Origin of the sequence: Enterococcus gilvus ATCC BAA-350 (genome assembly GCF_000407545.1) — a bacterium.
Lineage (GTDB): Bacteria > Bacillota > Bacilli > Lactobacillales > Enterococcaceae > Enterococcus_A > Enterococcus_A gilvus.
The window spans coordinates 173,015-230,685 of the sequence record NZ_ASWH01000002.1 but is presented as its reverse complement, the minus strand read 5'-3'; the positions used below and the strand labels follow the sequence as shown (position 1 = coordinate 230,685).

General features: G+C 44.1%; 54 protein-coding genes, 1 pseudogene and 2 riboswitches (2 of these 57 running past the window's edge). Of the genes and pseudogenes, 18 read left to right on the top strand and 37 right to left on the bottom strand.

The features are described from left to right. Positions 1-996, bottom strand: the 5' portion of a protein-coding gene (locus I592_RS16095; RefSeq protein ID WP_010778624.1) for an Nramp family divalent metal transporter. 615 nt of this gene lie to the left of the window's left edge; only the first 996 of its 1,611 coding nucleotides appear in the window; the start codon lies at positions 994-996; the stop codon falls past the left edge of the window. Positions 997-1,423: 427 nt separating this feature from the next. Next, a riboswitch (M-box (ykoK) riboswitch) is annotated at positions 1,424-1,592 on the top strand. 81 nt (positions 1,593-1,673) lie between these two features. On the opposite strand from I592_RS16095, the gene I592_RS16090 reads away from it, so the two are divergent. Continuing rightward, entirely contained in the window at positions 1,674-2,798 is a 1,125-nt protein-coding gene (locus I592_RS16090) for an LCP family protein (protein WP_010778625.1), read from the top strand. Between the two features lie 47 nt (positions 2,799-2,845). On the opposite strand, the gene I592_RS16085 is transcribed toward I592_RS16090, so the two are convergent. The 5 genes from I592_RS16085 to I592_RS16065 all read right to left on the bottom strand — a co-directional run bounded on the left by I592_RS16085 (position 2,846) and on the right by I592_RS16065 (position 8,938). Continuing rightward, complete coding sequence (locus I592_RS16085; RefSeq protein WP_010778626.1) at positions 2,846-3,757, bottom strand: LysR family transcriptional regulator; 912 nt, start codon at positions 3,755-3,757, stop codon at positions 2,846-2,848. A 182-nt stretch (positions 3,758-3,939) separates the two neighbouring features. After that, on the bottom strand, positions 3,940-6,510 hold the full coding sequence (locus tag I592_RS16080; RefSeq protein WP_044926681.1) for an ABC transporter permease: 2,571 nt from the start codon (positions 6,508-6,510) through the stop codon (positions 3,940-3,942). Positions 6,511-6,512: 2 nt separating this feature from the next. Beyond that, positions 6,513-7,193, bottom strand: coding sequence for an ABC transporter ATP-binding protein (locus I592_RS16075; RefSeq protein WP_010778628.1), 681 nt, complete (start codon positions 7,191-7,193; stop codon positions 6,513-6,515). Positions 7,194-7,275: 82 nt separating this feature from the next. Continuing rightward, positions 7,276-8,265, bottom strand: a complete 990-nt coding sequence (locus tag I592_RS16070) for a sensor histidine kinase (RefSeq protein ID WP_010778629.1) — start codon at positions 8,263-8,265, stop codon at positions 7,276-7,278. Further along, positions 8,258-8,938, bottom strand: coding sequence for a response regulator transcription factor (locus tag I592_RS16065; protein WP_010778630.1), 681 nt, complete (start codon positions 8,936-8,938; stop codon positions 8,258-8,260). The genes I592_RS16070 and I592_RS16065 overlap by 8 nt, the downstream gene beginning before the upstream one ends. 349 nt (positions 8,939-9,287) lie before the next feature. Then, positions 9,288-9,456, top strand: a riboswitch (M-box (ykoK) riboswitch). A gap of 56 nt (positions 9,457-9,512) precedes the next feature. Between I592_RS16065 and I592_RS16060 the strand changes: the two genes are divergently transcribed. The 6 genes from I592_RS16060 to I592_RS16040 all read left to right on the top strand — a co-directional run bounded on the left by I592_RS16060 (position 9,513) and on the right by I592_RS16040 (position 14,104). Beyond that, positions 9,513-11,270, top strand: coding sequence for an ABC transporter permease subunit (locus I592_RS16060; protein ID WP_010778631.1), 1,758 nt, complete (start codon positions 9,513-9,515; stop codon positions 11,268-11,270). Positions 11,271-11,333: 63 nt separating this feature from the next. Continuing rightward, on the top strand, positions 11,334-12,113 hold the full coding sequence (locus I592_RS16055) for an ABC transporter ATP-binding protein (protein ID WP_010778632.1): 780 nt from the start codon (positions 11,334-11,336) through the stop codon (positions 12,111-12,113). A 133-nt stretch (positions 12,114-12,246) separates the two neighbouring features. Then, positions 12,247-12,561, top strand: coding sequence for a PadR family transcriptional regulator (locus I592_RS16050; protein WP_010778633.1), 315 nt, complete (start codon positions 12,247-12,249; stop codon positions 12,559-12,561). Further along, positions 12,558-13,142, top strand: coding sequence for a DUF1700 domain-containing protein (locus tag I592_RS16045; RefSeq protein WP_010778634.1), 585 nt, complete (start codon positions 12,558-12,560; stop codon positions 13,140-13,142). The genes I592_RS16050 and I592_RS16045 overlap by 4 nt, the downstream gene beginning before the upstream one ends. Further along, positions 13,139-13,303, top strand: a complete 165-nt coding sequence (locus I592_RS21710) for a hypothetical protein (protein ID WP_010778635.1) — start codon at positions 13,139-13,141, stop codon at positions 13,301-13,303. Before I592_RS16045 ends, I592_RS21710 begins: the two co-directional genes overlap by 4 nt. A 261-nt stretch (positions 13,304-13,564) precedes the next feature. Further along, a complete protein-coding gene (locus I592_RS16040) occupies positions 13,565-14,104 on the top strand; it encodes a GNAT family N-acetyltransferase (RefSeq protein ID WP_010778637.1) in 540 nt (179 codons plus the stop codon). Positions 14,105-14,138: 34 nt separating this feature from the next. On the opposite strand, the gene I592_RS16035 is transcribed toward I592_RS16040, so the two are convergent. The 7 genes from I592_RS16035 to I592_RS16005 all read right to left on the bottom strand — a co-directional run bounded on the left by I592_RS16035 (position 14,139) and on the right by I592_RS16005 (position 18,136). Beyond that, a complete protein-coding gene (locus I592_RS16035) occupies positions 14,139-14,771 on the bottom strand; it encodes an alpha/beta hydrolase (protein WP_010778638.1) in 633 nt (210 codons plus the stop codon). Positions 14,772-15,012: 241 nt separating this feature from the next. Continuing rightward, positions 15,013-15,531, bottom strand: coding sequence for a GNAT family N-acetyltransferase (locus I592_RS16030; RefSeq protein ID WP_010778639.1), 519 nt, complete (start codon positions 15,529-15,531; stop codon positions 15,013-15,015). Between the two features lie 136 nt (positions 15,532-15,667). Beyond that, a complete protein-coding gene (locus I592_RS16025; RefSeq protein ID WP_010778640.1) occupies positions 15,668-15,877 on the bottom strand; it encodes a helix-turn-helix transcriptional regulator in 210 nt (69 codons plus the stop codon). Positions 15,878-15,887: 10 nt separating this feature from the next. Beyond that, positions 15,888-16,223, bottom strand: coding sequence for a DUF6442 family protein (locus tag I592_RS16020; protein ID WP_010778641.1), 336 nt, complete (start codon positions 16,221-16,223; stop codon positions 15,888-15,890). 67 nt (positions 16,224-16,290) lie between these two features. Beyond that, complete coding sequence (locus I592_RS16015; RefSeq protein ID WP_010778642.1) at positions 16,291-17,034, bottom strand: ABC transporter permease; 744 nt, start codon at positions 17,032-17,034, stop codon at positions 16,291-16,293. Further along, positions 17,031-17,888, bottom strand: coding sequence for an ABC transporter ATP-binding protein (locus tag I592_RS16010; RefSeq protein WP_010778643.1), 858 nt, complete (start codon positions 17,886-17,888; stop codon positions 17,031-17,033). Before I592_RS16010 ends, I592_RS16015 begins: the two co-directional genes overlap by 4 nt. Positions 17,889-17,950: 62 nt before the next feature. Then, positions 17,951-18,136 carry a DUF6440 family protein gene (locus tag I592_RS16005; RefSeq protein ID WP_010778644.1) on the bottom strand — a complete coding sequence of 62 codons (186 nt, stop codon included), beginning with the start codon at positions 18,134-18,136 and terminating at the stop codon, positions 17,951-17,953. 344 nt (positions 18,137-18,480) lie between these two features. Between I592_RS16005 and fitA the strand changes: the two genes are divergently transcribed. The 6 genes from fitA to I592_RS15975 all read left to right on the top strand — a co-directional run bounded on the left by fitA (position 18,481) and on the right by I592_RS15975 (position 27,200). After that, positions 18,481-19,425 carry an iron chelate ABC transporter permease FitA gene (fitA, locus tag I592_RS16000; protein WP_010778645.1) on the top strand — a complete coding sequence of 315 codons (945 nt, stop codon included), beginning with the start codon at positions 18,481-18,483 and terminating at the stop codon, positions 19,423-19,425. After that, positions 19,422-20,390: an iron chelate uptake ABC transporter family permease subunit gene (locus I592_RS15995; RefSeq protein WP_010778646.1), complete on the top strand. Its 969-nt coding sequence runs from the start codon at positions 19,422-19,424 to the stop codon at positions 20,388-20,390. Before fitA ends, I592_RS15995 begins: the two co-directional genes overlap by 4 nt. Beyond that, positions 20,387-21,145, top strand: coding sequence for an iron ABC transporter ATP-binding protein (locus I592_RS15990; protein ID WP_010778647.1), 759 nt, complete (start codon positions 20,387-20,389; stop codon positions 21,143-21,145). Before I592_RS15995 ends, I592_RS15990 begins: the two co-directional genes overlap by 4 nt. Positions 21,146-21,216: 71 nt before the next feature. Beyond that, positions 21,217-22,182 carry a siderophore ABC transporter substrate-binding protein gene (locus I592_RS15985; RefSeq protein ID WP_010778648.1) on the top strand — a complete coding sequence of 322 codons (966 nt, stop codon included), beginning with the start codon at positions 21,217-21,219 and terminating at the stop codon, positions 22,180-22,182. 492 nt (positions 22,183-22,674) lie between these two features. After that, entirely contained in the window at positions 22,675-25,365 is a 2,691-nt protein-coding gene (gene adhE / locus I592_RS15980) for a bifunctional acetaldehyde-CoA/alcohol dehydrogenase (protein ID WP_010778649.1), read from the top strand. Between the two features lie 350 nt (positions 25,366-25,715). Continuing rightward, complete coding sequence (locus tag I592_RS15975) at positions 25,716-27,200, top strand: aldehyde dehydrogenase family protein (RefSeq protein ID WP_010778650.1); 1,485 nt, start codon at positions 25,716-25,718, stop codon at positions 27,198-27,200. Between the two features lie 45 nt (positions 27,201-27,245). On the opposite strand, the gene I592_RS15970 is transcribed toward I592_RS15975, so the two are convergent. From I592_RS15970 to I592_RS15955, 5 genes are read right to left on the bottom strand one after another with little or no spacing between them, the layout of a single operon-like run. Further along, complete coding sequence (locus I592_RS15970) at positions 27,246-27,788, bottom strand: histidine phosphatase family protein (protein ID WP_257007181.1); 543 nt, start codon at positions 27,786-27,788, stop codon at positions 27,246-27,248. Next, positions 27,773-28,027 (bottom strand): phosphoglycerate mutase family protein, encoded by a 255-nt coding sequence (locus I592_RS22185; RefSeq protein ID WP_010778652.1) that lies wholly within the window; start codon positions 28,025-28,027, stop codon positions 27,773-27,775. The genes I592_RS15970 and I592_RS22185 overlap by 16 nt, the downstream gene beginning before the upstream one ends. Before the next feature lie 2 nt (positions 28,028-28,029). Further along, a complete protein-coding gene (locus I592_RS15965; RefSeq protein ID WP_010778653.1) occupies positions 28,030-29,454 on the bottom strand; it encodes a family 1 glycosylhydrolase in 1,425 nt (474 codons plus the stop codon). Positions 29,455-29,467: 13 nt separating this feature from the next. Beyond that, positions 29,468-31,327 (bottom strand): beta-glucoside-specific PTS transporter subunit IIABC, encoded by a 1,860-nt coding sequence (locus I592_RS15960; RefSeq protein ID WP_010778654.1) that lies wholly within the window; start codon positions 31,325-31,327, stop codon positions 29,468-29,470. Between the two features lie 2 nt (positions 31,328-31,329). Then, a complete protein-coding gene (locus I592_RS15955; protein ID WP_010778655.1) occupies positions 31,330-32,172 on the bottom strand; it encodes a PRD domain-containing protein in 843 nt (280 codons plus the stop codon). An 809-nt stretch (positions 32,173-32,981) separates the two neighbouring features. Between I592_RS15955 and I592_RS15950 the strand changes: the two are divergent. Further along, a pseudogene (locus tag I592_RS15950) lies at positions 32,982-33,359 on the top strand (hypothetical protein); the annotation flags it as partial. Between the two features lie 65 nt (positions 33,360-33,424). After that, positions 33,425-33,973: a DUF2922 domain-containing protein gene (locus tag I592_RS15945; protein ID WP_010778657.1), complete on the top strand. Its 549-nt coding sequence runs from the start codon at positions 33,425-33,427 to the stop codon at positions 33,971-33,973. Positions 33,974-34,124: 151 nt separating this feature from the next. Here the strand turns inward: I592_RS15945 and I592_RS21455 are convergent, their stop codons facing one another. From I592_RS21455 to I592_RS15885, 13 genes are all read right to left on the bottom strand, one after another. Then, entirely contained in the window at positions 34,125-34,271 is a 147-nt protein-coding gene (locus I592_RS21455; protein ID WP_155857524.1) for a hypothetical protein, read from the bottom strand. Further along, a complete protein-coding gene (locus I592_RS22305; RefSeq protein WP_353960743.1) occupies positions 34,271-34,492 on the bottom strand; it encodes a histidine phosphatase family protein in 222 nt (73 codons plus the stop codon). The genes I592_RS21455 and I592_RS22305 overlap by 1 nt, the downstream gene beginning before the upstream one ends. 36 nt (positions 34,493-34,528) lie before the next feature. Then, complete coding sequence (locus I592_RS15935) at positions 34,529-35,299, bottom strand: MurR/RpiR family transcriptional regulator (protein WP_010778658.1); 771 nt, start codon at positions 35,297-35,299, stop codon at positions 34,529-34,531. A 129-nt stretch (positions 35,300-35,428) separates the two neighbouring features. Beyond that, the gene (locus I592_RS15930) at positions 35,429-36,766 is read right to left on the bottom strand and encodes a 6-phospho-alpha-glucosidase (RefSeq protein ID WP_010778659.1); all 1,338 of its coding nucleotides are present in this window, start codon (positions 36,764-36,766) and stop codon (positions 35,429-35,431) included. A gap of 35 nt (positions 36,767-36,801) precedes the next feature. Continuing rightward, positions 36,802-38,355 (bottom strand): PTS transporter subunit EIIC, encoded by a 1,554-nt coding sequence (locus I592_RS15925; RefSeq protein ID WP_010778660.1) that lies wholly within the window; start codon positions 38,353-38,355, stop codon positions 36,802-36,804. A 172-nt stretch (positions 38,356-38,527) separates the two neighbouring features. Continuing rightward, complete coding sequence (locus I592_RS15920) at positions 38,528-38,995, bottom strand: PTS sugar transporter subunit IIA (protein WP_010778661.1); 468 nt, start codon at positions 38,993-38,995, stop codon at positions 38,528-38,530. Positions 38,996-39,146: 151 nt separating this feature from the next. Next, the gene (locus tag I592_RS15915) at positions 39,147-40,256 is read right to left on the bottom strand and encodes an ABC transporter ATP-binding protein (RefSeq protein ID WP_010778662.1); all 1,110 of its coding nucleotides are present in this window, start codon (positions 40,254-40,256) and stop codon (positions 39,147-39,149) included. A 24-nt stretch (positions 40,257-40,280) separates the two neighbouring features. Then, positions 40,281-41,150, bottom strand: coding sequence for an ROK family protein (locus I592_RS15910; protein ID WP_010778663.1), 870 nt, complete (start codon positions 41,148-41,150; stop codon positions 40,281-40,283). Between the two features lie 7 nt (positions 41,151-41,157). Next, positions 41,158-42,606, bottom strand: coding sequence for a glycoside hydrolase family 32 protein (locus tag I592_RS15905; protein ID WP_010778664.1), 1,449 nt, complete (start codon positions 42,604-42,606; stop codon positions 41,158-41,160). A gap of 3 nt (positions 42,607-42,609) precedes the next feature. Then, positions 42,610-43,437: a carbohydrate ABC transporter permease gene (locus tag I592_RS15900; protein WP_010778665.1), complete on the bottom strand. Its 828-nt coding sequence runs from the start codon at positions 43,435-43,437 to the stop codon at positions 42,610-42,612. Beyond that, a complete protein-coding gene (locus tag I592_RS15895; RefSeq protein WP_010778666.1) occupies positions 43,437-44,387 on the bottom strand; it encodes a carbohydrate ABC transporter permease in 951 nt (316 codons plus the stop codon). Before I592_RS15895 ends, I592_RS15900 begins: the two co-directional genes overlap by 1 nt. 13 nt (positions 44,388-44,400) lie before the next feature. Continuing rightward, on the bottom strand, positions 44,401-45,681 hold the full coding sequence (locus I592_RS15890; RefSeq protein WP_010778667.1) for an ABC transporter substrate-binding protein: 1,281 nt from the start codon (positions 45,679-45,681) through the stop codon (positions 44,401-44,403). A gap of 14 nt (positions 45,682-45,695) precedes the next feature. Beyond that, on the bottom strand, positions 45,696-47,132 hold the full coding sequence (locus tag I592_RS15885; RefSeq protein WP_010778668.1) for a glycoside hydrolase family 32 protein: 1,437 nt from the start codon (positions 47,130-47,132) through the stop codon (positions 45,696-45,698). A 159-nt stretch (positions 47,133-47,291) separates the two neighbouring features. On the opposite strand from I592_RS15885, the gene I592_RS15880 reads away from it, so the two are divergent. Beyond that, the gene (locus I592_RS15880; RefSeq protein ID WP_010778669.1) at positions 47,292-48,317 is read left to right on the top strand and encodes a LacI family DNA-binding transcriptional regulator; all 1,026 of its coding nucleotides are present in this window, start codon (positions 47,292-47,294) and stop codon (positions 48,315-48,317) included. A 125-nt stretch (positions 48,318-48,442) separates the two neighbouring features. On the opposite strand, the gene I592_RS15875 is transcribed toward I592_RS15880, so the two are convergent. Continuing rightward, the gene (locus I592_RS15875; RefSeq protein WP_010778670.1) at positions 48,443-51,433 is read right to left on the bottom strand and encodes a YhgE/Pip domain-containing protein; all 2,991 of its coding nucleotides are present in this window, start codon (positions 51,431-51,433) and stop codon (positions 48,443-48,445) included. Between the two features lie 150 nt (positions 51,434-51,583). On the opposite strand from I592_RS15875, the gene I592_RS15870 reads away from it, so the two are divergent. Continuing rightward, complete coding sequence (locus I592_RS15870; RefSeq protein WP_010778671.1) at positions 51,584-52,201, top strand: TetR/AcrR family transcriptional regulator; 618 nt, start codon at positions 51,584-51,586, stop codon at positions 52,199-52,201. A 122-nt stretch (positions 52,202-52,323) separates the two neighbouring features. Here I592_RS15870 and I592_RS15865 read toward each other — a convergent pair whose 3' ends face one another. The 5 genes from I592_RS15865 to I592_RS15845 are packed head-to-tail and all read right to left on the bottom strand — an operon-like array spanning position 52,324 to position 57,461. Next, positions 52,324-52,686, bottom strand: coding sequence for a cupin domain-containing protein (locus I592_RS15865; RefSeq protein WP_010778672.1), 363 nt, complete (start codon positions 52,684-52,686; stop codon positions 52,324-52,326). Between the two features lie 15 nt (positions 52,687-52,701). Further along, the gene (locus I592_RS15860; protein WP_010778673.1) at positions 52,702-53,856 is read right to left on the bottom strand and encodes a glycerate kinase family protein; all 1,155 of its coding nucleotides are present in this window, start codon (positions 53,854-53,856) and stop codon (positions 52,702-52,704) included. Between the two features lie 23 nt (positions 53,857-53,879). Further along, entirely contained in the window at positions 53,880-54,833 is a 954-nt protein-coding gene (locus tag I592_RS15855) for a D-2-hydroxyacid dehydrogenase (protein ID WP_010778674.1), read from the bottom strand. Positions 54,834-54,851: 18 nt separating this feature from the next. Further along, entirely contained in the window at positions 54,852-55,754 is a 903-nt protein-coding gene (locus I592_RS15850; RefSeq protein WP_010778675.1) for a sugar phosphate isomerase/epimerase family protein, read from the bottom strand. A 30-nt stretch (positions 55,755-55,784) separates the two neighbouring features. Next, entirely contained in the window at positions 55,785-57,461 is a 1,677-nt protein-coding gene (locus I592_RS15845; protein WP_244265197.1) for a thiamine pyrophosphate-dependent enzyme, read from the bottom strand. 170 nt (positions 57,462-57,631) lie between these two features. On the opposite strand from I592_RS15845, the gene I592_RS15840 reads away from it, so the two are divergent. Next, on the top strand, positions 57,632-57,671 hold the 5' end (the start) of the coding sequence (locus tag I592_RS15840; protein WP_010778677.1) for an IclR family transcriptional regulator. Its footprint extends 719 nt past the window's final position; the window shows 40 of its 759 coding nt (coding positions 1-40); its start codon is at positions 57,632-57,634; its stop codon lies beyond the right edge, outside the window.

Sequence of the window (57,671 nt, the reverse complement as noted above, 5' to 3'; positions counted from 1 at the left end):
CTGCGCCAAGAGGCTATTTGTCATGACTGATGGATCAGACAAGGCTTTGTACAAGCCGAAAAAAGACGGATCGGCTACGCTGCCAGTTTTAAACACAGCCACACCCATGATCAGCAACAAAGAATTGATGAAAAAGGCCATCGTTAGTTGGATGTTGGAATCCCATTTTGAAAAACGCAACGTACGTGCGATGTCCTCTTGATCGTCATGATTAATTTTCCGACTTTGAACGATCGACGAATGCAAATAAAGGTTGTGGGGCATGACCGTTGCGCCGATAATTCCCAAGGCACCAGTCAATGGTGTTTGTCCAGCGACGGAACGAGACGTAGAGAACGCCTCCGAACGAGGAAGCAATCCTTGAAAAACGGCTCGCCATTCGGGCTTCGACAATGCGACCTGGTACGCAAAAATGATGAAAATAACGACGATCAGCGCGACAACGATCGCCTCGATCTTGCGAAAGCCGATCTTTGTCAATAATAGCAGCAGCAAAACGTCAAAGACGGTGATAAACACGGCGATCACTAAAGGGATGTTGAACAATAAGTACAGCGCGATCGCCCCTCCGATGACCTCCGCTATGTCCGTCGCCATGATCGCCAGCTCCGTTAATAGCCACAAAACGATCCCCAGCGTCTTGCTTGTTCGGGCGCGGATCGCTTGCGCCAGATCCATCTGGGAAACGATCCCCAGCTTCGCGGACATATATTGAAGAAGCATCGCGATCAGACTTGAGAGGAGAATAACGGACATCAATAAGTACTGAAAATTTTGCCCTCCCGTGATAGAAGTCGACCAATTTCCTGGGTCCATATATCCTACAGCCACTAGCGCACCCGGCCCAGAATAGGCAAAGAGCGTTCGCCAAAAACCAAGATCCTTTGGAACCGTGATCGTGCCGTTGATTTCTTCAAGCGATGGTCCATTGGCGTATTCTATTAAATGATGCTTACGGGTAGCGGTGTCCGAGTTCTTTTCATGTGTAGCCTTCAACTAAATTCCTTCTTTCAATCCTTGTCTATATTTTTAGGCATACCTAAAATATCGCACTTCATTTTTTTAAGCAAGGGGCTTTTTTCCCCTCACATCAACTAAACGCCCGCGCATAACTAAATGGTTGTTATAAATACAGCTTCCTGTTTCAAAAAATCCGTTGCCTAGCGATTTTTTTCTCTCCCCTTTTCTTCTAGTCAAACAAGCACATACGCTCAAAACGAAAATCGTTATTTTAAAATCGATAAAAACCCCGAGTTCGTTTTTTTATTATTCCATTTATTTTCTTTTCGGTTTTTCCGTAAAGCCTTTCCCCTTATATAACAATGCATTAATCTCAATTTTCTTTTTAAATATATTATTAAGAAAAATAAATCGGCTATTTTTATTTCACACATATCGTTATTATATACTCAGTAAACAGCCCCTATAACCTTGTTAGGTGAGGCGTCTATACAAACACAGGCTATTGCGCAGAAACGTCGAAAGACGCCAATGTGTAAAACAGGAATTGTCGAATTAAGGCTTTTCTAAACATAGCTAAGAATTTTCTTTACGTTGTATAGTGCCAAAACTCAGACGATGAGAGGACAGTAAAGGATCGCCTTCTTGTTGCAGCACAGAAGACGATCCTTTTTGTTGCTATATTTATTTGTTACACGAAAGGATGACTTATTATGAAACGCTCGCAAAAAATTGTTTTACTATGCCTCACGGCTCTATTGATGTGCGCCATTTCAGTCTCTGCCTATTCCTTATTTGTCAATCAGCATTTGAGAAATACCTTAGACAACGGGTATCATCCCATCAAAAACGAGTACCAGACAACCACGAAAAAAGACACCGAATCCTTTCTAGTCATGGGATTGGATAACACGATCGAAAGAAAGCTGGGTACTACTCGAACGGACGCGATGATGGTCATTACCGTCAATCACAAAACCAAGAAAATCACCTTTTGCAGCCTGCCGCGTGACAGCTTCGTGCCCATCAGCTCAAAAAACTATCAGGGCAATCAACGCATAGAAGCCGCCTATACCATCAACGGTCCGACGGCTTCGGTCAACACGGTAGAAAACCTATTGAAAATCCCGATCGATCACTATTGTGTATTTAATTTTCTATCCTTTATTCAGTTCATCGACGCCATCGACGGGATCGATATCAATGTGCAGCACGCATTTGATGGCGTGACAAAAGACGGCCCCGGTGCCATTCATTTTGATGCCGGCAAACAACATGTCGATGGTACAAAGGCGCTCTCCTATGCTAGAGAACGGCATAGCGACAACGACATCATGCGGGGCTTTCGTCAACAGGAGATCATTCAAGCTGTGGGGAAAAAGCTGACCTCTAAAACAGCCGTCAAAAACCTGACCAAGATCATAGACTCTTTCGATAACAATATTCAAACAGATATCACCTCGGATCAGCTAATGGACCTGATGAAAAGCGGGCTGCTCTATAACAGCTATGAAAAACAACGAGTCGACTTTGATTGGCGCACCTTCAGCAATCAAGGACGCAGTATGGTGGAACTTTATCCAGATAGTATCGAGTATGTGAGTCATGAATTACGCGTCAGTCTCGGGATCGATAAAAAGGACGCACGGGATAAAAAAACAAATCCCTTCCATACCAATGGTGAATACCTCTATCAAAGTGACTACTCTGTACAAGACGCGGACGCCGAAGACAAAGAAACTACTTCTTTGAACGGCAATACGTATATAGGCACCGCGGGCAACACCGAGACCGGCCCTCTCCCTACCGTCAAAACTAAAAACGGCTTTGTTCAATAACTAAAAAACAGTGTAAAAGCAGGCATCAGGCGCTTTTACACTGTTTTCTAGTTATAAGACGAAACATTCTCTGGACAGTCATTTTCCTTGCGGGCAATCTCCTTGAATAGCTGCTTCACGTGCGCCTCGACTTCTTCGATGCCAAAAAGCTCGCTATTGCTTTTATTTTTATATAAATAATACTCCAGACTCAAGGCAGGAGGCAATGAAAAAAAGTGGACCCATTCGTTCGCCAGCCATTCCTTTTCGATCGCATGAATAACACACACGCCTTTTTGCAGGTGCAGCCACTTATGAATCCCTAAACTGTCCTGACAATACAGATACTCAGGAGCGATTTGAAAATAATCGGTCATTCGCTGCGTCAGCTGCTGATGACCTAGATGATCGCTTAACACAATAAAGGGCAGTTTCGCCAAGGACTCTGGCGTTGCTTGGCTTAATGCAGGAATCATTGAAGAATTTGCCGCAAGGACTATTTTTGAGCGGATCAAGGGCAAGGGCGTACGCTCCAGTTGAGGGTCATCCACTAAACTATTGGTGATCACTAGATCCACCTCTTTTTGCTTCAACTGATTCAACAATGCTAAAGGCGCTGCATGGGTGTAGGTGATGGTGTACGCTTCGTTTGTACAAGGGTACTCCCCCGCTTCAAATAGGAAGACCGATTCACTGACACCCACTTTGAAGGTCGGACGTTCCACCCGTTGATACAGCGGAAAATGGATTTTTCTCGCTTCTTCAATGATTCGTTTGACAAAAGGCAGAATCTCCTTTCCCTCTTCACTTAGCATCAGCTTCTTGCCATAGCGGGTAAACAACTCATAGCCCAGTTCATTCTCGAGACTTTTGAGCGCCGAGCTCAAAGATGAGATCCCAACAAATAATTCCTGCGAGGCTTTAGAAAGGCTGTTGTATTTTGCAATAACATAGAAGTACTCCAATTTTTCAATCGACATTTTTTTCACATCCCATTGCGTTAAATTTTAGGTTAACCTAATTTTGCTCCTGCACCTAACATTACGCAAGGGTTAATTTTAAATAACACACATTCTTTAACAGAGATTAAAGATTGCTTTTGAAATTCCCAAAAAAAAGTGCTGATACACTTGATTCGTGTTTCAGCACCTTTAATGATTGCCTAAGCGAGATCGTCTCGCAACGCTTCGATTATCGTTTCTTTTTTGATTTTCTTCACTGCATAAAGCATCGTGATCACCACAATCAGGAAGACTCCTAGAATACTGATCATTAAGGCACCCCACGGAAATTGAAAGCTGATCTCAGCGCCCCCCTTCGACATGCCCTTATAGATCACCCAAGAAAGAAGGCTTGCGACAGGAACGCCCAATAACAATGCGCGCCAGCCATAAAAGGCGCACTCATAAAGCATCATTTTAGTGAAATCACGATCTCCCATTCCAATAGAGCGCAGCATCGCCAGCTCCCGCCGACGCAGCTTGATATTCGTAGAGATCGTATTGAACACATTGGCGATCGCAATCAAGGCGATCATCACGACAAAGACTGAACTAAAAAGATTCACCACGAAAATTATGTTTCGATTTTGCTCAAAGATTTCTCTCACGTTGTACAGATCATAGTTTGCAGTGATTCCCTCTTGATCAATGATTGTTTTCATCTCCGTAGCAGAACGTCCCGGGTTATCAGATAAGAAGGTCAATCCCATCGTTGGATCCGCCCCTGTTGGCGAAAATTGAGCTCTCCTCTGATATGGAGCGATCACCATAAACACGTAAGGCTTCTTGTCCACGGACTGCTTCGGCAAAGGGTCGACTTGGTACGTATCCGTAAAAGTCACAGGAACTGTTTGCGACTGATCCCAAGCAGGTTTTCCTTGAATCTGGGGTGCGATCGCCAGCAGCAGCTCTTTCTTAGAAAAGAGGTCGGTAAGGGTATCTTCTCCTTCAGCTCCCTCGATGCGTTGTTTAGCAACAGCGATCAGCTTGCCATTGCTTCCAGTATAATCCGCGATTGGCAAATGCAGACTTTTAACAAAACGCGCATACGCATGATCCTCTAGAAATTGCATGTCCAGTGGCACTTCTTTAGAATCCTCAGATGTCGCATCCTTTCCTTTAAGATAGGCTTTAGAAAGATCCTGCGCCTTCACGCGACTATTGTATTGCCCGATTGCCTGATACGAACTAGTAGTAACGCCTTCAACTTTCTGCAGCTTTTTATACAGGTGAAGCAGCTCTTGTTCAGGCAGCTCCGAACTGGTCAGAACAATATCATAATCAGATTGTGCCACCATATGCTTCGAGGACTCCTGCATATTACTGGCAAAAGAGCGCGCGGACACGAACAAAATGACACTCAGCGCAAGAGACAAAACGATCGTCCGATAACGTTTCTTATTCCGTTTGAAATTTTTTAACGCCAACATCCCTTCCAATCCGTATAGTCGTTCAGAAAAGGTGTTCATCTTCATATCCTTCGGCGAGATCTTGACTTCATTGGATTGACGGATGCTTTCCATTACTGGCGTTCTTGCCGCCTTTTTCGCAGGGATATATGCGGAGATCAGAATGGTTATCAGACTGACTGCCGCTGCCGCCAATAAGATTGGAACAGACAGCGTGACTGTTAATGGTATATTCGCATAGAGAATGTTGCGAAAGTTTTTAGCCACGATCGTGATGACGATCTGGATACTTAAAAGACCCACTAATGTCCCTAAAGGAATCCCCACCGCGCCAATACAAAGTCCTTCGAACAAAACTGAATTTCTCAACTGCTTCGGTGTTGCCCCGATCGAAGCCAAGATTCCGAATTGATGCATTCGCTCATTCAACGAAATCGTAAAGGAATTATAGATCAAGAAGATAGAACCGACCATGATCAGCGCAATCAAGATCACACCAATCGAATACAGCAGCATATTGAAGACCTTGTCGTCGGAAGCGCCGATAAATCGCAATACTTCATCGTTCAACGTGTACGGGGTGTTCCCCGCTACATTTCTAGCAAAAGAGCGGGCTTTTCGAGGGTGCTTCAGTGTGACAAAGAGACTGATTGGATCAGACTTCTCCTCATTATTTCCGAGAGTAATCACCGTATACCCAGGAGCTCCCTTTTCTTCAAATCCTGGTCGCTCACAAATACCCACGACTTTAAAGTTTCTTAGTGTGGTATCCGTCAAAGATTCATTGTTTTTCTTTTCCTGATCGTAAGTATCATGCTGGGTGAGTCTCCTTGTCCCTTTTTTCCGTTCACCCAAACGGATCGACAAAGTATCACCAATCGAATAGCGGACGCCGCCATTCGCGGCGATATGCGCTGGGATCACGACCTCCTCACTCGATTTCGGCAATCTTCCGGACAACAGCTTAATGGGTAAGCTCCCATAGGTCTGTTGATTGAACCCTGCCACAAAAAGATACGGCTTGTTTGGATTTTTTCCTCCCTCAAGCTTGCCGTAACCAATGTCCTCGAAGGTGGCTGTTTTCTCAACGGCCGTGTTCGTTTCCTGCTTTTTGGCAAAATCAGGTGTAGTATCCTGAAACGCTACCTGCCAGCCGCCATATTTTTGCTCCGCCCCCTTCACCATATAATGTTGCAGTGAAAGCGCAAAGGTAGCTACCGCAGCGATCATTGCTGAGGATAGCAGAACCCCCAAGATCGTCACCAAAGTTCTTGTACGGTTCTTTTTCATGCTTTGCAGGGTGATTTTATTGAAGATATTCATGGTCACACCAGCCTCTCGTCTCGTACCACGTGACCATCAGAGATACCGATAATGCGATCTGCCTGCAGCGCGATCTCCTCGTCATGGGTCACCACGATCAAGGTTTGACCATACTTTCGATTACTCATCTTCAGGAGAGTAAGAATTTCATGCCCGTTTTTACTATCCAAGCTTCCTGTCGGCTCATCCGCCAATAAAACCGCTGGCGCGTTGACCAATCCGCGTCCAACAGAGACACGCTGCTGTTGTCCACCTGACAATTGATTGGGCAAATGATTTTTGCGTTGACTCAATCCCAGCAACTCTAACAATTCGTTGAGCCGTTCTTGGTTCACTCGCCGTTTATCCATTAAAACAGGTAACGTGATGTTCTCTACGACATTCAGCGTCGGGATCAAATTGTGAAATTGATAAATCAGCCCTACCTGTCTCCGCCGAAAAATAGCCAGTTTTTCATTATTTTGCGCGTACACATCTTGCCCATCCAAATAAATTTTCCCGCTTGTAGGGACATCCACGCCTCCGATCATATGCAATAGCGTCGATTTACCTGACCCAGATGTTCCAATGATCGCAACAAATTCCCCTTTTTCGATCGTCAACGACACATCGTCTAGGGCAACCACTCGATTGTCCCCTTTCCCATACACTTTACTAAGATGTTCGATTCGCAACAGCTCCATTATATGAGCCCCCTTTCACATGGTTCACCTATATAATAGAAGCAACACCTTTCAGCTCGGTGACTTCTAAGTGAGAGATTCGTCACTTGGGAAAACGCAGGACGAACAGTGCACCGCCATCAGGGTGATTTTTCGCCACGATCGTCCCTCCCTGACGTTTGATAATCGAGTGGCTGAGGGACATGCCGATTCCAAACCCAGATTTTTCACCATTTTGTCCTTGGTAAAAACGCTCGAACACCTGTCGCAGGTCCGATGCTTCAAAACCCTCGCCTGAATCATGGATCGTGAGTTCCGTATACAAGGGGTTCTCCGTTGCTGAGACCGTGATTTCTCCTTGATCACCGATACTTTCGATACAATTTTTGACGATATTCTGAATTGCTTCTGAAAGCCAGATTGGATCGCCATAAATCGACAACGTGGATGGAACAGCTCGTTCCACTTGAATTTCATGAAGATCCAGCGTAACTAAAAAGGGGCGCAAAGATCGATCAATCAATTCCTGAAGATTCACTTTTTCCTGATGGAATTCTACGACATCCGCATCCAATCGTGACAATTTCAGCAACGCTGTAATCAGTCCATCCATGCGAAATAGCAACACTTCGATTTCTCTCAGTGCCCCTTTCTGCTCCTTATCCCCCGTTTTATCCTTCGCCAAAGTTAATAAGAGAGTGGCGGAGGTCAGAGGGGTACGCAATTGATGAGCGATATCCGCGAGAGAATCTGCTAAATTTTCTTTTTCCTTTTGAAGTGCCGCGTTCTGCTCCCGAATTCGCAGTGTCATTTTAGCAATCTCACTTTGCAAAACCGACAGCTCTCCCTCCTCCAGAGCATCGATGAACAAATGGTCCTCATTGTGTAAAACCCGGTCGATTTGTTCAGATATTTGTGCGATCCGCTGGTATCGAGCACGTGTGGCTAGGAAAAAAAGGCACCCGAAAAGAAATGTTGTTATCAAAACCAGCATGCCAGAGACTGTTCCAAAATAAAAACCGATCCCCGTTAAAATCGCAGTAACAAGTAAAAACAGCCGTGCGAATACTCGAAATTCTCGATTTCTACCCATTGATGCCACCTAGCCGATAGCCGATGCCACGGACGGTCAAAATGATTTTTGGATTGGAAGGAACCTCCTCTATCTTCTCCCGCAACCGCTTGATGTATACGGTCAACGTATTGTCATTCACAAATTCACCAGTCGTATCCCATAGCTCGTCCAGCAATTGTTCACGCGTAAGAATGTTTTGAGGATTGTTGACGAATACCAGCAGCAAGCGATATTCTAATGCAGAAAGAAACACCTCACGACCATCCTTTTGAACGATCCCGCTCGCAGGATCGACACGCAGCCCCAACACCTCAAATCGGACTTTGCTATGGTCGTATTTTCGCAGCGCATTCCTTATTCGCGCCAACAACTCCCGTGGGCGAAACGGCTTAGTAATATAATCATCCGCTCCCATGGTCAATCCCGTCACAACGCTCGCCTCATCGCCAGAAGCCGTCAAAAAAATAACTGGAATATCCTGTTCCCCTTTGATTGCTGTGCAAACCGTAAACCCATTTCCATCCGGAAGTGAAATATCAACCAACGCGAGATCAAACTGCTGTTGTTCTAGGTGCTCGAGGGCTTCCCATTTTGTTGCCGCATGTGTCACCGAAAACCCGTCTGTTTGTAATAACGTCATTAAATTTTCTGCGATAGATCGATCGTCCTCTACTAAGAATATATGTGTCATCAGGCAGACTCCTCCGTTGTTTTTTATCCTCTTTATTCTACCACCAAAAATTTTTAAAGCGAATCCAACTCCGTTTTCTCCCCCTCAACAAATTCGTTTGCATGCTTTCAAATAAATGATGGACAGTAGCAACCACAAATAAAATAACAATCTTTATCGAACGTTTTTTCAGAAGAAACTTTCATCGTTCAAGTATCCATGTCTGAAGTTTTTGGAAAGCATTTGGCAAAAAAACGAAATAGCTCATGAAGAGGGACCTCAAAAGGATCTTGGAAGCTCCACTTTCTTCCTCCTCCAATTCCCAATTGCTTTCTCTCCTTCCACGCGTAAGATGAGTATGCACAACAAAATAGAATCATATTAGGTGAGGTTACTCTGAAGAACACAGGTTATCGCTCGGAAATGTCGAGAGACAGTAACGAGTAAAGCAGGGATTGTCGAATTAAGGCTTTTCCAAGATAACTAGAAATTTCATTCTTACGTCTCAGAAAGCCAAAGCTCAATTATCGTGATTATTCTCTGTCCCTTTATTCAGCGCGGCCTCCTTAATATGACTATTTAGGAGGTTTTTGTATTGAAATTTTTACGCGCAACACCACAGAAAAAGGCGGTACTTTCGAAAAGCATCGGGAATCTCACCCTCCTGCTGATCGTTGCACTTTTTTCCTTTATTCTCATTTTTTCTTTAGTTAAGATGAATCGCCCGATCCAGATCCTGCCATCCGAAGACTCCTTAGCCACCGCAAGGTCTTCCCATGATTTTTTATCGGTCTCGAATCTTTGGTATTTCTCTGTTCGGACAATGTTCCGTATGATCGTTGGAATGATCTGGTCCTTTCTTTTCTCCTTCATTTTCGGAATACTCGCGGTTAAATACAAAACGGCTAGACGAATTATTTTGCCTATGGTCAATTTTCTTGAATCCGTACCATTGTTAGGGTTTCTGACCTTTACGACGGCTTGGCTGCTTGGCCTCTTTCCAGGAAATGTTTTGGGGGCAGAATGTGTCGCGGTCTTCGCGATTTTTACCGGTCAAGCTTGGAATATCATGCTGACCTTGTATCAGATCATGGAGGTCATCCCTGCCGATCTATCGAACGTGGCCGATCAATTCAAGCTCAATCCATGGGAAAAATTTTGGCGTCTCGAGTTTGTTTACGCGATCCCGGGCTTATTGTGGAATGTGATCATCTCTCAGACCGCCGCATGGTTTGCCCTAGTTGCCAGTGAACAGGCTTCAGTCGCGCTGCCAAAAGATACCACACTGTTTCTTCCGGGGATCGGTTCTTACATTCAAGTCGCTTTGGACCGCGCCGACTTCAGAGCCTGTTTGTGGGCTGTCCTAGCGTTATTGCTAAATGTCGTTATTCTCAATTTCCTCGTCTTCCAGCCTATGGTGCGGGCGACTTACTACTTCAAATATGAAGCAGATGTTGAAAGCTCCGTTCCACCAAAATCTGTCGTTTATCGTCTGCTGAGACATGCGACGCTATCCAAGGCAATCGCAAAGGGCTTTCGCAATTTTGCTCGTTTTTGGCTTTATAGGCTCCCAGCCTTTTGGTACACCTGCCATTTGGACCGAGTATATAAAGGGGTCGCAAAGTTCCGAAATTTCTTTAAAACACTTTGGTATGTCTGCCTCGCTATTGTTGTTATCTATAGTTCGATCAAGCTCTATCATTTCTTGCCTCATCAAGATTTCAGCATGATTCCAAGATTGACTCTTTACACCACCCTTCGCGTAACTTTGGCGATGCTCTTCGCCGGACTTATTTTTACGCCATTAGCCATTTGGGTCGCAAGTGACAATCGGCGGCTCAATATTGTTCAGCCGATTGGGCAGATTTTAGGGTCGATTCCTTCAAATGTCTATACTCCCTTCATCGTTATCGTGATCAGTATGGGCGCAAATAAGCTTCAATGGTGGATTCTCCCCCTCATCATGGTCGGCTGCCAATGGTATTACTTCTTTAATGTGATCGCCGGTTATTTAGCGATACCTGATGAGATCCGCGACGTGACTAAGCTGTTTAAATTGTCAAAATGGCAGTGGTGGTTCAAGTATCTGATCCCTTCGATCTTGCCCTACATCATCACCGCCATCATCAATGCTGCGGGGGCCGCTTGGAATGCCGATATCGCTGCAGAAAGTATCCAATGGGGAAAAAAGACCATCAGCGTAAACGGCTTGGGGCAGTACATCTCAGTGAATGACGGTATAAAGAACAAGTCCGCATTAGGGACCTTAGCCATGTGCTTCATGGTCGGGCTATGCATTGCTTTTATCTGGCAGCCCCTGTACCGAGTAGCAAAGGAAAAATTTCATTATTAAAAGAATAACTAGAAAAAGGAGACGTATAAATGAGCCGACTCTCAATTTATACAAAAGAAGACAATGGAAAATACAGAATTATTAAATGTAAGAGCAGTAAGCAAAGAATTTGAGATCGAAGGACGCAAGGAACAACTAAAAGTCCTAGAAAATATTGATTTGACAGTACAAACCAATGAATTTTTAAGTATCATCGGTCAGTCTGGAACAGGAAAATCAACCCTATTAAGAAGTATCGCAGGACTCCTCCAGCCAACAAGAGGCGTGATCACCTTTGAAAACAAGACCCTCACGGAACCCGATGCAAACATCAGTATGGTCTTTCAACATTTTGCCCTCTTTCCTTGGTTGACTGTTGAGAAAAATATCAGTTTTGGATTGGAAAGCCTAGAAGGCCTATCACGAGAACAAATCAGCTTGCGCGTCAGCAATCTGATTGAAATGATCGGATTGAAGGGCTTTGAAAAAGCCTATCCACGGGAACTTTCGGGCGGTATGAAGCAGCGTGTCGGATTTGCCCGTGCCTTAGCGATCGAACCGAGCCTGCTGCTGTTGGACGAACCCTTTTCAGCATTGGATATCGTGACCGCCAGCCAGTTGTCCAACGATTTACTAGAAATCTGGTTAGGCAATCAAATAGCGACCAAATCCATCGTCATGATCACCCATGATGTCCAACAAGCCGTTCAGCTTTCCGACCGTGTCGTTTTAATGGACGCAAACCCTGGTCGCGTGGCCAAAATCTATCCGATCACGATCCCAAGAAACCAACGCTCCCCTAAAACGATCCTCCCTATCGTCGAACAAATTACTAAGGAAATGATTCGGCGAATGCAAGCATAGTACCAGCCAATAGAAAAGGCGCAAGACGATTTATCGAACCTGATAAATCGTCTTTTTTTGAAAATACGCCTAAAGTCCTATAGTTCCTCTATACTATGTAATGTATAGTATGATGTATAGAGAGGTGTTATGGATGGACAGTCAATTGAAAAAAGGATTAATCGAGTATTGTGTGTTGGCTTCGTTGGTGGAGATCGATTCTTACGGCTATCAAATCGTCAAAGAAATCCATCCACAGCTTGAGATCACCGAATCGACGCTTTACCCGATCTTAAAAAGGTTAGAGGCAACGGACAAAGTCGCCACCTATTCAAAAGTCCATAATGGACGCTTGCGAAAATATTATCATTTAACCGATTTAGGACGTGCCAGTATCAAGAAATTTCTGCAAGAATGGAACGATGTCGAAGCGGTGCACCATTACATTAAAAGGAGTGTTGAAAAATGAATCGAGTCGAATTTATCAAGGAACTCAGCAATTATTTATCCTATGAAGTCAGACCTAGCGAGGTTCATCGCTTGATTGAATATTACGATGAAATGATCTTGGATTTGATGGAAGATGGGTATTCAGAACGGGCAGCGGTCAAAAAATTGGGTGACCCGCAGCAATTGGCCTATGAAGCCGCCGGAATCCCTACAGAGGTGAAGGTGCCGCGTCGATTAAACTGGTTATGGATCAGTCTTTTGATCCTCGGATTTCCATTATGGGGCAGCTTGGCGCTTGCCGTGTTTTTGGTCCTCTTTAGTATTGACCTTGTGATCTGGTGTATCCCCTTCACTGGTGCCTGTTTGGCCGCGGGAACGATCATCGGCGGGGTCGCTGCCGCATTGACAAGTCCCTTTGTCCTATTTGATTCCTTCTTTTTAGGTGTCACACAGCTCGGCGTAGGTATGTTTCTATTTGGTTTCGGTCTAATGTGCATGTGGCTGACCTATAAATTCAGTGCCGTCTTTATCGAAATGCATCGCGGATTGATGCGTACGATTCGCCGCAACATTTTCCAACGAAAGGTGGTCCAAGTATGAGATCAAAACATTTACTGCCAAAAGTCGCGACCTATTTAGTCGGAGCAGGAATCGTCTTGATGATGCTCGGCTACGCTCTCTCAGGTTTTTCAGGAGAGCGCTACCGCATGGATTATCATGACCGTCACTGGTACAACGTGGTGAGCTTTTATAGTGAGTAACAAAAAAACGAATTCTCCTCGCTTGAGCGAAAAGGATTCGTTTTTACCTGTCTTTTTAAGGTTTTTCAACGGCTTTTGGATCACTTGACTAAAGTTGGTCCCGCACCCGATCGCGTCCTCCGTCGCCTTTGGGTGCTTCAGCATTTTTTCATCCTGCCTTGTATGTTCAAATAAAGAGCACGACTTTTTAACAAAAAACTATTCCCACTCCTGATATCATGCTACACTAGCACTACTACATCCCTTTGAGAGGTGAAACCTATGGAAAAAATAACCTTAGTTCTCCCCCAAGCACACCACCAAAACGCAGTAACGGAATACATCGAGGAACACTTTAACAGTGGTGAAGAATTTTTACACGGCTCCTCTCGCCTGACAGAAATGGAGAGTTACGGCGAGTGGCTGCGCCATTTATCCAATCAAGCCGATCAAGACACCGTTTCTCCAGATTGGGTCGCTTCCACTACTTTGCTGGCAATAAGAGAGAGTGATCAAAAACTGCTAGGTACGATCAACATTCGCCATGAACTGAACGAGTTTCTCCGCGAATTCGGCGGGCACATCGGGTACGGTGTGCGTCCAACCGAACGAGGAAAAGGTTACGCAACAGAGATTCTGCGCCTTGGATTGGCTCACTGCAGGATGCTTGGACTTGAAAAGGTGATGGTCGCCTGCCACAAGGAGAACGTTGCTTCCGCGCGTACTATTCAACGCAATGGCGGTGTCTTGGAAAAAGAATTTATTTATACCGATGGAAAAATGGTCCAAATCTATTGGATCGATCTGTTAAAAGAAAAATAACACAATAGCAATAATTTTCGTGGGATATCCCTCGCTATAAATTCTTGATAAATGCATTCACCTCTGCCGCAACTATCGCGGGGGAGGTCACATTCAGCTCATGTTTGCCTTTCGGGAGGATTCGTATTTTTGCCTGCGGCAGCAGCTCCGCTAATTCCTTCGTCGCCGGCAGATTTACGCGATCCTTTGCCCCGCACAACAAAAGCGTCGGTACCTGTATTTGACGCAACGACCCTCGCAAATCCAACTTCCCCATGTCCGCCATGAGTTCAAGCAACTGCTGTTTGCTTAGATCCATGCCAGACTTTTTCAATAATGAAGGCGGCAGGATTCGAAACACAGAATTTTGCAGAGCCATGAGCGCTTTATTCGGCGCCTCAAATTGTCCAGCCGCCACGATGATCCCTCTTAATAAAGGGTCCCCATCCATCCCATGACGAAGTGTCATCACGCCCCCAAGCGAGAGTCCACCCAAAAGATAGGGTTCACTGTTCCCCTTCAAATACCCCTTCAGCTTTTGGTTCAGCTGCTCCAATGTCACTCTTTCATTTGATACAAGAGTATCAAACAATGAATATACCGTAACCTCGGAAAGACCAATCCCTGCCACCACTTCTCGCCAACTCTCCGTCGTTTGCCCTAGCCCATGCAGTAAAATCAGTTTCATAGGAAACCCCTTTCAGCGCTTGTTTTCTTCATACTAACAGATTCGGTACATCTTTATAAAGGATCGTTAAACAAAAAAGGCGGGATTCTGATCTCCCGCCGTAACCCAGTCGCTCATATACGAACGACTGGTAGTTTAATTTATTTTTATTAATTGAACCGTTTTATGATCGAAAAAGAATTTTTATTTATACACCGGATTCCATGCCCCTTCACTTCTCCTTCCATCCATCAAAAAAGTCTTAACGAGTGAAGTTTTTTTCCATAATATAATCGATCTGTTCCTCATTGCCAAAGTGAAACGTGTGTTGACCAACTTTTTTAAAGCCAAGGCTTTCATAAAAAGCTATCGCGGAGGGATTCTTTTCCCAGACACCTAGCCATATGGACTCTTTTGATTGCTCCTTCGCACGTTCATTTGCCCATTCGTACAATTTTTTTCCAAGTCCTTTACGCTTAAAATCGGAATCAATATAGATGCGTTCAATTTCTAACGCATGATCCGCGATTTTTTCAGTCTGCGCTGACCCTATATTCAATTTGATATAGCCCGCGACCTGCGATTCAAAATAGATGAAGTAAAATTCAGAGTTTGAATTAGAAAGTTCGTTGATTAATTGCTCCTTATTGTAGGCATTGGCTAAGTAGGTACTCAATTCTTCAGAATCATTGTCTTTTCCAAAAGTTTCAGCAAATGTCTTCTCACTGATTTTTTGAAGCGTCTCCCAATCCTTTACATCTACTTTTTTGATCTCCATCATTTCAACTCTCCTTCCTTTTCACTTTATGTGGTATAACCATAATCATATGAAGACGTTCCCCATCCTTCAATACGTGTTCATTATTGCCGTTGACAAAAACACCTGTGTCCGATGCTCAGGTCCACAGGTGTGCTAATTAAAAATAAAACAGATCTTCAAACTTCACATCCAACGCAATGCATAGAATCAAAGCGAGTTTTGCGGTTGGGCTGAATTGCCCGGTCTCGATCGAGCTGATGGTCGTTCTTGAGACGCCTACTAATTTAGCAAGTGCGGCTTGAGACAATTTTTTATTTTTTCGGGCTTCTTTTAAGCGGTTTTTTAGCACTAATTTTTCTTCTGACATGCGGCTTCACCTAGGATTCCTTTGGGTTAGAGAGCAATTGATTGAGGTGCAGAATGATCAAAACAATCATCACCAATAAATAGATGACACCGAAGATCAACTCTCTGCGTCTCCTAAAATACGCATATCTCACGAGAAAGTCCGTGGCGCCATATGCAAATGAGACAGCGTACAAGCCAAAATTGAAGCCTTTTCCCATCACTAGTTGGATCACAAAAAGAACCGTCGATAACAAGACAACGACTACGCCCCCAAAAGAGCTGGATTTTTTTTGGATCTCTGCCCAATAGGGATCATTCTTGCGATTTTCTTCCCGACTTTTTGCGAGTATCTCTTCTTTGTTCACGCTTGAACCCCACTTTCTAAGTACCTATTATAGCCAATTTTTACTGCAATGAATAGTGAATCCAACGTTATTCCGCCTCCATGCCTCTTTTTTTGTACGCCATAACGAAAATCACGCTGCATAAGACAAACCAGATCGCCATCGTCAACACATCACGAGTATTCAGTGCATATCCTTGATCGCTAAACAGCCCGTCTACATAACTCGCGATCACTCCCGAATAGGTATAACTCGAGACGTCTCTCAGCGTCGTATTAAAAAAGCGAAGCTGCGGCAGCATCGTCAAAACCAGCAGCAATGGTGTACAGACCACTCCCGACTGCGTCTGATCCTTCGTCAAGATTCCCACGACAAATCCTAAAATAATACTGATCAGCGTCCCGCTCATCGTAATCAAAAGAAACGTCGGAAGATGGATCGCTGAAAAAGAAATACCGCTCGCTGGGATCAGCAGGACATTCACGATCATACTGATGGTAAAAGTAGGAATCAGCGAACCGACTAAGTATTCTTTACTTTTCACCGAAGAAGTCATTAGCACGCGCAAGGTATGTTTCTCCTTTTCTTCCGCGATGGAGGTGCTGCTGATCATCAATCCGCCAGACACGATATTCATGATCAATCCCAATCCCAGCAGAAAGGCATCCAGCTGGAAGACTCCGTTTGCCTGCGGCAGATTGGCCATGACCTCGCGAAACACTCGCACGATCACTAAAGCAATGAGGGGATTGCTCATCATACTGAGGTTGCTAAAAATAGTCTGAAATTTTAATCCTGTGATCGCATGGATTCGTTTGATCGTCCCACTCATACAAGTTCCCTCCCTGTCGCTTCCAAAAAGACTGTTTCCAAGGTCGGCTCACAGGAATGGATCGTTTCTAATTGATCCGTCGCCAGCCATTTTCCGATCCGTTCCGCAGTCTCTACAGATTGCTCCAACTGGAGTTCCGTGTTTCTCTCCTTTAATTGGACGACAAAACGCTTTTGCTTGTTAAATTTAAGTCGTAACTTCTCCGGTGTATCCAACTCCGTGATCTTTCCTTCATTCAATAACGCCACTCGGTCACACAACTTGTCCGCCTCTTCCATATTATGGGTCGTCAGAAAAATCGACGTGCCCTCTGCCCGCAGCTCTTCCATCATTCGATGAACCGCCAATGCCGCATTTGGGTCTAACCCACTCGTCGGCTCATCCAGGAAAAGAACCTTCGGCTGATGAAGCATTGCCCGAATCAAGACAAGCCGCTGCTTCATCCCCTTCGAAAGATTCTTTGCAGGCACTTTGCGGTGCTCGTACAAGCCAAACCGCTTTAATTGTTCATCAACCACGGTCGGTTCGACATCTAGCAGCTTCGCAAAAAATTTCAAATTCTGATAAACCGTCAACTTTTCATAAAACCCGCTCATGTCAGAAACGATCCCAATTTCTTTATAAATGTCCTCCCGCACGTTTTCCACTGGAATCCCTAAAATGCTCGCCTGCCCTGACGTTTGTCTTAGTTGACCTGTTAAAATTTTGATCGTCGTCGTTTTTCCAGCTCCTGACGGTCCTAAAAAACCAAAAATCTCGCCTTCATACACTCGAAAATCCAACTTTCTGATCGCAGGGTACCCTTTGAATTCCTTGGATATTCCTCTTGCTTCGATTAAAATTCGTCGCTCCATATCGCTTCTCTCCATTTTTTTTGATAAGTTTTCTTGTCAACATCGGTTAAAAAAAATGACCCCTAGTTGTCTTTATCCGCCAACATTGGTTTTCCATCCTGATCCACTAATACTGCCATCCCTGAGCCCATGTTTGGTACGATCGCCAATAAATACTGTACGCCTGAGTTCTTGTCAACGACAACCGTTGTAATCCCTGAGCCACTCGTCTCTATTGTCTCAACATCAAATCTTTTTTCTTTTTTCATGTCTGTTCATCTCCTTATTTTGACAAGTTTTATTTTCAAAAACAGTATAGATCTGACAAGTAAACTTGTCAATATATATCTTTCAAAAAAAATGCGAATCACACACAGCTTTTCACTTAGTTGATCGATTCGGTGTATCGCCTGTCGATCGACACTGCGCATCCAATCATAAAAACCCCCTCCACCTAGAATGACTATAATTAATATTTATACGCTATTCCTATTTTATTCTTTCCAAAATGACGACAAAAAAATTAAAAACTGCTTGCATTTGTTTTCATAATCACCTAAAATTTATATTCGAAGAGAATGATAATCATTATCAATTATAAGGGGGCGAGAAGTTGAAGAAAGTATTTGTACTCGGTCTGCTGTTACTGAGTATTCTCTCTCTTTTTATTGGCGTAAATGATTTGATGCTGCGGGCGTTGCTTCAAGGGGATTCGGAGCAATGGCTGATACTGGCGACTACTCGTGTGCCTCGTACCCTCAGCTTGATTTTGGCTGGCGGAACGATGAGTATTTGCGGGCTGATCATGCAGCATCTTACACAAAATAAATTTGTTTCACCCACCACTGCCGGCACGATGGACAGTGCCCGCTTGGGAATCTTACTGGTCATGCTGTTTTTACCGAATGCCTCGATAGCATCGCGGACATTAGCGGCTTTTCTTTTCGCTTTTTTGGGCACAATGGTCTTTTTAGGCCTAAGTCGGCTGCTTCCTGGAAAAGACCCGGTCTTTCTGCCTTTATTGGGCGTGATGTTTGGCAATATTGTTGGCGCGATCGCCACCTTCTTTGCCTACCAGTTTCAATTGATTCAAAACATGTCCTCATGGTTGCAGGGAAATTTTTCGTTAGTAACAAAAGGCAATTATGAGCTTCTCTACCTGACGATTCCATTATTTTTCATCATCTATTATTTTGCTTATTTTTTCACAATCGCCGGGTTAGGAGAAGATGTCGCGATCAATCTGGGCATCAACTATCGCCTGACGCAATTGGTGGGCATCGGATTGGTAGCAGCAGCCAGCGGTTTGGTCTTGATCATGGTTGGTACTGTCCCCTTTCTTGGTGTGATCGTACCAAATATCGTATCACTGATCTATGGCGACCACGTCAAACAGAACTTATGGATCACCGCCTTGAGCGGCAGTCTATTTTTAATGGCCTGCGATATCCTTTCCCGAATCGTCATCGCACCTTATGAGGTTCCAGTCAGTCTAACAGTGGGGATTTTAGGCAGTCTGATTTTTATCTACTTATTGGTAAGGAGGAATCGCGCATGACTCACTCTTTGCGAAAAAAAGAACTGCTGCTGGTTGTACTCACGATCCTCGCTCTCACCTTATGCGGGCTTTACTTAACTTACAATACTTATGGAAATTTCCAGTTTGCCTGGATACTCCGCAGGAAAAAAATCGCCGCTTTTCTATTAGTTGCATTGGCGACAGGCATGTCAACGGTCAGCTTTCAAACGATGACGCAAAATCAGTTTTTGACGCCTAATATCCTTGGCCTAGATTCTCTCTACGTATTGATTCAAACATTCCTGTTTTTTATCGTGGGCGGGGTAAACATGCTGTCACAGGAGCAGACGTCTACTTTTCTGCTCAGCATCTTTTTGATGGCTATGATGAGTTTGGTACTAGCCAAGGTTCTCTTGCGGCGACAGCAAAACGACCTGTTCATTCTGTTAATGCTAGGAATGATCTTCGGTACCTTGTTCAGCAGCACGAGCAATTTTTTGCAGGTCATGATGGACCCAAACGAGTACGATCTGCTCCAGGGACGGCTTTTTGCCAGCTTCAGTAATATTAATACTGGACATTTAGGCTTGGCAGAGGTCATCATTCTTGCAGGGTCGTTCCTGCTCTTCGCAGCGAACCGCTATTTAGATGTCTTACATCTAGGAGGCGATCATGCGACAAATTTAGGCATTTCTCTCAATACATTCCAGCTGATACTGTTGTTTCTCATCAGCCTATTGACCGGAACGGCAACGGCCTTGGTAGGACCCATCACCTTTTTGGGCTTTATTGTCGCCAATATCAGCTACCAGCTAATGCCGACATATCGTCATAGCTACCTGTTCCCAACAGCGATTTTATTAGGTGTCATTTTTCTCGTCGGCAGTCAATTTTTAGTAGAACACGTTTTTCAGTTAAAGACCACTGTCAGTGTAGTGACGCAGTTCATCGGCGGTCTATATTTTATCTGGAAAATCATTCATGAAAGGAGGAAGCAACGATGATCGATATCAAAGATGTCTCAAAACACTACGGCACGAAAACAGTCATTTCCGAGGTGTGTCTGCCCCTCAAAGACGAACAGTTGACGGCGTTTATCGGGCCAAATGGCGCCGGAAAAAGCACGCTGCTCTCGATGATCAGTCGATTGATCACGATCGATGCCGGACAAATCTACTTAGATCACAATGAAGTGAAGGCTTGGCGCTCCAACGAATTGTCTAAAAAGCTGTCGATCTTGAAACAAAGCAACGGCGTCAATTTACGGATCACTGTACGCGAGCTGGTAAGCTTTGGCCGCTTCCCCTATTCAAAAGGACGGCTGACTTCAGAGGATCAGGAAATGATCGAGTATGCCTTGGAAAAACTCGGTTTAGTCGAAATGGCAGATGATCGGATCGACACCTTATCCGGCGGACAGCTGCAACGGGCATACATCGCGATGATCTTAGCGCAAGACACCGACTATATTCTTTTGGATGAGCCGTTGAACAATTTAGATATGAATCACGCGGTACACCTCATGCAAACGTTGCGACGATTGGTTGAGGAAGAACACAAAACGGTTCTGCTGGTCATTCACGACATCAACTTTGCGGCCAGCTACGCTGATGAGATCGTAGCGATGAAGGACGGAAAGATCTTTGCTCATGGAACGACCGCGGAAATGATTCAGCCGCATATTTTGAATACACTTTATGAAATGGATATAAAAATCTGTGAATTAGACGGCAAACGTTTTTGCATGTATTTCAATTAAAAATAACACAATCTTTGGTATCAAGACTCCTTTAACAAGGGGCTTTAATTATAAATTAGGGGGAAACAGAAATGAAAAAATATATTGTTGGCTTATCTATGGTATTACTGGGGATAGGCTTGGTGGGCTGCGGCTCGACAACGAAGGAAAGTACGAGTGATTCCACAGGGAAAGCCGCGACAAGCAGCACTGTCAAAGAAGAATCGATCGAAGTAAAGGACTCAAACGGCACGGTGACTGTACCGAAGAATCCTAAAAAAGTCGTCGTTTTCGATAACGGGTCGCTAGATACATTGGATGCTCTAGGTGCAGGCGATGCCATCGTAGGTGCGGCGACAGATAATCTACCCGCTTATTTGAAGGCCTATAAAAAAGTGCCATCAGCTGGCGGTATCAAAGAACCTGACTTGGAAAAAATCAATCAAATGAAGCCTGATCTGATCATTATCTCCGGTCGTCAACGCGACTTTTTAGATCAACTGAAGGAAATCGCGCCAACGATGTATCTGGCTGTAGATCCAGCAAATACATGGCAGTCAATCAAGCAAAATGTTGAAACGCTAGCAACAATCTTCGACAAAGAAAAATCTGCCAAAAAACAATTAGCAGAGCTTGAAACCAGCATCAACGAAACAAAAGTCAAAGCAGAAGAAAGCAAAGACAAAGCCTTGACTGTCCTAGTCAACGAAGGACAATTATCCGCATACGGCAAAGAGTCGCGCTTCGGAATCATTTACGATACCTTTGGCTTTGCGACGTCAGATGATGCGATCAAAGCATCTACTCACGGACAAAGTGTTTCTTACGAATATGTTTTAGATAAGAATCCAGATATCCTTTTCGTTGTTGACCGTACCAAAGCAATTGGCGGCGATGACAGTAACAATCATGTTGCCGACAATGAGTTGGTCGCTCAAACAACGGCTGGAAAAAACAAAAAAGTGATCTCACTGCAACCAGATGTCTGGTACCTTAGCGGCGGTGGACTAGAATCCGTTTCTCTTATGTTGAAGGACGTTAATAAAGCCTTTGAGTAGCAGCCCACATTTTTAGATATAGTTAGCCTCGCCATGAAACGATACGTGGCGAGGCTATTTTTATTGAGCAATAAAAATAGCTGCTGCCCATACCTCTTGTCTGACTCATCGATCTCTCCTTCTCTCCCCAGATACGTAAAATCTCGATTTCATCATACACACATTCACAAAAAAATTACTTACCTTTAGCCTTTAGTATAGATAAGTTGAATCATCCCCTCACTATTCCATTTGAAATGATTCTTTTATACAGACATTCTATTTCTCACCTAGTTACCCGGGATTTCTAAGTCTTTATCTTTTCTTTACAAATATATTCTTTTCGTCGTCTTTTTTACATTTATGCCTTTTTAATACGCGTTATCTGCTATTTTATGAATTATTTTTATATTAAAATGCCATTAGTTTGTGAAAAAATATTGTAAAAAAAAATGAAGAGGAGTATCCTGTATGTGAAGTAAACGCTTTCCAAAAAATTATGGAGGTCTTATGATGAAAGAAAAGAAAACAGCGTCAACTACTGTCTTGGAGAAAGACACGACACCATCCAAAGAATCTTTAACATCTCACGTCGATACTTTGGTAGAAAGGGCATTGATCGCTGAACAAAAATACGCACATTTCACACAAGAAAAAGTGGACAAAATCGTGAAGGCTGCTGCCCTAGCCGGATCTGAAGCTGCCTTGGTGCTGGCACATGAAGCAGTCTCCGAAACCAAGCGTGGTGTAGTAGAAGATAAAGATACAAAGAACCGCTTTGCTACCGAAAATGTGTTGAATTTGATCAAAGATGAAAAAACCGTTGGTGTTGTTGGCGAAGATAAAATTCGTGGTCAGGTCAAAATTGCTGCACCCCTTGGCGTATTAGCTGGTATCGTCCCTACAACGAATCCTACGTCAACGACCATGTTCAAAATTTTACTGACCTTGAAAACTAGAAATGCGATTGTCTTTGCTTTTCATCCACAAGCACAAGATTGTTCTGCTCATGCAGCCAAAATTTTATACGATGCTGCGGTAGCCGCCGGAGCACCCGAAGATATTATCCAGTGGATCGAGACGCCCTCTTTAGATAATACGACGGCTCTGATCAAAAATCCTAAAATCGCCTCCATCCTAGCCACTGGTGGACCTGGAATGGTAAATGCCGCATTAAAATCTGGTAATCCTTCCATGGGCGTCGGTGCTGGAAACGGCGTCGTATTTGTCGATCATACAGCCTTTCTTGACCGGGCTGTTGAGGATTTGCTTCTCTCCAAGCGTTTCGATAATGGTATGATTTGCGCAACTGAAAATTCAGTTGTCGTTGAAGAACCTGTTTACAAAGACTGGCTAGAAAAAATGCAAAAAAAGGGCGCCTATCTTGTTCCTAAAAAGGACTACGATAAAATAGCCAATTTCGTTTTCAATGAGAAACACGGAGTCAATGGAAATGTCGCTGGTATGTCCTGCAAATGGATTGCTGAGCATGCTGGAGTTGAACTTCCTGAAGAAAAAGATGTAATGTTGTTTGAATTAGACAAGAAAAACATTGGTGAAAAACTTTCATCTGAAAAATTAACGCCCCTGCTTTCTGTATACAAAGCGACAGATCGTCAAGATGCGATTGCTATCGTCGGGAAGTTATTAAGTTATCAAGGGGCTGGGCATAATGCAGCGATTCAAATTGGTTTACAAAAAGATCCGTTTATCAATGAGTTTAGCGACAAAACAAATGCTGCACGAGTGCTTGTCAACCAGCCAGACTCCATCGGCGCGATCGGAGATATTTATACAGACGCCTTGAAAGCAAGTCTTACACTAGGAACAGGATCATGGGGGAAGAATTCATTGTCACACAATCTATGTACAGACGATCTTTTGAATATCAAAACTGTAGCAAAACGACGCAATCGCCCTCAATGGGTGCGATTACCTGAAAAAATTTACTATGAAAATAATGCCATTTCCTATTTGCAAGATGATGTTGAAACCATCGATCGTGCGTTCATCGTTGCTGATCCGGGCATGGTTAAGTTTGGGTTTGTCGATACCGTATATAGTCAATTAGAATTACGCGAAAATGCAGTTGTCACTACCGTTTACGGGACAGTGCATCCAGATCCAACTTTGGGTCAAACGATCGAGATCGCTAAAAAAATGCGCGAATTCGCTCCAGATACCATCATAGCAATAGGTGGAGGCTCCGCATTAGATGCAGCCAAAATTGCTCGATTTATCTACGAATTTTCACTGGGGCAAGAATCTGGGTTCCTTGATGATTACCGGAAAGTAAGCGAACTATTCTTAGAGCTCCAACAAAAATTTATTGATATAAGAAAGCGTATCGTTCGTTTCCATCATCAAACAGAGACAAAGCTGATCTGTGTACCGACGACTTCAGGTACGGGTTCTGAAGTGACCCCGTTCGCAGTTATCACTGATGATGAAACACATGTGAAATATCCATTGACTGACTATGAATTAACGCCGCAGATCGCCATTGTTGATCCAGAGTTTGTCATGACCGTCCCTCGCAGGACTGTAGCTTTGTCTGGATTAGATACGTTGTCACACGCTTTGGAATCTTATGTTTCTGTAATGGCTTCAGATTTCACTCGACCTTGGTCGCTTGAAGCGATTAAGCTGGTTTTCGAGAACCTAGTAGACTCTTATAATTATGATCCAAAGAATCCAACCCGTGAAGGCGAACGAGCAAGAGCCAACATGCATTATGCTGCGACTTTAGGCGGCATGGCTTTTTCCAATGCCTTTCTAGGTATCAATCATTCTATTGCTCATAAGACTGGAGGAGAATTTGGATTACCCCATGGCCTTGTAATAACCATCGCGATGCAACATGTTATTCGTTTCAATGGGGCCTCAGGAAAAGTAAAAAGAAATCCTTACCCAAGATATGAAGTTTACCGTGCTCAAAAAGACTATGCAGATATCGCTAGATCACTTGGTCTAAAAGGCAGCACCGATGAGGCATTGGTTGATTCCTTATGTTTAGAAATTGCCAAGCTGGCTGAAAAGTTGGATGTTGATACAAGCTTATCTGGAAATGGGGTTACAAAGGAGCATTTTGATGGGGCTTTAGAAAAGCTAATTGACCTTGTTTATAACGACCAATGTACACCAGCAAATCCTAGACAACCTGCTCTAAGTGAGATTCGTCAATTATTAATCGACCAGTTTTAAGCAGCCTAAAAAAATGAGGTTCAACGATTTACTCTTCATTATAGAAGCTAAATTAATCAAAAATGACTACCTAACTATTCGCAGTCTTTAAATAGAAAAATTGACGTCAAAATGAAGGACTGATTCTTGACGTCAATTTCTTTCTATTTTACGGTCAGATAAAAATAAGGAATAGAACAAGACTAAATAAATTGAAAATAAAATTTAACTATTAAATTTTAAGCATACAGATGGACTATGTTTTTGCATCCTCCAGCCATTAATTTACCTCTCAACTAGAATTGAAGGTTTTTAGAGAAGGTATCTATTGGAAACTATTTAATTTTAATTAGGAAAGGAAGGCTATTTACATGAATGACAAGGTACAATTGAAGGATCAGTATAGCTTATTTATAGATGGGAAATGGACAGCCTACGACGCGGAACGCGCACTGTTGGCAATAAATCCCGCAAATGGAGACTGTCTTGCAAAATTTACAGATGCGACAGATGATGAAGTAGATTTAGCAGTCACTGCTGCTAACAACGCCTTAAAAGAATGGCGCAAGGTCTCTATTGAAGAACGCTTTCGGATTCTTTTGAAAATTGCTGACATTATCGATGAACACGCGGAGCATCTAGCACTAGTGGAAACTTTAGATAACGGCAAGCCTCTGCGTGAAACACAAACTATCGATATCCCATATGGGGCCGATCACTTCCGCTACTTTGCCGGGGTCTTACGCTCAGAAGAAGGAACTGCCCAGCAATTGGATGAAACGACACTGACAATTAATCTAAAAGAACCCATCGGTGTAGTGGGACAAATCATTCCATGGAATTTCCCGTTCCTGATGGCCGCATGGAAAATCGCCCCTGCTTTAGCTGCTGGAAATACCATTATTATCCACCCTTCTTCTACCACCTCTTTAAGCATTTTGGAGTTTGCTCGGTTGATCCAAGAGGTATTGCCTCCTGGCGTGTTAAATGTTGTTACAGGGAAAGGATCTAAATCTGGAGAATATATGCTCCATCACGAAGGAATCGATAAATTGGCATTTACCGGATCTACTGAGGTTGGTTACAATGTAGCCATTTCTGCTGCAAAACGCTTGGTGCCAGCAACCTTGGAACTAGGTGGCAAATCAGCCAATATCTTCTTCAACGACATGCCCTATGAAAAAGCTTTGGATGGAGCACAATTAGGCATATTGTTCAATCAAGGGCAAGTTTGTTGTGCGGGTTCACGGATATTTGTACAATCTGGTATTTATGATCGTTTCGTAAAGGATTTGGCGGAGGCTTTCAACAAAGTGAATGTTGGGCTACCTTGGGAAGAGGGCATTCAAATGGGGGCTCAAATCAATGAAAATCAAGTCAAAACTATTTTGAAATATATTGACATTGCCAAAGAAGAAGGTGCTGCTATCAAGGCTGGTGGTACGCGTCTTGATACTAATGGATTGGAAAAAGGATGCTTTGTTGCCCCTACCCTGATTACGAATGTTGCAAATGATATGAGAGTAGCTAAAGAAGAAATTTTTGGACCAGTAGCTGTCGTAATCAAGTTTGATGAGATCGATGAAGTTATCGAAATGGCCAATGATTCGATTTACGGCTTAGGCGGCGGCGTTTGGACGAAGGATCTGAACACTGCATTAACTGTGAGTCGTGCGTTAGAAACAGGACGCGTCTGGGTCAATACGTACAATCAAATCCCTGCGGGTGCACCATTTGGCGGGTACAAAAAATCAGGAATTGGCCGTGAAACATATAAATCCATGTTAGACGCCTATTCCCAGACAAAAAATATTATGATCGACACAAATAGTGAGCCATCAGGATTTTATAGTTGATTTACAAAATAGTTAAAACCACCCGTCTGAACGGGTGGTTTTAATTCACTCTACATATTGAGTATCATTGATTTTAGCTACGGAGTAATGGTTGTCTTTATATTTGAGTGTAGTGACACTACAGTTATCAATAGCTTCTCCTTTATATTCCCCAGGAACCACCATTTCAAGTATAGTAGGAATCATGCTACCGGAAGAAACGATCAGAACCCTTTTCGCTTTTTTCTTTTTGGCGTCAGCGATCACTTTGTCCATTGCTGCTTGTCCTCTTTCAGTGATTTCTTCATACGTTTCAGCTACTTTTAATGAATCTGCCTCTGCAATGGCATCGGCTACTCCTTCATCGCCTAACGTATTCACCAGTTTGTCATAGTCCGTCCATTCCTCGTCAAACGTTAAATCATTTGCTTCAAAGATAGGTGTCCACATTTCAACGTTTGTCTTACCTTCAAAGCCGCCGTAATTCCACTCCTTGAAGCCATCATGCTCCAAAAGCTTGGGCTTTTTGTTTTCATTTTGCGCCAATATTTGTTTCGCTGTATTGCGTTGACGTCCTAAATCACTGGAATAAGCTAAATCAAACTTGATATTTTCACCCCTTTACCAACTTGCTTCGCTTGTTCGATCCCTTTATCTGTCAATGGCGAGTCTGCAAAGCCTTGGACCTGCCCAGTTGTATTAAAAAATGTTTTTCCGTGACGGACAAGATAGATTGTTATCTCACTCTTTTTATCAGAAGCTTTTTCATTTGCCTGAGTAGAGATTCCGCCGATTAAGCCTAATAAGCCTAGTACTACTACCACAACTAATCCCCAAATCTTTTTCATTATTATAGTTCCTCCCCATTACTTTTAATTACATTTTGGTACCAACCAAATGAATCTTTTTTCGAACGGTGCAGGCTTCCTTTGCCTTCATTGTCCAGATCAACGTAGATGAACCCATAACGTTTACTCATCTCTCCCGTTGAGGCACTAACTAGATCAATTGGGCCCCAAGTTAAGTACCCTATACACTCTACATAGTCCTCTTCAACTGCTTGTTTCACTGCTTTGATATGCTTTTGCAAATAATCGATGCGGTAATCGTCGTGAACGGTGCCTTCTTCCAGCTGATCAACCGCGCCTAGGCCATTTTCAGTGATCATGATTGGTAATTCGTATTTACGGTACAACAAATTCATTACAAATCGAATACCTATCGGGTCGATGCCCCAGCCCCATTTTGATTGCTCTAGATGAGGATTTTGAATGCCACCGAATAGCGCAGTTTCTGCTTCGACAGGTGTGTTTGGCTCAGAAATACTCGACATATAATAATTCAAGCCGATAAAATCGATCGTACCTTTAGCAAAATCTTCGACATCACTCGATTGATTTTCTAGATCGATGTCTAATGCCTCGTATTGCTTCATTTTGTATTTTGGAAACTTGCCATTACACATCGCATCCACTTGATAATAATCTTTATCGTTGTCTAAAAAGCCTTTTAATACATTATCTGGTTGGCAATCGTATGAATAGATCGGGTTCAACCCAAAGACACAGCCAATGATATTATTCGAGTTTATCTCACGTCCTAAACGCGCAGCCTTGACTCCAGCTAACGTCATATTGTAGCCAATTCTCGCCAAGTCTTCAGTCGGATTTTCCATCTCACTATATTTCAAGCCAGCTATCAAATAGGTGAAGATGTCTGACTGCTCAGATTGCGGATCAATGTGGTTCATCTCATTAAATGTCACCCAATATTTTACCTTTCCATCATATGCTCGCATGACTGTTTCGCAATACTGAAGATAAAAATCGATGATCTGACGATTTTTCCATGATCCATATTCACAAACTAAGTGGATTGGCAATTCAAAGTGATACAGCGTCACAATTGGTTCGATATTGTTTGCTAACAATTCGTCGATTACTTGTTCATAAAAATCAAGTCCTCCTTGATTTGGCACTTGTTCATCTCCTTTAGGAAAAATACGCGACCAATCAATCGAAATACGTAAGGCGTTGAAGCCTATCTCTTTAAATAATTGAATATCTTCTTTGTAATGATGGTAAAAATCAATCCCCAGATGGGAAGGATAATCTAGCTTAGGGTCGATTGTTTCTGTAATCGTTCGCTGTTCATTGTTTGAACCCTTCGTGACAAAATCCATAATTGCTGGGCCTTTTCCAGCTTCTTGCCACGCACCTTCGCATTGATGGGCGGCGATACTACCGCCCCATAAAAAGTCTTTCTTAAACGTCATTGTCTGCTCCTTTTTATAAAATTACTGTCAGCAGTTCTTCATTCTGCTCATTGCTTGTTGAAATGACATCAAGATAGTCATTTGAATTTGTTACAACTACGATGATCACGGGATCAAAGCCAGCTTCTTCTACTTGATCCGCTTGATACTTCGCCAAAATATCCCCTTTTTTAATCTCTTGTCCCTTATCCACAAACCCTTCAAAATACTTTCCTTCCAGATTTACCGTATCCACACCAATATGAATCAATAATTCCACGCCATTTTTGGTTTTGATCCCATAAGCATGCTTCGTTGGAAATGCTACAGTAACCGTTCCTTCAACCGGAGAAATAATCGTTTCTTCTGCTTCAGAAGGCAAGATACCAACACCCTTTCCTAAAGCACCAGATGCAAAGGCTTTATCGCTGATTTCACTCAGTGGAACCACAGTCCCCTCTGCGATTTTACCGATACATACCTGTTTTAAGCCTTGATTGCTTTCCAATGCTGCTACTAAATCCTTTTCTTCCAATTCTTCTTCGGTCTCTTCATCTGGAATACCTACACCGTAGGCCACAACTGCTGCTCCAGCAAAACCAACAATGACACTGACCAGCATCCAAATGAAGTTACTCGTACCGCCCGCCAAGTACGTTGGTAAAGCAGCTAAACCCCAGACAAAGCCCATTGTTTTCACACCAGTCAGTCCAGCGATCAGCCCACCAAGACCACCACCGATAATAACCGCTAAAAACGGCCGACGATATTTTACGAAGACTCCGAAAACAGCTGGCTCTGTAACTCCCATCAAGGCACTAAAGCTTACCGTACCGAACATTTGACGCTGATGTCCTTTTTTCGCACGTAAGAAGTAGCCAACCATAGCTCCACAAACCGCAATATCAGAAATGGTCGCCGCATGGTTGATGATTGGGTCATAGCCTAAAGTTCCTAGAAAATTCAACACGATGGGATAGGTAAAGTTGGCTGCGCCTAATACGATCAAGAATGGTTGGAATGCCGCATAAAGCATCACTACGATCCAATTACCAATCGTATTCATCAATAGATCAAAGAATGCACTGATGCCATCGCCGATCAGTGTTCCAATTGGACCAAAAAAGACAAGGATAACCGGAAAGGTCAACACAAGAGACAAGGCGGGTACTAAGAAATACTGTAATCCGCTTGGGATAACTTTCTTTAAATATTTTGTCACGATGCTTAAAAACCAAACACCCAGTAAAATCGGAATAAACGTGTTCGCGTAACCAATCGTTGGTAGGTTATAGCCAAATAAATTGAGTCCTTCTGCGCCATCAATATTAGTCGAAAGCAGAGCAACCGCTAAGGCCATCGCCACATACTCATTCAGTTTCATTCGCTTGGCCGCAGATGCTGCAATAAAGATTGGTAAGAAATGGAACACACCGCCGCGCAAGGTATCAAAAATCATATATGTCGAACTATCTTTCGAGACCAGCCCTGTTAACGAAATAATTGCCATGATCCCAGCGATCATACCAGCTGCTAATAAAACTTCGATGATAGATGTCATCGTTTCTGAAATCATCACTAAAATCGAAGAGGCGATTCCCTTGATTCCTTTCACCCTTGGTTTTTCAGCTTCTCCTCCATCGGGTTTTAAACCAAGCATCGTCATAAATTCATTGTAGATATCGGTTACATGCGTACCCACGATGATCTGATATGCAACTTCGTTTGAAACAACATCTATCACACCATCTAAATTTTTGATTTCCTGTGTTTTTGCTAAGTTTCGATCATTCAATGTCAAACGTAAACGTGTTACGCAATGAGCGACTGCTTTAATATTTTCTTTTCCACCGACCAATTCAATTAGCTGCTTGTTTAGTTTTTCATAACTCATTTTTATTTCATCCTTTCTGTCACACGGTTGATGTGAAGCATCAAATAGGTTTCTTCATTGATTGAAATTTCTAAATTAAACTGTGTCTGCACATAGATTTTCATTTTTTGAACGGCTTTAAATGATTCTGGATACAGTTGGCAAACCTGCTTGTACAACTCCAAGGTTTCTGAGCCGTCATTAAAAATCTCGCCAGCAAAAATTCGTTGGACAAAATATTGCAGATGGGTCGTGAAGCGCATATAATTCGTTGACTTTTCATCTAGATTTACATTGAAATGATGCTCTACGATAGAAAGCAAATCGCCTAATGTCCGCATCTCCAACACATAATCTTTGCGGCTTTCGCGACTTTCCTCCATGTTGACAAAATGTAAGCATAATGATACCGCTTCATCTTCCGGCAGTTGCAACCCTTTTTGCTCTTCAATCATTTTTAGTGCTTTGAGTCCTACGTTGAAATGATCAGGATAAAAACGTTTCGTATCCCAAATCAACGGACTCTTAATAAACTGCTGCTTATCCACTCGTTTCAACAAAAACTCCAAGTGATCAAGAAGAGCCAAACTCAAATAATCACTCGCCTTGATGCCAAGCTGTTTTTCTCCATAGGAAATAATGTTACTCACCAAAAGGATGTCATTCGGGTCAGAATGAGCGAGCAGATAGCTAAAATGATCCAGCATGTCAAAGGAATCGAGAATATACATTTTTTCGATTTCCTCTTCCACTATCTCTTGACCCTTTTTCTTCCTAAAACCAATACCTTTTGAAACGACGAAGACCTCATTTCCTCCACGTTTCACCAATGCAACGTTATTATTTAAAATTTGGCTGATCTTCATTTTTCCTCCTTTCCAGAAAAAAAACCCAAGAAAAGATACACTTAGACCTTGCGTCTACTGTGATCTTTTCCTGAGTTCTGCCTGATTATATTCAGTAACATACTCACAATCATGACTCCATCGCCATAATCGGTCTCTTTTCTACTGTACTTTACAGTATTATTCTAAGTGATGAAAGCATCAATGTCAACGCTTTCTTATAATGAGTTGATTTGACTATTCCCTAAATGCTTCTACAAATGGTGAATATAAAAAATGATTTTTAGCCCATGCGATACAAACAATTTAGTTATTTTTTTAATCACAACAATTATCATCCAAAAATATACCTACCTATGATATGGCTCCTCGGAAAACAAAGAAATGATAGCTGCGTGCCTCTTTAACAGTAACCTTCTTACTATTACAATGCTTGATAGGCAAGTAATAATGGTAGTTTTTAGCTAAGATTACTTCCAATTGAAAGAGTTGTCCAATCCATCTTATTTCATTTACTCTTATGATACGCAAACCATCCTCGCTCGTTGGACACCGTGCTATATCCTCTGTATTAAACTCCATTTTCCTTCAATAGAAAAATAGAAAATCGCGGAATTCGCCAAAATTACATTTGGGGCTCAAATTTGCAGGGGTTTCGGAGGTCTTTTTTTTCCAAAAGGTTGATATCTCAGCTTTTCGTAAAAATCGAGAGGGCTTTTTCGTGCAAATTTGAGAGGGATATGCAAAATTGGCGGTTTTGACGTTTTTCCGATTCATGGCGTATGGTGGATTCATCAATTGATACGAAAAAAATTTAAGGAGAAACTAGTATGAATGAACCCCTATTGACACATCGACAGCTATTTTCCATGACGCCGAAGAATCTTGAGAAGCGAATCTCGGAGCATTACTACAAAACACAAAACAGCAGTTTGACGATCCAATATGCATTGGCTTTGCGTGTTCGCTGCACGTTAGGCGCTCAAGAATTCAAGCATATTCTGCGGGATCTTATTCGCGAGCTTTTTCTGACGACGAAAGCCACACGGACGATGAAACGATTCTTTTATTATTTCCAAGACTATTTTATGGCGCCTGAATGGCGGAGCTTGAAGCTGCGGGTATTTCCGCTGCGGAATTTTGGCGAGAAGGCGGTGGCAGTGCTGCGTTCGTTGCTTTCGACTGACCGCCCTGATGAAACGACAGAACATCGAGCCTCGAGTACGCGACCTTTGAGTATACCCCCGACCCGACAGAGAAAGGATATGAGACGATGAGACACAAATTAGTCGCAACATTTACCAACGAACAAGGCAAACAGCACAATTGGACTTACAAAGGAATAGATACCGACTTGTCCGCAGAGACCATCAAAGAAGCCTGTGAATTATTGACCAGCTTAGATATTTTTGAACAGGACGGCGTGAAGCTTTTTGATTCCGTTGTCACTGCGAAGATCGTGACGACGATCGAACATGAGATTTTTGACCGAAGCGCGGATTCTTCGGAGGAAGCGGAGGAACCGACAGAAGCGACGGGCTGTGCTGCGAGTAAACGCGTGGATACTGTGGAAGTGTCTACGGTTGCGGAGAATCACGGGAACCAGCCCGACTTTCCGACTGTTACACTGCCAACTGTTCCTTTGCATCAGCTATCATCCAGCGAAACTTTACCCGCATTACCTGCGGAATCCGTTAAAAATAGCGGAAGCGAGACGACGAGAGAGGCGCTTTCAGCCTATCCAACGAAGGATTCCCCGCCAAAATCGCGGAAACGGCTCCTCTCCAGTCTGTTGCGGCGAGAAAAACGGCATCCTAAATAATTCGTCTCGACACTTCACTACTATTTTATTTGACCGATGCTGGCAGAGATCTGTTAAATTTCAGGAGTGAATAACCGCATAAAAAAAACCGATCAGCGTTTCTAATCGGTATCGAGACTTATTCGTGGCACATATTTTTATAGATCTTCGTCTACTCATTGGAAGCGATTCGAGTGAAGGTTCCGTTTGTCACATGTAGTTCGGTATAGTTGTCCTGATGGAGCTGGATGTCCCAGAAATTATCTTTCGGAAAGCAAAATTTCTGAATGGTACGAATGCTGCCAACCATCGCTTTCATTAGAAAGGATACCTTTGGTTTATTTGGTCTGCACGTAGGCCTTCCCATAAGCCAAAATCTTTTTCATCCAACTTCGGCAAATGGATTTTTGGGTGGTTTGGAAAGCTCAATTCCGCAGTCTCGATCGTTTGCTTTAAGCTACCTGTATAAACAGGTATGGAACTCTCCAACTTCGCAAGCTTTTTCTTCAGCAAATAAGCTTGTTTTACGCCTGTTTCAATTGAATAATCTGAGATTAACGCGCTTTCATTCCTGTATCAATCACTAGCCCTTCGACAATAATCCATATACCCAAAAGCAAAGGCTTCGATCACTAGAAAGAAAGAAGAGGCGGTCTGAAGCCACCAATCGTTGGGGTTTGGACTACGACTACTTGAGGCGTACAAGGAGTGATCGGAGCGGCCGGACAAGACATTGTTCTGCATATTCGTGATGGAGACGATGGTGGCTCGGTGGGTGGAGAGAACATTCAGTACATTAAGAAGATGCTGATTTTCACCGGACAATGACAGTACAAAGATCAAATCTTCTTCGTTGATATTTTCCATGATCCGTTTGAATTCGTTGGATTGTGAAGAGGCCGGGATCATTTGGGCTGGCTTTCCGATCAACAGCAGGAGACGCTGCAATTCTGCCGCTTGGTTTTGCTGGGTAACGCCAGTGCCTAATAAATAAACGTTTCGGCTACGCTCTAGCGAACGATAAATAGTTTCCCAGTTGTTGTCCTCGAGATAGGTGATCGTCCGTTTTGCGTCAGCAAAAATTCTATTTTTAAAAAGACCTTCTTTCGCAGCATCGTTTGGATTACTTTGCCATTTTAAAAAATTTCGTAGTTCACTGAAACCTGTAAAGCCCAATTTTTGTGTAAAACGAATGACGGAGGATTTTGAAGAGTGGCAGATTTTCGCAAATTCATTGGTTCCCATGGCGGGGACTTCGTTGAGATTGGCATTGATCCATTTGACCATCTGAAGGTCCCCGTCGTTTAAGTTATCGTAATGTTGATTGACAATATCAGAAAAAAGCATCGGCCTTCTCCTTTCCGTTTTCTTCTTATTCTACCTGACAAAAAAAGGAACGCAATGCCCTGATCCTGTTTGAAAAGGAAAAAAGTATCAATGATCGTTTCCAACCATCAATACTTTTCTGAACGGCGCTTATGTTAATTTTGGCCACCATTCGCCATTTGCTTCGATCATCTCATCTAAAATTTGTTTAGCTACCGAGGCTGAAGGAACAGTTTTGGATAGTGTCATGGCTTGCCATAATTTTTGATATGAATGTTCCTCAAAGGCATCTACCACTAATTTTTCGACTGCGACCTGCTGCTCGATCATCCCTTTTTGGAAATGCGGGATTTTCCCCATGGATAACGGTTCATAACCGCGCTTGCTTACGAGACATGGGACTTCAACCATCGCGTCATCGTCCAAATTCGCGATCGCACCTTCATTTTTAACGATTAAAAGCATTCGTTCATAGGTATTGTAGGCAAGTGCGCCTGCTAATTGCACGATGAATTCAGCGTGTTCTCCAGCTTCAATGGTCGTGTCCTCTGCTGTTTGAGCAGCAGCGATCCGTTCACACTCCGCAAAGACATTTTTCTCACGATTATCCATGACTTCGTTGGCTCGTGTGTAGTTTGGATCGGCGTAAGCGACGACATAATCGGGGTATAAGTAATATTTTAGATACGTGTTGGGTACCGTCGTCGGATCGACAGCGTAGACATCTTTGGCTTTTTGGAAGGTGTCCATCCAACTACTTTCTTCCAATAAAGGATTCTCTTCACCACCGGCTGCCGCATATCCGTAATTTACTAGGTGCTCTTTTAATTTTGGCATGAGATCATTGCCTTGTTTGTCTGTCATCTCAGTCCACCAGCCGAAATGATTCAAGCCATAATAACGATCAACGATGTCACTTTCGTTCTCAAGACCGACGATTTCCGCAATGGATTTTTTGATGGCGACGGGCATATCGCAAATATTGATGATTTTGGCGTTTGGACGCATTCGTCTTGTCGCTTCCGCTACGATCTCTGCTGGATTGGAATAGTTGAGCATCCACGCATTCGGTGAATAGGTTTCCATATAATCGATCAGCTCCACCACGCCAGGAATCGACCGCATGCCATAGGCCATCCCGCCCGGTCCGCAGGTTTCTTGACCGACGACCCCATATTTTAGTGGTATTTTTTCATCTTTTTCTCGCATAGACAATCCACCCACGCGAATATGCGCCATGACAAAATCAACATCGGTAAAGGCTTCTTTTGGATCAGTTGTGGCTAAAAAATCGATTTCAGGCGCACGTTCCTTCACGATCACTTCACACGCTTTGGCGACGATACTTTGACGTTCTTCGTCATTGTCATAAAATTTTAATTGACGCAAAGGGAATTTCTCCTGATTTTCAATCAGCATCATGACGATGCCCGCGGTATAAGTGCTTCCTCCGCCTGCAATGACAACGGACTGTTTTTCTAACTTCATTCTTCTCTTCCTTTCACTTGTTAAACGTTCTTTTTTTAAGATTCATTCATCCCTAACCGTTCACAGATGTCTTCTTTAAAGCTCTGTACGCCCATGCCGATGATGACTTGAACATTGGTACCATTCAATACAATGCCCTTCTGCTGGGAGATTTGTTCTAATCGAGAGGAATCCACCAACGCTTCATCCTTCACGGTCACACGTAACCGAGTAAAACAATTAGAAATACTTTCAATGTTCTCTCTTCCGCCTAAGCCGGCGACAACGTCCTCAAAATCATCACTACTGCTAAGAGTCTGTTCCCCTTCTGATCCATCCACTACAACAGCCGCTTCTGACAGATCAGCTTCCCGACCCGGTGTTTGAATATTCAATTTTTTGATCAATAATACAAAAACGAAATACCAAACCACAGACATTATGATACCGACGATGATGACTAAATAAAACTTCGTCACAGAGGGACTGAAGACCGAGTTGGATACGACCGTATCGATCAAGCCATACAGCATGTAGGTTCTGGCGCCGATACCCCAAAGGATCGTCTCTGAAACGGCCGTTAACAGACTGTGAACAAGCCACAACAATGGCGATGCAAACAAAAAGGAAAAATCTAATGGTTCTGTGATCCCCGCCACCGCAGCAACGAACATCGAAGGCAGAATCATTCCCTTCACCTCTTCCTTGCGATGCTTTTGAGCACAGTGGATCAAGGCGAGAGAAACCGCGATCGAGCCAAAGATTTTCACAAATCCGAAAGTGGCAAAGCGCAAGGACGGGTCCAAGCTAGTGATCGATCCGGCATTGGCCATTTCAGCGTAGAAAATATTCGCTGCTCCATTGTAGACTTGACCGCCAATCTCCGCGGTCCCGCCTAAAGCAGTGAAGCAAAAAGGCATCCACAACAAATGATGTAGTCCTGTCGGTATCAAGAAGCGATTTCCGAATGAGTAGATGAACACGCCCAATAACCCCGTCGTCAAGATAAAGCCTGATAATGAAGAGATCCAGCCATTCACGACTGGCCATAGGTAGCTCATCCCAATTGCTGTTCCTAAAATGACTGGAATGAGAATCATGAAGGAGAGCCGCGAGCCGCCATAAATACTCAAGAAATCGACAAACTCTTTCTCAGAAAAACGATTATGGATAAATGCCACGAGACAGCCAACCAACATTCCTAAAAAGACATTCATATCTACCACTTGAAACCCTAAGACGACTGCTTGACCTGTTCCAAACAAGCCCATCTCCCCTGCCTCAGCCAGTTGATTAGTCAGCGTCAGCCAAGCATTATTTGCAGCTAGAAAGAATAAAAAGGCGATCAATGAGATCAATGCCGCTTCGACCTTTTTCTTTTTAGCTAAAGAAGCCGATATGCCTACACAAAAAATAAGTGCGAGATTGTTCAACATACTATCCATCATTGTTTTTATGAGGCCACCGAATGTTTGCAGTACACTTGGCATAAATTCTAATTGTAAAATAACAGATACTGCCAAGAACAAGCCCATTACCGCCATGAATTTAACTGGAACGATCACTGCTCTAGAAAAGTCTTGCATCGTCTGAGAAAATTTACTTTTCATTGTTTCTCTCCATTCCTTTTATTGAGTATACGTATCTCTTAACCCCAGAGTAACAACTTATGAAACCCGTTACAATCCTTCGCTGGCGCTTTGGACCCAAGTCCAAGAATAGGAACCAAAACTAGAAAATATCTGTTTTTAATAACGAGTTTCAAATAAAGATCCACATTTTCTATTTGAAGAGCAGCACGGTTGTCTTCCCAGCCTCTACTTTCTTCAAGTCTGTCGGTATCTCCAACGATCGCCCGTTGGCATCTGTTACAATGAAAATCACCGTATCTTTCAATCCAGCATCCTTAATGACCTGACCATCAAACTTGAGCAGCGGCTCCCCTTTCTTGATCGTTTGACCTTCCTTCACAAAAACAGAAAAGCCTTGATTTTTTAAGGATACGGTGTCGATTCCAACATGGATCAAGGCTTCGCACCCATTTTTCAAACGCAGCCCTATCGCATGACGCATGTCCGTATTCGCACTGATCACCTCTCCGTTAGCAGGGGCGACGATTGTCTCAGTGGTCGGCTCAATAGCAAATCCTTGACCCATCATCTCACTGGAAAATACATCGTCTTCGACCTCACTCAACGCCAGAAACTGTCCGCTAATCGGGGCATCTATTTTTTCTTTTTTCCAAAACATGAACTTCCTCCTTTCAGTCTTTGTTCTAACTGTAAAAGGTTGCTGCAAACGATTCAATAGTAGCCACTCCTTATGGACCTAAGTCCAGAATCAGGGACAAAAAAACAGCGTTTCTTCTCATTTTTCAGAGATAAAACGCTGGATTTCATTATTATGGCAGTTTGATGACTGCTTCGGTTTCTTTATCGAAGAAATTTCCTTTGTTTAGATCAAAGGCTAAATCGACAGAGGTTCCCGGTTCATGGAAATTTCTCGCATCCACTTTTGCCACAAACTCGGTGTCACCGATGACGGAATAAAGCATCGTTTCTGCCCCTAGCAGCTCTGAAACGACCACTTGCGCACGGACGGTTGATTGAGGGGCAGTATCAAGAGCGATTTGTTCGCCATGGATGTCTTCTGGACGAATCCCAAATATCACTTTTTTTCCTTCATAGCCTTTTTCTTTTAATACTTTATTCTTCCCTTCAGGTATCCGCAGCTTTAAGCCATGATGATTCGTCAGCACCCCATCTTTCAATGTTACGTGAAAAAAATTCATTGCTGGCGAACCAATAAATCCTGCCACGAAAACATTCACGGGCGTGTTATAGACTTCTTGCGGCGAGCCGACTTGCTGGATCACGCCGTCTTTCATGATGACGATTCGGTCGGCCATGGTCATTGCTTCGGTCTGGTCATGGGTCACGTAAATCGTTGTCGTCTCTAACCGTTGATGCAATTTGGCGATCTCGGCACGCATCGAAACTCTCAACTTAGCATCCAAATTCGATAATGGCTCATCCATCAAAAAGACTCGTGCGTCACGGACGATCGCTCTTCCAAGAGCAACACGCTGTCTTTGTCCACCAGATAGCGCCGCTGGTTTTCGATACAAATAGTCTGAAAGCCCTAATATTTCGGCGGCGTTTTCGACTCGTTTCGCGATTTCACTTTTATCGTATTTACGAAGCTTTAAGCCAAACGCCATGTTATCAAAAACGGTCATATGTGGGTACAGCGCATAATTCTGAAAAACCATGGCGATGTCTCGGTCTTTGGGAGCTACATCATTCATCCGCTGACCATCAATCGTAAAATCTCCCTCCGAGATATCTTCTAACCCGGCGATCATGCGCAAGGTCGTGGATTTTCCGCAGCCTGATGGACCAACAAATACAATAAATTCTTTGTCCTTGATCTCTAAATCAAAATCAGTCACTGAATACGTTTTTGCATTGTCGTATTTCTTATGAATATGTTTTAAACTTAGTTCTGTCATATGTGTTCACCCTTTTCTTTCCTATTAAGAATGCAGCTGCTGTTCTTTTGCTAATGCCAGACACCCGTATGTTCCCGCGTTGTCTCCTAATTTCGGAAGCACAAGGTATTGATCGAGTTCTGGTACCTCCACATAATCCTTCAACAATTCTTTGAAGGCTGCCTTCATTTTCTCTAACACTTGGCGTTGCTTCATGACACCTCCACCAAAAATAATGACATCAGGTGAAAGCATTAGTGTCGTATTGTAGGCACATTGCGCAAGGTAATAGGCTTCCAGCTCCCATTGCGCATCTTCTTCACTCAAGTCTTGCCCCTTTTTCCCAGCTCTTTTTTCGATCGCTGGACCGGAAGCCATACCCTCTAAGCAATTTTTATGGAACGGACAATTTCCCTCGTATGTGTCCGCTGGATGTCGATTCACCAGCATATGCCCCATTTCTGGATGGCTGAATCCTTCGATAAAGCGTCCGTATTGCAGTGCGCCGCCCCCGATGCCGGTTCCGATCGTATAATAAACGATGCTCGACCGTCCCTTGCCATTCCCTAAAACAGATTCTCCATAGGCGGCTGCATTCACGTCCGTGGTCCAAGCAACTGGTATAGGAAAAGCCTTCTTCACTTTTCCCACAAAGTCAAACTGCTGCCAGTCCAATTTTGGTGTAGAAGTGATGTAGCCATAGGTTGGCGATTCGTGCTGAATATCAATGGGACCGAATGAACCGATGCCTATTCCTTTCAGCGTTTCTCTATATGGCGAAAAAAATTCGAGGACAGCTTTCATGGTTTCTTCAGGCTTCGTGGTGGGGAAGCTGTCCCGCTTCACGATCTCTAAGTCATCCGTTGCTACCGCACAGACAAATTTCGTTCCTCCTGCTTCGATACTTCCAAACATCTTTCATCTACCCCTTCACAGATCTCTTGATCATTTGTTTTACATTCAGTTCTGTTACTACCACCTGTTTGAGCCGCCCTTTTTCGCTGCAGCTGAAGGAAAAATCGCGAGCGAGCGTGCCTTTGAAAAAGCTATTCACGCTTAATACCGTTCCTTCGTCCTCATCAAAGACTTCTATAGCATATAGATCCAGCAGAATCTTGAGGGTCTTACTTCTACTGGAAAGCGGCAGCGTGATATCCTTTCTTCCCAAAGGATTACCCTCAGAATGGTAACCTAGGTGTTTCTCAATGGTGAACGTGTCTGTCTGTCCTGTTCGTTTATCCTTAAACATCAGCGTGATCGGTGTTTCTCCTGTTTCCAGCGACAATTCGATGAGCGTAGGCTTTTGAATCGTGGAAAAGGACTTTTGGTATCCATCGGTTTGTGTATCATAAATGACCGTCTCTGCCGCTTTCAATTGCGCGATTTCCTTTGGTAATAAAGCGTGCAGCCGATCGTCTTTTCGTATGACTTTTCTTGGTATGCTCATCGCACCACACCAGCTATTTTCTGTTAATTCACCGAAGCCGTTCCACTCATCCATCCATTCCCAACCGTTTTGCCAGCCGATAACATACCGTTCCCCCTCTGGTGTTAGATAGGTCTGAGGCGCATAAAAATCAACGCCATAATCAAGAATGCCCCTCGATTCTACTTGGAATCGCCCCTTCTCGTAATCCAGGCGACCAATCAGATAACTCGAATATTCGCCTTTTATTCCTACTGGTGAAAAGGTCAATACGTCCTTGCCATCTAATTCGTAAAAATCTGGACATTCCAGCATCCACGCATTGGGTTCTTCAAAGGCGACACCCATCAGTGTCCACTCTATAAGATTCTCTGATCGGTAGAGAATCAACTTCCCAACGTTGTCTTGACTAACACCGACAAGCATGTAGAAGGTATGATCTTTTTGCCACACTTTAGGATCTCTAAAATGAGGATTCTTCTTTCCGAGAGAATCGTTTTGAAGGATGGGGTTGTTTTCGTATTTTGAAAAATGCCGGCCGTCTTCGCTCATTGCGACGCATTGCTTTTGGACCAGTTGCCCTGCCGCATTTTTCGCGACGGCTGTATAGAATAGATAAAGCGTGCCTTCGTGTTCTATCGCTGTTCCCGAAAAGCACCCGCCTTCCGGGCTATCTTCGTATACCTCAGAAGGTGCCAAAGCGATCGGCAGCTCCTGCCAAGTGATTAGATCGTGGCTTACCGCGTGGCCCCAATACATTTGATGCCATTTTGTTTGGTAGGGGTGGTATTGATAAAACAGATGATATTCTCCTTTGAAGAAGATCAGTCCATTTGGATCATTCATCCATCCTAACGACGGTGTAAAGTGAAGGATAGGCTGTTGGGAGCTTTTTACGGCCAACGCTCTATTTGTTTCGATATATTGATTTGCTTTGTTCTCCATAAGCTATCCTTTCGTCGCGCCAGCAGTCATGCCCGAAGTCACCCATTTATTCAGCGAGAAGTAAATCAAGATTGGTGGCAAAATGGCGATCGATATCGCCGCGTAGGTCGCGCCCCAATCCACATTTCCAAACGCGCCCACGTAATCCTTTAAGCCCATGGTGATGGTTTTGGCAGAAGAATCGCTGATAAATGTATTGGCAAATATGAAGTCGTTCCAGATCAAAATACTGTACATTGAAGCGATCGTGATCATCGTATTTCTCGCCAACGGTGCGACGATTTGTAAAAAGACCCGATACGGTGAACAGCCGTCTACGATCCCGGCCTCAATCAGTTCATCAGGAACAAAACTGTAGAAATTGACAAACATCATGACAGAGAGCGGCAATGCAAAGCCGACTTGCGGCAGGACCATCGCCATACTGGTATTTAAGATCCCGATTTTGCTATAAAAAATGAACAATGGAATCAGTGTGATTTGGACAGGCACCATGATGCCGAACATGAAAAATGAATAGATCTTTTTGCTGTGTTTATAGCGAAATTTTGATAACGCAAAGCCGATCGTTGCACTTAATACGAGGATCAGCACCAGCGAGATCATGGTGATCTTCAAACTGTTCCACATATAACCGCCTATGACACCGTCTCCCAGCACATTTTTATAATTCTCAAATGTCACAGCTTTCGGCAATGAGAATGGCGTCGTCGATAGTTCTACGGAGTCTTTCAAACTTGCAATGAACAGCCAGATCACAGGGTAGATCTGTATGATCAAAAAGACGATCAATAAAAGGATAAACAAGTACTTTATTGCCTTCTCTTTCATTACGCCACGCGCCCTTCTTTGTTATTTTTGCGTTTACTTAATGCCAGTGCCTGCTTCGCTGCCTTTTTCTGCGCCTTCACATCGTAATTCTCAAATATTTTTCTTAAAATAAAGATGATCAAGACACTTTCTATAATGATAAAGACGGCCAAGGCGCTCCCATATCCATATTGGTTATTGGTAAAGGCCTGTTTGTACATATATGTGGACATTAATTCGCTTGCATTCCCTGGACCGCCGTTTGTCAGCAAGTAAGGAATATCAAACCCTCTCAGAGCACCTGTCAAGCACATCGTAAAGGTGAGCAGCAGAATGTCTTTGATCATGGGAATCTTGATTTTGAAGAGGATTTGTAGTTCTGTAGCGCCATCGATTTTCGCTGCTTCATACACCGATTCATCTAATGAGACGAGGGCTGCATAAAAGATTACCATATACATTCCGATGAAGCGCCAGCCTTCGGGAATCGAGACGGCACCTAGCACCGTATTCAAATTCGTCAACCAAGAAGTCGCCAGTCCTCCTAACCCTACTGCCGATAACATCTGATTCAGCAAGCCTTCTGGCTGTGTTGAATAAATACTTCTGAAGAGTTGCGCGATGGCGACTGTCGTAACGATACATGGAACATAATAGAGCGTCTTGACTAAATTCGCCCGTTTTTTCAAGTACGTCAGCAGTACCGCAAATAGTAACCCAATCGACAATTGAATAATGACAACAATAACTAAATAAATTAAATTATTGATTAATGCTTTATAAAACACCGGGTCTTGAAAAAGCCGCTTGTAATTATCCAACCCAACAAATTGTTGCGGAGTGATGCCGTTCCATTTAATAAAACTTAAACGAAGCGACTCCGTGATTGGATAAAAAACAGAGAGCAGATAGAACAGCAAGCCAGGCATCAAAAAAACGAAAAATGCTTTCTTATCACGTAAAACACCCATATTTTCCCCTCCATTATTGATCTGTGACGTTCACTTTGATCGAATCATCGATCATTTTGACAAAATCTTGAATTTTCATGTCTCCCGATCCTACAAGCAGCAAGTTGTCCTGAACGATCGTATTCGTTGAAGAATCCAGATAGGTATCCCATGGCTTCATAAATTGCTCCCCGGTATTGTCCATATCTTTTCGGATTCTCAAATACAAACTTGAATAATCGACATCTTTTGGCAACTCCGTTTTAATTGGAGACATCTGCATTTTCTTCGTGTATATATCTGCATAATGATCCAGCACATAGAGGAGGAAATCCTTCGTCTTTTCATCGAAAGTTTCTGCGTTGAAGGCCATACCGATTCCAGAGTTTACACAAAATTCATTGGCTGCTGTCACACTGTCCTTCGTTGTCGGCATATAGAAATAATCAATTTCGCCCGCGTCGTATTTCTCCTGCATGGCGCCAATCTCCCAGTCACCGATATAATACATCGCTGATTTTCCATCTAAAAACATGGATTGTGCTGTCGCGTAATCGGTGGCAGAAAACCCTTCATTGAAGTATTGCCCGATCTCTTTTACAAACTTGACTGAATCAACACCCGTTTGACTAGACATTTTTTCTTTTCCTTGACTCAGATTCTCAATAAACTGATTTCCTGTTTGTCTGAAGGCAGGCATCGCCAAATAGCGTTGAACTGGCCAGCGATCGATCCCATCTACAGAGATTGGCGTCACCCCTGCTTCTTTCAGTTTTTTACATGCCGCTAACCATTGATCGAAGGTTTTCGGAACACTGATTCCGTGTTGAGAAAACAATTTTTTGTTGTACCAGATCATTTCGACATGGTATTCCAGTGGGAGCGTGTACATCGAACCATCCGAAAATTCTTGGTATTTTAATGCTGTCGGGTAAAAGTTCTGATAGTAGTCGTTCTTTTGCAGAAATTTTTTCATATCTACGAGCTTCCCTGCTTTGACAAGCTCTTTTGCGTAAAGGTCTGGATCGGTGTCAATGATATCCGGCATGTTGTTGCCGGCAACCAATGTTTTTAATTTCTGTAAATACGAAGGTCTGTCTGCCGTGGTTTCAAAATCAATTTTCCACTTCCCGCCTTTCTCCTTGCTGTACTGATCGGCGATTTCCCGCATGGTCTCGTCGATTGCCCCGCCGACTGGTCGAGAAGTCAGCCATTTGACCGTCGTAGTGGAGGTATCTTCTTTTTCCCCTCCACAGGCTGTTACCATAAAAAGAACGCCTAAAAGACTAACCAAAACTCCAACTTTTCTTATCATGGAAGAAACAACTCCTATTCTTTTATCTCGATCTCATGCAACACTACTTCCCCTTGAACCACGTAAACCCCTACTTTTTTTCCGCTGTGATTGTATAATCTCGTCGATAACGCAATTTCGTCGTTCACATAGACGACACACATACTTCTTTCTCGCAACACGCGGACACGATAGCGTGACGCTTTCGGCAGAAGCCGGCTTGTCTCCACTTGATAGGGAATATCTCCTTTGATCTGCCACTGATACTCGCCCTTTTCAGCTCGCGGCCACAGATCCCACGCGATCAGCTGTTGTTCCGGTAGCATCCGTAGGAAATAGCCCGTTTCCATCCCTTCATCCACATGAAGGGCAATTCCAAACTCTTTTGCCTTCAAAACATCAAAATCCACTGTCACTGAAAAGGTGTCGGATGGACTATCGAACAGCATGGCTCCTAACGTGTCGCTTGCGACCTTGTTTTTATCATTACTATGATCATTATAAAAGACTGGTGCGGATATCTCCGATTTTTCTTCAAAGAATTCGCCAACCGAATCAATCATCACAGCCTTCAGTTCACCAGTCTGAGGATTTTGGATCAATTCATGGAAAATCATCGTTCCTCCCCAGTCCCAGGGACCAAAGTCCGTCTCTCCTTCTTTTGTCGCGACCCAGCCAAAGGCAATTCTTCTTTCTCCATCTGAAGCTGTTTTGATCGCATAGTTGGCACGTGTATCAAACACGTCGTCTGCTGGTATGATCCACGGCCCCTCTAAGCTTTTTGCGTAACGATAATGTGTCGTAAAGCGGTCTGAAAATGTTGAAAATACTAAATACCAGTACTCCCCCATCTTAAAGACCTCTGGACATTCCATCGTGATGTACATCTTCGGATCATAGAATGGTTCGCAATATTCCCAAGTCTCCAAATCCTTTGACTTCGACAAAGAGATGCAGCCGCCTCTCAGATCTCCCGCCCCTTGACGTCTAGATGCCAGCAACATGAAGTAGCATTGCTCCTCCTCTACCCAAAAAACGAAAGGATCGCGCCAGTCAAACTCTTCATAGATTTTCCCGTCAGACGGAAATAGAAAATTCGGGTCTGTCTCGAGCTCGTACAAGCTTTCGCCGACCGCTTTCATGACTAGCTGGACGCTCTTTCCATTTACAAAAGGCTTGTTCTCATTAAAAGCAGTATAAAAAGCATGGTACTTGCCTTGTGCGTCTTTAATGATTGAACCTGTGTAATTATTGAGGTTGTAAGATTCCTTCGTTCCCCGTTTGATTGCTTCTCCTTGATAATCCACCTGGACAAAGTCTTTGGTTGTCGCCAAATGCCACGTGGTTTCTTCTGCATATTTCCCCTCGATGATTCTTGGATCATGCAGATAATACGCATAAAATGTTCCATCTTCATAATACGGGATCAAGTCCCCCACCCACGCATTCTCCGGTCGATAAAATAAACTCATTCAGCATCTCTCCTAAACTTAATTGATCATTTAACACCCTTAGAATAATTTTGGTAGCGCTTAATCACAAGCGTTTTTCACTTTTTTGTGCATTTTCGTGCAAATAAATATTGCTTTTATGTGCATACGGTGGGTATACTGCCTGTGGGAGGGTGAAAAATGAAATGTACGATCAATGATATTGCTAAAGAAACCGGGTATTCAAGAAATACTGTTTCAAAGGCGCTCAAGAACGATCCTCAAGTATCTCAGCGAACAACGGAGAGCATTATAAGAAAAGCCGAATCCATGGGGTATTTTACGAAGGAAGAACGGACAGAATACAAGATCGATCAGGGAAATATCTTGTTCCTGAATATCAATCATGCAAACGATTCTCAATTTTGGAGCAATGTCTTGACGGGGATCGAAATGGTCCTTTCCGAGACGAATTACCAGTTGACGATCGCAACGTTATCGAAAGAGGATATCGAGGAGGGGCGTTTGCCCGAGGCGGTCTACAGTTCGAATACAAAAGGCATCATTGTGGTCGAAATGAATTTTCGACCGGTTTGGGACAAGTTATTGGAGACCCACCTTCCGATCGTCACGGTGGATGCGCCAAAAAATCCTAATTATTTGATTGGAAAGTGTGACATTGTTATGATGGAAAATCATTCCAATGTTGAACGGATCACTGAATTACTCATTCAAAAGGGCTACTCGGATTTTGCCTTTATTGGCGATTTGTATTCACCTAATACAGGACTTGGTTTTATGGAGCGTTATTATGCCTTTTTCAATACGCTGAAAAAGCATGAACTGGAAATCAACAGTCACGCTTCGATTCTCAAGGATACAGACACGATTTTCGAGAATTTTGAGAAAATCAAAGAATTGCTCAATTCCATGAAAAAAGTGCCGGATGTCTTCTTGTGCGGGAATGACTGGCTAGCGATCCAATTGATCTACGCCCTGCAAGCGCTGGGTCATAGGATACCGGACGATGTCAACGTGATCGGATTTGATAATATCCCGAACTCCGAGCGGATTTTGCCGGGCTTGACTACCATCGACACGCCGAAAATCTATTTGGGTAGAAAAGCGGCGCATCTCATTATGGACCGCTTGATCGAACCTGACATTCCCTATTCGATCTCAAAATACTCCACAAAGCTGATCCTAAGAGAATCTACAGCTATCTAGGAACCAAAATAAGCAGCAAAAAGGCCCAATCGTAAAGATTGAGCCTTTTTCTGATTCATAAAATAGATAGCACTTCTCCTGTCCTATTCATTCCATAATGAAGGAACTCGGATTCTTTATTATATTTAAGACCATTCTTCTTCAAAGGTCACAGGATTCTTCCGTTTTTTCGTAAAGAACAGGATCATCAAGACATTGCTGATAAGCAACAAGGCTATAAACAGCAAGGTTTCTGACAGCATGGACCCGCCGATGGAGATGCCTTCACGCAATGCTCGGATCGAATACGTCATCGGCAAGAAGGGATTGACGGCTTGGTAAAAATGTCCGCTCAATTCGATCGGGTACGTGCCGCCGGATGCGGCAAGTTGCAGGATCATGAACAGCAGCATGACGAAAGAACCGACTTTTCCTAAAAGCAAATTAAACAGTGTAACGATCGACATAAAGGTCATGGAGACTAAGATACTGAAGGCGACGACTTTGACGGGATGCAGGACATCCATCCCAAGCAATCCCATTAACGCGGCGTCCACAAGCAAGGCTTGTGCGATGCTGACTACTGCCAGGATGGATGCTTTACTTGCCCACCAGGCCAGACCTGTCGTTGGTTTTTTCTTCGGTTTGAAGGCATCAAAGAGCAGGTTGAAGGTGACGGTTCCGATAAACAATGCCACTGACATCATGTAAGGCGCCATCCCTGTCCCATTGTTTGCCAGTTTGTCTGGGTCATTATGAGTGGTACGGATCGGCTGAGTGATTGCGTTTGCTCCCGTCTTCCCTGTGTTGAGCTGACCGATTTCCTTTGAGCCAGACGCGAGTTGATTGGTCAAGGTGCCTAGTCCTGTCCCCACGGTCCCTAAGGAATGGGTCACTTGATTTTCACCTGCCGCTAGTTTTCCGCTACCCTCTGCGATTTTTTGTGAACCGTTTTGTAGCTGTTGCGCACCCGCTACGAGTTGTCCGCCATTGGCAGCCAATTGTCCGGTGCCTTGGGTCAATTGCTGCGAGCCGGCATGCAGGGTATAAATCCCTGTGTTCAACGCTGGAATGTTTTGGTTCAACTGGTTCAATCCAGTGGTGACTTGTTGAGCGCCATTGACTAGACTTGGAGACTTTTCGGTCAACTGCTTGGCACCGCTGGTCACTTTTTTCGATCCGTCCGCGAGTTGCTGGACGCCGCCGGTCACTGCTGGAACATTTTCTTTCAATCCAGCCGTGCCTTGAGCGAGTTGATTTGCCCCCTTCGACAGTGGTTGTCCTTTTTCAACTAACTGCTGAGTGCCTTGAGAAACACGGTTGCTTCCTTCAGCCAAGTGTTGAATACCGGCTGTAAGTGCCGGGATGTTAGCGTCTAATTGTCCGACACCGTCATTGATCGCCTGTGCGCCAGGTGTGAGCTGGTTGCCAATGGTATACATGCCATTAATCATGTTTTTTAATCCAGGGGTCGCTTTTCCGCCAGCTTGAGCGAGTTGATCCGCCCCTTGTTTCAACTGACTGATTTGATCGACAGGTATCCCTTGGAGTGCTGCCAACGCCGTGCTCAGTTTCGTCAACGATTGTTGCTGCGCAGCGAGTTGTGCCGTTAATTGGCTCGTATCGATGGACAACTGATCGATCGCGGTCAGCGTTTGGCTATTTTGCGCCTGCATCGTCGAAAGGACGGAGGCTTTTTGTTCGTCAGTCAATGGCACCCCGCTGCTAGTCAACTGTGCAACGACCGCATTGGCGTTGGTTGTCAAATCGGTCTGATAGCTTTGCTTCAGCGTTTGCTTCGTTTCCTCCATCTTTTGCGTCATACTTGAGGCACTGGCGGACAATGCTGCAAGCTGGTCCGACAGTTCCTTGACTACGCCTGTTAGCTGACCAGCATTAGCCAATCCTGAAAGATCCATTGCTCCGAACGCCTGTGACACTTGAGAAATGTAGCTGTTCACACTGTCCGTGTAAGTGAGTAATTGGTTCTTTTCTTCTTCGGATAGTTGAACATTTTGCAGCCCAGCGACGATTTTTTCAGTTCCCTCATGGAGAGCATTGACTTGTTGGGGCAATTGTTCTGTTTGTGCAGCGAGTTGTTGTGCGCCATCGGAGACTTTTTTAGCCCCCGTGTTTGCAGCGGTAACCCCCGCCACATACTGATTGATGCCCCCATTCAAACTAGCTGATCCTTGCGCCAACTGCTCTGCACCCTGTGATAAAGCTGGAAGCTTTCCATTTAACTGTCCAAGCCCTGAGTCTAGTGCTTGGGAGCCTGTCGCAACAGACCCGACCCCGGAAGTGTATTGACTGATTCCATCCGTCAGTGATGTTGATCCCGCTGACAAACGGCTGACGCCATTCGCTAATTCAGGTCCTTTTTCAGCAAGCGTGCCGATTCCTTGATCCAGTTTACCAGCACCTTCATTCACTTGCATCGCACCTGCGACATACTGCTGCAGCCCCTTCGTCAGCGTCTGGCTGCCATCGGAAAAGGTCAACGAACTGTTAGATAACGTTACTAAATTCGTAGAAATCGTTTGGGTAGCCTCCTCCAGCTTCTTCGTGCCCTCGGATAATTTCTCTCCGCCAGTAGCCGCCTTTGCCATTCCTTGACCCGCATTTCCGAAATTGCTCAAGACGACCTCCGTATACATTTCCGTCACTTGACTGGAGACTTGATCCTTCAATGCCGTGATCGCTGAAGCGGACATTTTTGACGCGGTCAGATTCGACCCTTGAGATGTCTGATAGTCAATCACCATTTGCTTAGGATGTTGACTCAAAAGTGACGTCGCATCCTTCGAAAATGCTTCAGGAATCGTCACGATCATATAATACTTCCCTTTTGAGATCCCTTTTTCGGCCTCCTCGCTGGAAACCCGATGAAAGTCTAAAGGTTTTTTCTTTAACAGATTGTCTGTCACCTCTTTGCCAAGATCAAGGTCTTTCCCTTGATAAGAAACGTGCTTGTCTTGATTCACGATCGCCACCGGCAATTGATCCACCTTGCCATAGGGGTCCCACAACGCACCCAAAAAAATCAAATTGTACAGTGCAGGAATCAACGCGATCGCACCTAATACGATCAAGAGAAATTTATTTTTTAACAGCGAACGCCATTCTGCTCGAATCATTTTTTCTTCCTTCTTTCCTTCTATCCATTTTCAATCCTGAAAAATAAATAGACAACGTGTTGATTTGTTGATTGGGAAATTATATAATCGTCGTGAAAGCAAGTCAACCAACAGTTGTTTGAAAGGTGTTGATTTGAAAGGAGAATATTTATGGCGGAGCAAAATACGAAAAAAACCAAAACCAAACAAAAGATTTATCAAGCCCTTATCCAATTGTCCAAGCACAAGCCCGTGAGAGAGGTCACCGTCTCTGAGATTTGCCGCACCGCGTCCATCAATCGCTCGACCTTCTATCTGCATTACCAAGACATCTCTGACCTTATTTCAGAATTTCGTCAGACAAATATTTATGATTTTATCGACAGCGTCAAAGAAAAAAAGCTGCACCCGCAGACGATCGATCTCTCCGACAGCCCGACGACCTTTATTGATTACGAAGACCTAGTCAAGACCATTCAGCACGCCCAAACAGAAAAAGATATCGTGTCGATGCTCTTAGGAAAAAACGGCGACCCCGACTTTGTCAATGAATTAAAAAGTGCGATCCGCAACCTGATCGCCTACCTGCTAAAAGACCATTATCCGCAGTTGCAGGCAAACTTCCCCGATGTCCCCGAAGATTATTTAGAAATCATTCTCTTCGATCCCTCGGCTGAGATCATCATGCACTGGATGGAAAAAGGCATGGAAGAATCCCCAGAAACAATCAGTGCCATCATCTCCTCCGCCCGGATCGTTGGACCGTTGACCCTGCTGCAAGATAAATAGTATCTCACCCGAAACACGCCACAAAAAATGGACGATCCCTCTCTGAGAAGGATCGTCCTATTATCGATCAATGGATGGTTATTTTTCTGTTTCTTTTATGAAGGATCTGCTCTTCAACTTCCTCACTCATGCACGATCAGATCCATAGGGTGTGGACCGGCCACACCGACAAAAATGAAGCGTTCTTCTCCGGTGTTCTTCATGCCATGCTGTTCGCCTGGTCGTGAGATGATCAGGTCGCCTTTCGTGATCGGGATTTCTTCGCCGTAGCCTGGATAGAAGGTGCCTTTTCCTTGAATACAGATCCACAGGTCGTCTGAGGTCGTATGCGAGTGATTGAAGACGGTTTGCCCAGGCTCAAGACACCACAGTGCGCCGGCGGTTTTTTCTGTTTCATAGAAAAAGCTCTTTTTTCCTTCCTTTGGATCAAAACATGCGACGTTTTCTACTTTAAATAGTCGTTCTTCAATGTTTGATTTTGACATACTTTTCTTCCTTTCTTAAAGCGCCTTCATTTTTTGATAAAAGCGAAAGAGCTGTTCGGCTGTTTGTTGGATGCTTTTTAGGGTATTTTCAGGGTACAGCAGCTCTTCTTCTGTTCCTAACGAGTGGAGGATCGAGAAGTAGGCGTCGACGCCATGATCGTTGCATTGGTGAGCATCTTCGGAGGTGCTGCCGGCGATGACGATGAGCGGCTTGTCGTATTTTCGAGTAATTTTCGCTAATGCCGAAGGAACTTTTCCCATCACAGACTGTGCATCGAGTCTGCCCTCTCCTGTTATCACAAGGTCTGAGGCTTTGATTCGCTCGTCAAAGTGTTTTTCCTCGGCCAATCGTTGAAATCCAGGAAGGATCTCCCCGTTTAAATAGGCAAGGAATGCAAAACCCAATCCTCCAGCGGCGCCAGCACCTGCTTTTCGAGAAAAATCTTTATTTAAATACGTTTTGGTCTGCTGGGCGAATTGCTGGAGCAGCCCATCGAAGGTCTCAACCTCCGCTGGCTGCACTCCTTTTTGCGGCCCAAAGATTGCCGTTGCTCCCTGTTCACCTGACAACGGATTCGTCACATCGCTGGCAACAATAAACTGACAGTCTTTTAATTCGATCGGAACGTGGGAGTCCTCGATCTTCGCAATGTGTGCCATTTCACAAATTTGATGAGACAGCGCTTGACCGTCTTTGTCTAGAAAACGGTAGCCTAACGCTTGCAGCATCCCAAAACCGCCATCATTGGTGACACTTCCCCCTAACCCAATCAGAAACTCTCGTTGTCCTTCTTGGACTAGGCGCCGAATCAATTCTCCTAAGCCATAGGTCGTTGCTCGCCATGGGTCTTGTTCTGCCTTTTTGACTAGGGTGATTCCCGATGTCTCAGCGACTTCGAGAATCGCGCGTTCCCCCAACCGACCGTAGCGTGCTTCGATCGGCTTTCCCTGCGGTCCTGTCACGATCGCTGTCTTGATCGAGCCTGACGTTCCCGCCACGAAGGCTTCTACGGTCCCTTCACCGCCATCGGCTACAGGTAAAATATCGATGACGAGCACCTCTTCATGCAGGGATTTCATTCCAGCCTGGATTCCTTTTTTTACAGCTTCGCCAGCTTCCAATGAACTGACGCTCCCTTTAAAAGAATCCATCGCGACAAGTATGTTCATAGTCGGACTCCTTTCGCTTCCTGCTAATTGACGACATTCACAGGTGTTCCTGCTTGGAATTTTTCAACATTTTCTACGGCGATCGCCATCAGTCGTGCGCGTGCTTCCCGAGAAGCCCACGCCATGTGAGGCGTAATGATCATGTTTTTCGCTACTAATAGTGGGTTGTCCTGTTTGATTGGCTCGGTGGACACGACATCCACGGCTGCCCCGCCAACTTTTCCGCTGTTCAAATCATCCCGCAGATCGGCTTCGTTGATCAATTGCCCGCGAGAATCGTTGACGATATAGACACCGTCCTTCATCTTCGCGATCGTTTCCTTGTTGATCAATCCTTCTGTTTCAGGAAACAGCGGACAATGCAACGAGATTACGTCGGATTCACTGAACAATTGGTCCAAGTCCACCATTTTCGCGCCCGCAACGATCCCTTCCGTGTGGCTTCTGTCATTGGCGATGACGGTCATTCCTAGTGCGGCTGCGATCGCACCGACTTTTTGACCGATGCGACCGTAGCCGATGATCCCGATTGTTTTGCCAGCCAGCTCCATCTGCGGCGAATTCCAGTAGCACCAATCCGCATTGGTGGTCCAATCCCCCGCGAAAACGGTCGTAGAATGCTCTCCGATACGGTGGCAAAGTTCTAAAAGCAGGGCGATGGCGTATTGTGCCACGCCGTCAGTTCCGTAGGTCGGAATATTGGTCACGGTGATTCCTTTTGCCTTCGCCGCCTCTACATCCACCACGTTGTAGCCGGTAGCCAAGACACCGATATATTTGAGATTCGTTGTGTGCTCCATGATTTCCTTGGTCAATTGGACCTTGTTCACTAAGACGATCTCTGCGTTGCCGATTCGCTCCACGACCTGATCCTGCGAGGACCGATCGTACACGGTCAAATCCCCTAGTTGTTCCAGTCCTTCCCAGCTCAGATCACCGGGATTTTCTGTATAGCCGTCTAGTACGACGATTTTCATAAGAATCTTCCTCTCCTTTTAGTCTTCCAGTAATGCCCACGCACGCTCAATGACCCGTTTCGTATTCGCGACGATGATGTCTCCATCTTCATCTGGTCTTGGCTGCACTTCAAAGGACAGTACCATCGGGGATTTTTCATCTAAAAAGCCTTCCTGTTTCAATACTTGGAAGAAGTCCAGTAATTCTGGAACATCATTCGCACTGTTTGGATAGCCGAAGCGCGGGTGCAGATCGCCATAAGCCTCGCAGCCCTCTGTCACTACGTTATTACCGATATGCAGATGGGTAATATAGGGCTTGGTACACTGAATGACAAACTTGCTGGTTTCATAGGTCGTTGGAAAATGGGACAGATCCACGATCAGCCCAAAGTTGTTGTGGGTCAAGCAGACATCTGCGGCAAATTGAGCAGCAAGAGGGGCTGGGCCGATCAGGGCACACTTGTCCATGTCATAATCAAAGATTTCCAACTCCACCATCATGTCCTTTTTCGCAGCATAGGTACACAAATTGCGCGTCGTTTTCAGCAATTGCTGATAGGCCTCTTCCTTCGTTCCGGCCGCCCATTTGCCCGAAAGAAAAGCGATCCCTCTCGCACCTAGATATTCTGCTTCATCGATGGCTTCCAGCAAGGTTTTCTCTGCTTTTAGCCGCTCTTCCTCATTAATCGCATTCGGATTTAAGCCGGGGCCCAATAGACGCGGCTGCGCTCCGTAGCATACACGAATGTGGCTTTGTGCCAAAATATCTCGAGCCTTCTTCCGCTCGTCATCGTCTACTACTTGAGTCATCTCGACCGCATTAAAATATGGGTCTCTTGAAATTTTCGTCAAGGTCTCTAGTAGCGGATAGTCCTTCGGCGGATAGCTCATCCATTGAATCAAGCCCATATCGAAATATTTATGAATACTTTCTCTCATTCTTCTTCACTCGCTTTCTTTTGATTGGTGCTACACAAACGACTTCACGTTGTCCAACGCCGTCCCCATGTCGCATAATTGTTCCGGTTTACAGATTGCATCGATCACATACGTTTTATTGGATTGCTTCGCCCGATCGATCGCGCCTCTTAGTTCATCTGGAGTAAATACCCGTTCGCCGACGCAGCCGAAGCCCTCAGCGACTTTTACATAATCCATCGTCCCGTCTTGGTTGTAGGGCATATCGACAGCGTATTCAAAGCCGTAGGCGCCTTTTTGATTTTGACGGATCAAGCCTAGATAGGCATTATTGACGATGATCACGATGATCGGTTTCTTGAAGGCCGCCGCAACGGCGATCTCCTCACCCATAAAGGTAAAGCCGAAATCCCCTAGCACGGTAACAGAGTGTGCAGCTGGATCAGCCACCTTTGCCCCGAAAGCAGCAGGAACTTCATAACCCAAGGTGCCGGCGCCCCCAGATGGCAAATAGCGACGAGCGCGGTTGATCTTTTGCAATTGTCCGCTCCAGATTTGTGTAATGCCGCAGCCGGCGGTGAACATGGTGGCATCATCAAAGGCAGCATTCATCTCATGAAAGACCCGATGCGGCATCATTGGTTTGCTGTCAAAATCGGTTTTGCGAGCCAATTCTTTTCTTGTGGCAGGCAGATCCGCCGCTCGCTGAGAATTAATGGGTTTCACGTTGCGTGCCTTCGCTTCCGCGATCAAGGCGATCAACGCTTCTTTTGCATCAGAAACGATCCCTAGCTCTGGCTCAAAAACTTTGCCGATTTGTCCTTTTTCGATATCGATATGGATAAATTGACGGCCTTCACGGTAAACAGCCAAATTTCCTGTATGGCGATCCGTGAAGCGATTGCCAATGCCGATGACCACATCAGAATCCAAGAAATAGCGATTGCCGATCGGCTGTCCGACTTGAATTCCGGCATGTCCCGCGTTTAATGGGTGCTCTTCCGGTAATCCGCCTTTTGCCATATAAGTCGTGATTACAGGGATTTCCAGCATCTCTGCAAACGCGATTAGCTCTTTTTCTGCATGAGACAGAATCACACCGCCGCCCATAACAATAATCGGTGCGTTAGCTTTTTGGATCATATCCATCGCCTGTTGGATCTTCGCAGCTTCAGGTGTCACTGTCTCTTTGGCTGCCGGCTGATAGTCAGCGATGTCAAAGTCGATGTCCGTCTGTTGGATATCTAAAGGCAAGTCAAGCAGCACAGGCCCGGGCTTTCCATTGCGCATCAGATAAAATGCCTCCTGCATGATTTCTGGAATCTTCTCCGCCTCTAAGACACAAAAGACTTTCTTACAAACGGTTTTGGCAATGCTCTCCATATCAACACATTGAAACGCATCCTGTTTCATCTGCCAGCTATTGGCTTGACCGGTGATGGCAAGAACTGGAATCGAATCAATCTGCGCCGTGTACAGTCCCGTAACAAAATTAGTCGCGCCTGGCCCTGACGTACAAAGTGCCGCGCTGATTTTGTGAGAGGCACGGTAATACCCATCCGCCGCATGCATACACGCTTCCTCATGCCGCATACAAAAATGTTCGATCGGCGCCTCCTCCAGATACTTATAGACTGGATTGATCCCTGCGCCCGGAATGCCGAAAGCATCTGTAATTCCTTCCTTAACCATAATCTGAACGATCGCATCTGCTGCTTTCATATCCATTCCTTCTTCCTTTTTTAATTTCACTATGTGATATTGCGTTTCACTTTATTGCATGTTACCATGTGAGCAATAACCAAACAATGTAACCGATTTATTTTTGTCAGTCGAAAAATCGATTTGTTCAAGTTGGACAAAAGTAAAGCGAAACCGAGTTTTAAAGGAGATAAAAAATGGAAGAAAAACAATTAAAAATCAACCATTCCGTACAAA

Excerpts from the sequence above, each read along its gene's own strand:
- I592_RS16025 (WP_010778640.1), bottom strand. The coding sequence starts at position 15,877 with ATGTCAGAAGAAAAATTAGTGCTAAAAAACCGCTTAAAAGAAGCCCGA.
- I592_RS15880 (WP_010778669.1), top strand. The coding sequence starts at position 47,292 with ATGAAATGTACGATCAATGATATTGCTAAAGAAACCGGGTATTCAAGA.
- I592_RS15925 (WP_010778660.1), bottom strand. The coding sequence starts at position 38,355 with ATGAAAAGTAAATTTTCTCAGACGATGCAAGACTTTTCTAGAGCAGTG.
- adhE (WP_010778649.1), top strand. The coding sequence starts at position 22,675 with ATGAAAGAAAAGAAAACAGCGTCAACTACTGTCTTGGAGAAAGACACG.
- I592_RS15960 (WP_010778654.1), bottom strand. The coding sequence starts at position 31,327 with ATGAGTTATGAAAAACTAAACAAGCAGCTAATTGAATTGGTCGGTGGA.
- I592_RS16045 (WP_010778634.1), top strand. The coding sequence starts at position 12,558 with ATGAATCGAGTCGAATTTATCAAGGAACTCAGCAATTATTTATCCTAT.
- I592_RS21455 (WP_155857524.1), bottom strand. The coding sequence starts at position 34,271 with ATGAAAGCGATGGTTGGCAGCATTCGTACCATTCAGAAATTTTGCTTT.
- I592_RS15955 (WP_010778655.1), bottom strand. The coding sequence starts at position 32,172 with ATGAAGATCAGCCAAATTTTAAATAATAACGTTGCATTGGTGAAACGT.
- I592_RS16070 (WP_010778629.1), bottom strand. The coding sequence starts at position 8,265 with ATGGGTAGAAATCGAGAATTTCGAGTATTCGCACGGCTGTTTTTACTT.
- I592_RS16005 (WP_010778644.1), bottom strand. The coding sequence starts at position 18,136 with ATGAAAAAAGAAAAAAGATTTGATGTTGAGACAATAGAGACGAGTGGC.
- I592_RS15890 (WP_010778667.1), bottom strand. The coding sequence starts at position 45,681 with ATGATAAGAAAAGTTGGAGTTTTGGTTAGTCTTTTAGGCGTTCTTTTT.
- I592_RS16040 (WP_010778637.1), top strand. The coding sequence starts at position 13,565 with ATGGAAAAAATAACCTTAGTTCTCCCCCAAGCACACCACCAAAACGCA.
- I592_RS16080 (WP_044926681.1), bottom strand. The coding sequence starts at position 6,510 with ATGAATATCTTCAATAAAATCACCCTGCAAAGCATGAAAAAGAACCGT.
- I592_RS15930 (WP_010778659.1), bottom strand. The coding sequence starts at position 36,766 with ATGAAGTTAGAAAAACAGTCCGTTGTCATTGCAGGCGGAGGAAGCACT.
- I592_RS16035 (WP_010778638.1), bottom strand. The coding sequence starts at position 14,771 with ATGAAACTGATTTTACTGCATGGGCTAGGGCAAACGACGGAGAGTTGG.
- I592_RS15965 (WP_010778653.1), bottom strand. The coding sequence starts at position 29,454 with ATGACGTTTAAGAAAGACTTTTTATGGGGCGGTAGTATCGCCGCCCAT.
- I592_RS15885 (WP_010778668.1), bottom strand. The coding sequence starts at position 47,132 with ATGAGTTTATTTTATCGACCGGAGAATGCGTGGGTGGGGGACTTGATC.
- I592_RS15875 (WP_010778670.1), bottom strand. The coding sequence starts at position 51,433 with ATGATTCGAGCAGAATGGCGTTCGCTGTTAAAAAATAAATTTCTCTTG.
- I592_RS16075 (WP_010778628.1), bottom strand. The coding sequence starts at position 7,193 with ATGGAGCTGTTGCGAATCGAACATCTTAGTAAAGTGTATGGGAAAGGG.
- I592_RS15975 (WP_010778650.1), top strand. The coding sequence starts at position 25,716 with ATGAATGACAAGGTACAATTGAAGGATCAGTATAGCTTATTTATAGAT.
- I592_RS15900 (WP_010778665.1), bottom strand. The coding sequence starts at position 43,437 with ATGAAAGAGAAGGCAATAAAGTACTTGTTTATCCTTTTATTGATCGTC.
- I592_RS15855 (WP_010778674.1), bottom strand. The coding sequence starts at position 54,833 with ATGAAAATCGTCGTACTAGACGGCTATACAGAAAATCCCGGTGATCTG.
- I592_RS15985 (WP_010778648.1), top strand. The coding sequence starts at position 21,217 with ATGAAAAAATATATTGTTGGCTTATCTATGGTATTACTGGGGATAGGC.
- I592_RS15895 (WP_010778666.1), bottom strand. The coding sequence starts at position 44,387 with ATGGGTGTTTTACGTGATAAGAAAGCATTTTTCGTTTTTTTGATGCCT.
- I592_RS16030 (WP_010778639.1), bottom strand. The coding sequence starts at position 15,531 with ATGATGGAGATCAAAAAAGTAGATGTAAAGGATTGGGAGACGCTTCAA.
- I592_RS15860 (WP_010778673.1), bottom strand. The coding sequence starts at position 53,856 with ATGAACATACTTGTCGCGATGGATTCTTTTAAAGGGAGCGTCAGTTCA.
- I592_RS15920 (WP_010778661.1), bottom strand. The coding sequence starts at position 38,995 with ATGTTTTGGAAAAAAGAAAAAATAGATGCCCCGATTAGCGGACAGTTT.
- I592_RS16065 (WP_010778630.1), bottom strand. The coding sequence starts at position 8,938 with ATGACACATATATTCTTAGTAGAGGACGATCGATCTATCGCAGAAAAT.
- I592_RS15990 (WP_010778647.1), top strand. The coding sequence starts at position 20,387 with ATGATCGATATCAAAGATGTCTCAAAACACTACGGCACGAAAACAGTC.
- I592_RS15915 (WP_010778662.1), bottom strand. The coding sequence starts at position 40,256 with ATGACAGAACTAAGTTTAAAACATATTCATAAGAAATACGACAATGCA.
- I592_RS16090 (WP_010778625.1), top strand. The coding sequence starts at position 1,674 with ATGAAACGCTCGCAAAAAATTGTTTTACTATGCCTCACGGCTCTATTG.
- I592_RS16085 (WP_010778626.1), bottom strand. The coding sequence starts at position 3,757 with ATGTCGATTGAAAAATTGGAGTACTTCTATGTTATTGCAAAATACAAC.
- I592_RS15870 (WP_010778671.1), top strand. The coding sequence starts at position 51,584 with ATGGCGGAGCAAAATACGAAAAAAACCAAAACCAAACAAAAGATTTAT.
- I592_RS16010 (WP_010778643.1), bottom strand. The coding sequence starts at position 17,888 with ATGGAGCGACGAATTTTAATCGAAGCAAGAGGAATATCCAAGGAATTC.
- I592_RS15845 (WP_244265197.1), bottom strand. The coding sequence starts at position 57,461 with ATGGATATGAAAGCAGCAGATGCGATCGTTCAGATTATGGTTAAGGAA.
- I592_RS15935 (WP_010778658.1), bottom strand. The coding sequence starts at position 35,299 with ATGCTTTTTTCTGATATTGTCAATCAACATTACGATAACTTAAACGAC.
- I592_RS16055 (WP_010778632.1), top strand. The coding sequence starts at position 11,334 with ATGGAAAATACAGAATTATTAAATGTAAGAGCAGTAAGCAAAGAATTT.
- I592_RS15850 (WP_010778675.1), bottom strand. The coding sequence starts at position 55,754 with ATGAGAGAAAGTATTCATAAATATTTCGATATGGGCTTGATTCAATGG.
- I592_RS22185 (WP_010778652.1), bottom strand. The coding sequence starts at position 28,027 with ATGAAAAAGATTTGGGGATTAGTTGTGGTAGTAGTACTAGGCTTATTA.
- I592_RS15945 (WP_010778657.1), top strand. The coding sequence starts at position 33,425 with ATGAGACACAAATTAGTCGCAACATTTACCAACGAACAAGGCAAACAG.
- I592_RS15995 (WP_010778646.1), top strand. The coding sequence starts at position 19,422 with ATGACTCACTCTTTGCGAAAAAAAGAACTGCTGCTGGTTGTACTCACG.
- I592_RS16050 (WP_010778633.1), top strand. The coding sequence starts at position 12,247 with ATGGACAGTCAATTGAAAAAAGGATTAATCGAGTATTGTGTGTTGGCT.
- I592_RS21710 (WP_010778635.1), top strand. The coding sequence starts at position 13,139 with ATGAGATCAAAACATTTACTGCCAAAAGTCGCGACCTATTTAGTCGGA.
- I592_RS16015 (WP_010778642.1), bottom strand. The coding sequence starts at position 17,034 with ATGAGTGGGACGATCAAACGAATCCATGCGATCACAGGATTAAAATTT.
- I592_RS15905 (WP_010778664.1), bottom strand. The coding sequence starts at position 42,606 with ATGGAGAACAAAGCAAATCAATATATCGAAACAAATAGAGCGTTGGCC.
- I592_RS15910 (WP_010778663.1), bottom strand. The coding sequence starts at position 41,150 with ATGTTTGGAAGTATCGAAGCAGGAGGAACGAAATTTGTCTGTGCGGTA.
- I592_RS15865 (WP_010778672.1), bottom strand. The coding sequence starts at position 52,686 with ATGTCAAAATCAAACATTGAAGAACGACTATTTAAAGTAGAAAACGTC.